The sequence below is a fragment of the Bowmanella denitrificans genome, assembly GCF_002887595.1.
Lineage (GTDB): Bacteria > Pseudomonadota > Gammaproteobacteria > Enterobacterales > Alteromonadaceae > Bowmanella > Bowmanella denitrificans.
Genome location: NZ_PEBU01000001.1, coordinates 632,588 through 688,973, shown reverse-complemented (window position 1 = coordinate 688,973; position 56,386 = coordinate 632,588). Strand labels below are relative to the sequence as shown.

Genomic DNA, 56,386 nt, shown 5'->3' with positions numbered 1-56,386 from the left:
ACCGATGCCAGTGCAGGATCATCAAGGTAGTCCTGCGCCAATGCTGGGAAACTGTCATTGTGTCTGGTTTCTACGATCCAGAAATGATCACTTTGTGCGATCAGTTTTCTATTGCTGATGGTGCATCCCGACAACAGAATGCACAAAATCAGTATTGCTAGTCTTGATGTCACTGTGAGTTCTTCAGCATGCTTTGGCCTATTACTGTTTTGTCACTTTCCATGTCTGGCTCATCATTACCGCTGGTACTGGCAATTTGAGTTTTATCCATATTCGCCACATCGTCTTTGGCGCTTGCCTGAGGTTTCTTCTTTCGTGCGGTGCGGGAAACGCCTTTTTTCTGCACCTGGGTTTGTTCCATACTGTCTGACGACTCAACCGACTCAACCGACTCAACCGACTCAACCGACTCAACCGGATTTAACTGTTCAGATTCGGGTTGTTCAGAGGTGCGCGGCTCACTTTGCGTAGCTACTTCTTCGGGTTTGCTATCTGCCAATTCAAGTGCCTGTGCCGACTGTAAAGAGGCCGCCATATGGTTGAAGCTTTCGAACAGTTCACCAATCTCGTCGTTTCTGGTTAAAGAAATACGCTGGTCTAAATCGCCTTCTGCTACAGCATGTAGTGCATCGTTCAGCACTCTGAATGGCCTGGCAACCAGCGCACCAAAAATAAACAACATCAGCACCACGGAAGAGATTGTGACCAGAGCCAGGGCAAACATCAGCCATCCGGTAACACTCTTTACTTCTTCCAGACTCTGTTGTGACAACCCTAATACAATCTGCCCTACTTCGGTGTCCTGGAATAAAACCGGGGTCGATATATTGAAGACCTTCTCACCATTTTCCATGGCTTCACTGCTTACCTTGACACCGCTGCGCTCAGCTACCAATTCCGCTTCCTGGTTGTCCTGATAATTGGTGCCTATCAAATTGTTATTACTTGCTCCCCGAATAACGCCAAACCTGTCCATTACAATCAGATAACTGAAAGTCTCTCTGTTACTGGCATCATTGATAAAGGTTTCCAGGGTAATCCAGTCCTCACTGAGCAATGGCACCACAGTCTCTATGGCGATAAATTTAGCGAAGGAGGAACCTGAGTCTACCGCTTGATTAGTCAGTGCCTTGGACTGGATACTAAATACAATGTTGACGCTAATCAGCAATACCAGCGCAACAATAGCGCCCATGGAGAGTGCCCATCGCACTTTTAAAGGCAGGTATTTGTGCTTTTTTTGCTCTTTCTCTTGTTCATGCAAGGCGGCCAATTCTTTGCGCAGGGCGTTGGCCAGTATAGCGCCATCCTGAAAGCGTTTACCTGGTGACTTGTTAAGGAGTTTTGCAATGATTTGTTGTATACCAGCGGGCACATCAGGGCGATGCTTTTTAATCGGTGCTGGTTGCATCTGGGTGATTTGTGTCATCAGTGTGCCTATGTTTGAGGCATCAAACGCTTTCACCCCAGACAGCATCTCATACAGAATGACACCAACAGAAAATAGGTCTGAACGGCCATCTACGGATTGAGCGAGGGCCTGCTCAGGAGACATATAACGCGGCGTACCTAACACCGAACCCACCTGGGTTTTCATTGCCTCCTCACTTTCACCCATTCGTGCAATACCAAAATCAGCCACTTTTATCGATACACCGTCTGGCATTACAATGATGTTGTCTGGTTTAATATCCCGGTGCACAACGCCAGCCTTGTGGGCATAATCCAGGGCATTGGCCAGTTGAATACCAATTTTCAGTGTATCGGCCAGTGGCAACTTGCCCTTCTCTTTAAGAACATCACCCAAATCCTTACCACTGAGTAGTTCCATCATAATGTAAGGCGAGTTTTCTACCTTACCGACATCGAAAACCGTTACAATATTCGGGTGATTGAGTGCCCCAGCCGCTTTGGCTTCGCGCATAAATCGAGCGAGGTACTCCTGATCCACACAGAAGTCTTCCTTAAGTACCTTGAATGCTACTGAGCGGTTAATCTCGGGATCAAAGGCACGATACACCTTGGCCATGGCGCCTTCGCCAATAGCTTCCTTGATTTCGTAGCGATCTATGGTCTTGTCTAATATGTCCGTCACCGACAATGTTCCTTTTTTATACAGACTACTAAGTCTAAAATGTGTAGCTCTGTTAGTCAGCAAATTCAACTACATTCGGTTTATCTGTAAGAAATCATTAGATAAATGACAGGCAAAGCCGACAGATATGTACTTTACTATAGGCAAGCTCCAGTAATAGGCGGTGCTTTTGCTGGTGGCTATTGCTTTTTCAGGGAATTGAAACAAATAGAGGCCTAATGAATAAAAACGCCTGGACGTCCTTTGCCAAGACACATGTTGGTAATATCAGAAAAATAAACGAAGACAACTTCTTGGATGCTCCGCAAGCGGGCTTGTGGTGCGTAGCTGATGGTATGGGGGGGCATGAGAAGGGGGATACCGCCAGTGCCCTGATAGTTGACTATCTCAACGCTTTGGTAAATATGCATAGCTTTCCTCTCAGGCCAGAGCAAATAGAAGAACGTATGTCACTGGTAAACCACAAATTGGTTAGCATGGCCGAACAGTTGCCTGGTGCCAGTGTGATTGGCAGCACGGTGGCCGTATTGTTGTTTGATGACAAACTGGCGCATTGTTTGTGGGCCGGCGACAGCCGTATTTATCGCTTACGCCAGGGGCGCTTTACGCAGCTCACCCGGGATCACAGCCAAGTGGAAGAAATGGTCCAGGCAGGCCTGCTCACCTCTGAGCAGGCGGCAATACACCCTGCTGCCAATGTTATTACCCGTGCAATTGGTGCCAATGACGAAGTGCATTTAGATTTGCTTTCCTTTGAACGTTTACCAGGTGACAGATTTTTACTTTGTACCGATGGCCTGAACAAAGTGATGGGAGATGCCGAACTAGGGGGAATGTTGCTGCAACCGACGTTACCTGAGCTGGCTGAAGACTTGATGCAAAGTGCCTTGCAGAGACATGCCAGAGACAACATTACCCTGGTCATGGTTGACGTTACTGAAGGGCTGTCAGACCTGGAACAGACCGGACAATACAAAGATACCCTGCCACTGGACGATACCTTACCACTGCGCCGTTAAATGAATGGATAAAGTAGAATTAAGGCCACGATAAAAAAAGCGGCCGCTAACTTTAATCTGTTTGTGGCTTTGATGCTGGTACTACCTGCCCGACGCTCTTTAAGCCACAGAGCGGCAAAGACCACCGCAAGGGCCAGGAATAACCAGGGCAGGTAGTTAGTCAGCATCAGGAATAGCGTCCAACAGGGCTTTCTGCCGCTTAGCCGGCGCGCAGACATTAAAGTAAGGCTCCCCCATTAACGCCAGTTCCAGCGCGGCAGCATGACGTTGTCTTTGATAGCCGTTTTTTAACACCTGGTAGCACTGGGCTTTGTTGATGGGTTTTCCGCACAAGTAGCGCTGACCAGATGTAAACTGAGCTGCATTGGCTTGCCACCACTCCTGTATTTTGGCCGAGTCTGGCCAGGGCAAATTAAGGTCAGCATCCAGTTCAACATTGTCATCCAAGGGGTCTTCATTGGGGCCGCTTTCAAAGCCCTCCGGCCAGTCTCTGTCCATATCCAGATAGGCCAAATCCAGCCCGGTAATCAGTGAAAAGGCTTCACCGGCTACGCGTGCCAGGTTAAGGTCATGCATATGTTTCAGAATGACTGGCAGCCAGAATGGATCGCCGCTGTACCCCATGCCCTGTATAGCTAATCTGGTTGTGTGGGCGTTTTCCGACAATGTTTCCAGCAAGTTTCTCAACTCAATAGGGCTAAGTCTCCTGGCTAACAATGACATGCCCTGCCAGGCACCTGGACCGCTCTGCAATACATGCTGAGCCAATTGAGCTACTGCCGACCAATCACCCAACAAAGAAGCAGACCACTTTGCCTTAAAGCTGACTTGCGGGTCTTGATGCAATGCGTAGGAGGTGATTTTACTCAGAAGATCTCGCCTGTCTAACTTGCCCGCAGCTCCTATCAAAGCGGGTAACATCTTGCCTTGTTGTATTAGTTCGCTGAGACTGTTGCCGGGATCTTTGCATTGCTGTTCTGCCAATAGTAAGCCTAACAGCTGGTAATCAATGGCTTTTGCGCTTAACAAACTGCTCGTCAATGTATCAGCGCGGGCTGACCAGGCCAAACCATACAAAAGTGCCTGGTAGGTGTCTGGATCACCCAGGCATCTATTCAACAATTTATCAAACCATTCACCATCCCAATTGCTACATAGAAGCCATACCGCCACAAAAATTTCACCGGGCTCACCATGCTGCGTTACTTGCTGCTTTGCAACATGAATACCCTGATCACCAGCCAGCCTTAAACCATTTAGGTGACTGTTCAGACGCTCTTCCAAGTCAATAAGATCATTTAAGGTGTAGTGTGGTTCACAAGTTGCGTCGGTCCACTGTAACCATAAGAATGCGGCATCTTCTGCATGCCTATCCACAATGACGGGTATTGCCCGACTCTGAGGTGTATTTATGGTATGCGTCTGCATCTTAACTTAGGTCCAGATGGATAATGATTTCCTGCCAGTTTTGGCCGTCAAACTGATGTAAGGACTGCAGACCAATGCTCCACAAAGAGGTGGATAGAGAAATGACATTAAAAGAGGGAATGTCGTATTTATTTATCAAAATATGCTGATCAAACTCCAGTATTTGCTGGTTGGCACTTACATATAAGTGTTCGCGCCATCTTGTGATGTCGCTTAGATTCGCCTCTATTCCATGAGTGTCAACCAGACTCCAGCTATCCTTACTACCTATTAGCATAGTGCCTTTACGACCTACACAGGCTAATTCTTCTGTTCGGGTTTGTACTATAGACATCAAACTGACATTGGTTGGAATATCATAAACGTCACTACCTGTAGGCTTTTTGCATACCAGCAAACCGTCTTCACCACAAACGACTAACCCATCTTGAGTCATACAAAGGTCGTAGGTATCGAGCTCTTCTCCACTCAAATCGTCAGATAATACTTGCCATTGCTGACCATTGAACTTCATCACTTTGCCCAAAGTGCAGCACGCGTAGATATCATCTTCCCAGGCCAGTGCGGCAAATATGTACTCTGGATCTTCTGGCTCGGTTTGCTGGTCCTGCCATTGTTGGCCATCGAACATGTAAATATCACCAAATGATGATATTGCAGTAATCCCATTGTTTGGTGTAGACAGCAAAATCTTGATTTCGGTGTCAAATGCTCTGAGCAAGGAAGTGGTTGTACCTGCCTGTCTAATCAACAGCGTTTCATTTTGATTGCCTAAAGGGCTATTTTTAGAATAGCTAGCTTTAAACAGTAAGTCGTTTTCAGCCAACTCCAGGATGCCCGTAATCTGCAGATGTTGCTTTGAGTTTAATTGCATGTGCACTTCCCTTAATTAGATATCTATCAACTCTGAAGCCTGGCAATCTTTACCTTTGCCATTACTAAAGTGACTGGCCGAGCATGATTGTCCGGGGGCGGGGAGTTCGGTATCGTCTTTAAAGTCTTTAAAATGGCTGTCGATAACCAATTTGATACATTCTTCCTCCCAGCTTTCCAGTCCTTTGGCTTTCTTAATTGATTTTGCGCCGTCGCTTTTGAGATCTTTGAATTTCGATTTTCCGTCTGCAGAGCATTTTTTCTTTGCCGCACGGCTAGTATGTCCATGGGCAATATTGTGCTCTGTGCCATCTATCTTTGCTTCCCCTTCCAAACAAATACAAGGGGCTTTATTTTGGTTGTATTTCTCTCCAGGGTGGCCTGACCCCGGCTGAAAAATATTGCGTTTTGCTTGTCCGGATGCACTGCTCTCAATATTTTTCAGCGCCATGCTCCTTGCTCCAGGCATGACGAAACAGGCGTTGTCAATAATGTGGTGAGACTGACTACCCGAAGGACAGTCTGCTTTATCATAAGGATGTATTTCTGCCACTATGGCTTTACAACTATTTCCATTGACGCTTTGTGTGGCTACATGAGCCCAGGGCACCGCAGCATTAGCATTGGGCGATGAGTGATTGCTGGTGGTGAGGTCTAAATGCCGGACTACATTCTTGCCTTCTACCTTGACATTCATTGACCAACTGGTGAAGTAAACTTTACCGGTAAGTTTGCCGTTTATGATCCCTTTTTTAGCGGTACTGCCTGCCTCATCTCCGTTACAAGTTTTAAAATTTGAATCATCTCGTTTCATTACTTCTTTGCCGCCAATAGTGACCTTTTTAGTCCCTTTAGTCGTATCAGCATTTTTACTGAATAGCGGATAAGGTATTGGTACCCCAGGTGGTGTGGGCGGGACTTTATCTGGAGGCGTAAAGCATACGTCCGGAAAAGCAGCTATTACCTTGCCGCTGCCAGCTTTGCAGGCTATTTCTCTGCCGTTGGCATAAACTTTGTTTCCCATTACTCGGTGCCTCCAAACTGAAATACGGCGGCGGCTCTGTACCCATCATCGTTAGAGCAGTGCTGAAGCACCCGCGGGCCGTTCGAGAAATCATTTTCAAACGCATTGACAAGATAACTGATGGCCAGCGGGGCTGTTGCTGCTCCAACTTCTCCCGTGCAATCGGCTGGAAGCCATAAAGGAAATCCTTCCTTATGCACTCTGAGTAGTTTGCTAAGTAATAATGCACTCTCTTTAAACCAATACTGTCCACCGGACATATCAGCAATTCTAAAATCTATCTCGGTCATTGAAAGTTGAGCTTGGTTTAATGCCATCGACACGGCGTCTTTTAAGCCGTTAGCTTGCAAAGGCTCTTCAGAATCGAAGGTTGCTGTTTCCTGACCAAATCCAATGCCCAAACAAACCAGTCTTGAATTGTTTACCGGTTTCTCTACTAGCAATGCTGCAGCTGCTTCGCCGGGAACAAATCCGTCAGAGTTACGACTGGTTAGAAGTTGATGTTGTTGCTCGAAATGTCTAAGAGTCCGGGCGTTGAGTAAGCTGTCGACACCGGCAACAATCACCTGTTGGTGCTGATGTTCATAAATGAGTTGTCGGGCCTTCTCCAGAGCGATAAGGCCACCGGCGCGGCCATGTTTAATGACCAAGGAATCGGTATGGAACCGACAGCCAAGTTGTTGCTCTGTCTTGAAATAAATCTGATTGCCTTGGTTTGCTGGAATACCTGGACGGTGAATTTCAGGCAGGCAGATTAATAAGGGGGTTGATGACAAGGAAACTTTTGCAGAAGCCATACACTCTGATATCGCCATGGTAAGCATGGCAACTAGCTTTTCACTGCCACACGTTCCCTCCTTCAAGGGCACTTGACAGCCGAGCAACCAGTTTCCTGCATGGTCTTTGAATCTGGTTTCCTGGAAATTATCCAAGGTAGCGCGAATGGCGGCGCAGCTATTCTGGGCGTCAAATCCTACCCCTGTTACCATACCTGTGGTGGTAATAGCCAATGGCCCGTTATTCATCCTCTGTCTCCATGACTTGCCTAAGCTTGTGTAATCCAGGTGAATATGCCTTTCCTGATTTGCGTGCCCGCCACCAAGCTTTGGGCATCCTGCCAGCCAAAATCTGATTTACCTCAAATAAGTTGCGTTTCAAGGGCAATGATGCGCGCCAGGTCAGGCAAAAACGCCCGAGGTCAGGCTCAATAACAAGCGTGTCAATAATGGCTTGGGACTGCTTCTCTGCCTGGTCGTTCATGAAATAGACTATCGGCACACTAACGACGGGCAGTTGAAAACGGGTGGCACCTGTTGGTGTTAGATTATGTAATTCCACCCATTCGCCGCCTCGCAGATAGTCGCATTGCTGATCATTGGGTGCTGATTGATAATAGGCTTCGTTAAAATCGTCAGGTAGAAACGGAAAAACAGTATCCACCCAATTCTGGTCGTATGTGCCGGCATATCTGGCACGCTGTGGCCAGCTTCTGCCCACCACCCCGTAGGCCATTGGCCGGTATTGCCCGTCTGGTTTTTTGACCGGATGACCTGGCTCTTCAATATTAGGAAGCGGGGTGTGATGCACCAGCTTGTCTTGCAGATGGCGATGAAAACCCCGGCCTATAGGGTTATCCATATAGGCATCACGTTTATTTTCATCATGATGAAAATCATCCAGGCCGCCAAAGGCTCGGCCGTAATGCAGCGGCATCACATTAAAAGGTTCGGCGAAGGTTTTACCTATGCTGCCGGCATCGGCATACCATAAGCGATTCCCCACCACATGCAGGGTTTTATCGATATTCGCAACCCGCAAACGGGTATCCAGTTCTTTCACCGGTTGGCCGTTGGGCGCATAGGCAGAACCGTTCAGTAATACATCGCAGCGCGGTTTAAAGGGGGCAAAATCAGATTCATACAGACAGGCTGACAAACCTGGTTCCTGCAGATAAACATCGGCTTCAACTAACGGCGCTTGTTGTTCGAGTAAGCTGGGCAAACTACCGTCCAGCGGCAGCGTAAAGGTACCTTTAACCACCACCACCAGACTTTCCCGGCCGGATTTATCCATCCCTTGGGTGTACGCCGCCGGCATATTGGTTGCGTTAATCAGTTCCATGACTACCCTGCTTAGTTCAGTTGGATGGCGCCACCCTTGATTCTGTTGGCTCCGCTTGAACGACTGAGGATATAAGCCCCTCTGATTAAAATCTTGCCAGCTTTGGTCAGAGTAATGCTGGCTTTGCCGCATTTGAGCTCAATCTGCTGGTCGGCGTGCAGGCAGAGCGTGTCGCCGTCCATTTTTACGCTCAGGGTCTGGTTTTCTGTTTTTTGTTTGCGAGTAGGCTGGGGGGAGACAATGCGGCCAATGATTAGCGGCTTTTTTGCATCGCCGTTTTCAAATAACAGAGCCACATGGCAGCCAATATCGTCAGTTTCCAGTTGCACCGTGCTCTTTGCTTCCAGGCCTTGCTGGTGTGGATTGCCCGCAAAAACCACCAATGGATGGCCTTGAGCACTAAAGCCTACCAAGGCGCCCACGGTAACGTCCGTAGGCCGTTTATTTTGTATTTTGTCTGCTTGTTCCAACATCGTCGACTCCTACATCTCTTTGTTTCATCCTGGCCCTGAGACTGCGTTTGGCCGTTTAGTTTTGCAGAATTTTCTTACCTTTAAGCACTAAATCTTTACTGGCTTTAACGTCGATGGCACCGCTGCCTTTTATACTGATATCCTTGCCGGATATACTAATGGTGCCGTCCTTTTTCATGGAAATACTGGCTTTGCCACATTTGATGATGACGGCATCACCCACATCTATCACTAAGTTTTTGCCGACTTTAAGACTGTCGTCATCGCCTACATCCACCGAGCGGTTTTTACCGACACTCACTAACTGATTCAGCCCTACATCGGTATTCTGTGCCGCACCTATTTCTACTGCCTGAGCGCCGCCAATCACGATTTCCTGAGCTGCACCTATGGCAATGGCTTCATTAATTGCCACAGTATGAGTGCGCGACTGACCAATACTGACCGACTCGTTACCGCCCACATCGCGGCTGCGGTTAGCGCCGATGCTGATGGTTTCATTGCTGGCTACGGTTTCGGTGCGGTTATTGCCAATACTGATGGTTTCATCGTTGCCGACGCTCTCGGTACGGTTATTACCCACCGAAATGGTTTCGTCATTGCCAATGGTATCGCTGCGGTCGTGGCCAATATCGATGGTTTCATCCACGCCAACGGTTTCGGTTTTATTGTTTTTAACCAGGATGTTTTCGTCTTTTTCCGCCTGGATATACAGCTCTTCATTGCCCTTTTTATCTTCCATGCGGATTTCATTGAAGTTACTGGCGCTGCCGCCGGGGGAACTGCGGGTTTTAATACCGGACTGGGTTTTATTGGCCGGCAGGCTGTAAGGCGGCATATTGTCGGCGTTGTACACACTGCCAACTATAAGAGGTTTATCCGGATCGCCTTCCAGGAACTCCACTATCACTTCATGGCCAATACGCGGAATAATCTGTGCTCCCCAGGCTTTACCCGACCAGGTTTGCGCCACCCTGATCCAGCAGGAACTGTTTTCATCTGTCTGGCCGTATCTGTCCCAGAAAAACTGAACTTTAACGCGGCCGTATTTATCCGGGTAGATTTCTTCACCTGCTGGGCCTACCACCACCGCAGTTTGCGGTCCTTGTACCACGGGGCGGGCCGTGGTGCGGGCCGGTCTGAACGGCGTTTTACTGGCAATGGCGGTAAAGTTGCATTGAAAGGGTTGTTCGCCACCGCCGCCCGAGCCATAAGGGTTGGCATTCAGTTCATACTGACAATGGGTTATCAGGTACTCCTGGTTTCTGTCGTCCCTGGGGTGTTCACTCAGGGTAAACAAGCCTCCACAGGTCATTGTTCGTGCATCGGTTTCGCCGCGATGCACTTCAAAGTCGGCCTGCATTTCTTCAATACGGGTCAGGGTATAGTTATCACCATCGGCCGATTCGGTGTACTCACCAGGATAATCAAAGTACTCAGCATCGGCATGGGCATGGGAGCGCTGAATAATGCGATTGGCCGACAGATCACTTTTGGGTTTTTTAAAGTCGTAGTCGGTGCTGGCATAGCAGCCGGTTTGCACTTCACAGCTACTGGTCCAGTTAGCGATACTGCTGTCTTCCTTGCGCTGAAACAGGCCTGCCAGGTGATAGGCAATAGTGGAATTTCCAGCCAGTGGACTATGGGCATTGGCCGCATCGGCCAGAATCAGTTTATGTTTGTCCTGTTCATGGCTGAAATAAAAATAGATACCCTCATGCTCCATCAGGCGCATGGCAAACAATAAATCCGATTCCCGGTACTGCACACAGTATTCCCAGGTGCGATAACTGCGGGACAGCTTTAATTCGTAGTCGGTAAAGCCGTTGTCGGCGAACACCTGCTTAAGAATGTCCGGTACGGTCATTTCCTGAAAGATACGGCAATCTGCGGTACGGTTTAAGAACCATAGCCAGGGGTGAATTTCTGCACTGTATTGGGCATAGCCTTCGGTGGCTCTACCCTGTTGGGAAAAGCGCGTAATAAAACCGTTAAAGTACCGGTATTGCTGGTTTTCCAGCTCTACTTTAATGGTGGCTTGCTGGCCTATCAGATCGATGGCTTTAATATCCTCTTTTTTTGCATAGAGGGTTACATCGTATCTGAATAATCTGCCAAGGTTTTCCTCGCCACTCATGGATACCAGCAACAGCTCATCACCCAAAGGGGTGGTTATGGATACCTGTCTTTTCCCTGCCACGAGATCGTCTCCTGATTACGGTTTGTCCCGTTACGTCAAACCCGCTTAAATTGAATAAGTGTAGTTAGCCTCTGAATAACTTTCCTGTTTGCCATTTTGCCCAGTCATAACTTGTTTTCTAAATTGCCAGTGGTCCACGCCTTGGTCCCCCCAATCTGTTGTTAGGCCCCGGAATTCGGTAGCCGTTTTGTCTGGGGCTGGCACCTTTACGTAAGGCCTGAGCCTGATCCTTTTGCCAGTTGGGCTGGGCTTTAAAGATTGGCATTTGCCATTGAGCCTGGCTGGCTTGCAGGGCCTGAGTGGCCATACGCATAATGGTACTGGCCAGTCTGCCCAATAAATACCGAATAAAAATAACCGTCAGGCTTTGACCGCCTATCATTGGTTCCCCCAAAAATGCCAGTATCCCTTTCAACAGGTTTCTCACCCATCTGGACATCTCCAGCGCTGCCGCTGCTCCTTTATACAAAAGCCAGGCTAAAGTGTCTAATGGGGTAGTGTAGGAAGGCAATTGGCTGCTGACTCCAAGTTTGTGGATATGTTTAAGAATCAAGTGCAAACCCAAAGTAATCATACTCAGCAGCGGCGCAGAGAACATGACGAAACCCACTCCAGCATGAATCAGACCATCCAGCCAGTTCATCACTTTTCTTTCTGAAATACTGCCTTTGATATTTCCCCAATCAGCATTTCTAATTGTTGCAATGTAGTTGTTCATATAATGAGCGGGAACGGATACCAGCCCATTAATCCAATTCAAACGGTAGCCATCAAAAAAATCAGAAGAATGCACATGCAAAAAGGGGAACATTGGTACCATACTGACGACATCGGCATCGTGATAAACCCGGTAAATATTCTGTTTACCAATCAGCTTATCCACCTCCTGATTAAAAGAGGTAAAGCCGACTCTGGGGGCACCAAAAGTATAAAGTTTAATCTGGCATTTGCCGCTGCTATCCCGCTTGGCAATATGATAAGCGGTCAGGGTGGCCAGAGCGCCGCCCAGGCTATGGCCAACCAGATGAATCTTACTGGGTGAATGCCAGTCTAAATAGCGGTCAATATGATGTTCAAAGGAGCGAAAGGTCTGCACGAAGCCGCGATGGGTCATATGACCGTTAAAGTTTGTTGGTAGGGTTTTTAGGTCAGTTGCAATATCTGCTCGTGAGCTGGTTCCTTTTATTGCAATCAAGGATTCGCCTAAACGATTTTCTTCCAAGCTATTGCTCATCCCAGAAGCTATGCATCCGAAGCAGGAGCTTTCTCCAGAAAAAATTCCTGTTCTAGCTCTAAAAATGTCTATAGGGGTGAATCCATATTTCTCAAAGCCAATCTTAGCTGCTTTTCTATCTTTTAAAGGAAGCCCCTTAAAAAAATTATTGTTGGTTGGGTTTAAATATCTTGAGTTAGGACTGGCTTCTACCAATTCTGAAAATTGGTAGATGTTTTGAGAAATATTAGATGATGATGTTGGGTTTAATGGAGTCATCCTTAAATATCCTTGGTTATCCTACATATTCCTATGTAAGTCTTATGGTTTCCAGGGATTTCGTACTCTTCTTCTTCCCATGATAAGTCACATTTAAGCTTTATTGGTGAAACCCCAGTTTCTCCAGATTCACTATAGTCCCCTTTGTAGTGTCTCCATCCTAAATACTCTTTGTTATTGTAGTTAAATACTATGTATTGAATTAAAACAGGTTCGTGAGGAAAAATAGAGAAGGTGAATGAATTGCTGAAAGATGCATCAAATCTGAATCTTCCATCTGAATCTGTAACAGATTGATACTCTCTTGTCTCTTCTGTGTTTCCCCATCTATAGCTTTTTACCACCTTGACTCCTTCCACCGGTGTCCCATTAAATAATACAACTCCCTCAACCTCGGAGAACATACATTTTGAAAACAGACCCATGGCATTAACTCCTGTAGAGAAAACTGAAAATAAAATAATGAGCGAAATAGGAAGGTTTCTGTTCATCCAACAGTACCCCCGCTAATGCTTTCCTGGTTTCGCGTGGTGAAGCCGCCTAGTCTATAGCAGACTAGATCAATTCTGCTGGGGGAATGCCAGTCTGGATATCGATCTGACCGATGTTCGAAGGAGCGGAATGTTTGGAGTACAACTTTCCTATCTTCACGTGGCAGATCCTTTATAAATCCAGAGTAATGGGGCCTCTGGAATTTACTCTTGCCAACAAGTTCTGTAACTCTGTAGATGCTACTGGCTAGATCAGAAGAAACTGGTGGAGATAATATATTCATAAAATTTCCTTATATCATTCCAAAACCCTGCAAATTCCAAGATATCTCCTAAGAGGGTTATCATCATTATGAAACTGTTCCTCCCACATTAAATCACAAATAAGTTTGATAGGAGATTTTCCTGTTTCTGCACCTATATCATAACTCCCCTTCTCATATCTCCATCCTAAATAGCTTTTTTGATTGTGCTCGATGTAGATGTACTGGGTTATAAGTGGCTCATGTGGAAATAGACTAGTAAATACAGAAGAACTGTAAGATGCATCAAATTCGAAACTTCCATTTATATCGGTTTTAGTCTCAGTCTCCTTAGTTTCTTTTTTATTCCCCCAACTGTACTTCTTTTTTATTATTGCGTCACTCGAAGGTCTTCCATCAATAGTTACAACTCCTTCAACCGGAGAGAATAAACACTGTTTTAAAAATTCCATAGCTGATACTTCTCCCGAATTATAGAGTAATGTTATCGAAAAAACTGTTGCTACTATGCGGATTAAGAAGCTAGCTTGCATATTCCATAAAATCCATTGCTTTCTTGTTCTTTAAATTCCGAATTTAATTCACACTCAATCCTAATTGGAGATTTTCCAACCTCATCTCCTGTACCGTAAGTGCTCTTTATATTTCTCCATGCAGTGTATTCTTGACCACTATAATTAATGGTTATTTTTTGTGAAATAACTGGTTGTATTGGAAAAACTAATGATAGTACTGATTGACTTTTCCACTCTTTAAAGTGAAAAGTGCCATGTGAATCAGTAATAACAGTTTTACTCTTTTTCTCATCTTTTACAGACCAATCATAGCTACTGGTAACCTCGGCACCTTCCACTGGCTTACCATTTAGTAGTACAACACCTTCAACTTCAGTAAACATTGATTTTGAAAATAAACCCATGGAGTTGACTCCTTTAGAAAAAAATGACAATAGGATCACTAGTGGAATAAGCGTATTTCTTTTCACTTTACAAGCTTCCCTATTCCGCAGTAAATTTCTCCATACTTATTTTCACCTTGATATTTATTTTTTTATTCCCAAATCCACTTCCATCTTTATTGGGGCTATCCCTGTCTCCTTTCTTTTGTCATAGCTGCTATATCTCATACTTGAAATCCCCATCTTCCACTTTAAGATGGACTTTTTCTGCGGCTTTTCCTGCCAGCATATTATTTAAAAATACTTCGGAAATAGTGGGCAGGATGCTGTTGGTTAGTATCGCATCTACCATACGGCCGCCGCTTTCCAGCTCGGTACAGCGCTTACCAATTAGCTTCACTACGTCATCGTCATAGGTAAATGGAATTTCGTAATTCTGGCGGATACGTTTCTCTATACGGCCTAGCTGCAGGCGGATAATGGCGGCGATCATGTCATCGTTCAGAGGGTAGTAGGGAATGACCACCAATCTGCCAAGTAAGGCCGGGGGGAACACTTTGAGTAGTGGTTCTCGCAATGCGCTGGCGATGCCATCTGGTTCAGGCATCAGTTCCGGGTCGGCGCAAAGGCTGCTGATTAGCTCTGTACCGGCATTAGTGGTCAGCAGTATCAGGGTATTTTTAAAATCGATTACCCTGCCTTCACCGTCTTCCATCCAGCCTTTGTCAAATACCTGGAAGAAGATCTCATGCACATCGGGATGGGCCTTTTCCACTTCGTCCAGCAATACCACACTGTAAGGTTTGCGTCTGACAGCTTCGGTCAGCACTCCGCCCTCACCATAACCTACATAACCCGGAGGTGCGCCTTTGAGGCTGGATACGGTATGGGCTTCCTGATATTCGCTCATATTGATGGTAATCACATTGTGTTCACCACCATACAGGGCTTCTGCCAGGGCCAGAGCGGTTTCGGTTTTCCCCACCCCAGAGGTACCGGCCAGCATAAACACCCCTATGGGTTTGTTGGGATTGTCCAGTTTGGCGCGGGATGTCTGGATGCGCCTGGCAATCATTTCCAGGGCATGGCGCTGACCAATAATCCGCTGTTCGAGGGTGTCGGCCAGCTTCAGAATGGTGGTAATTTCATCCTTCACCATCCGGCCAACCGGGATCCCTGTCCAGTCCTGTACCACTGCCGCTACGGCCTGTTCATCTACTGTGGGTAGAATCAAAGGCGATTCCCCCTGCATTTGGACCAACTCGTTTTGCAGGGCTTTAAGGTCTTGCAAAAGAGTGCTGACGTCTTCCGGCTCTTTTGCAACAGACGGGTCGGTATTATCTTCATTCACCTGCGATGTGGTATCGACTTCGCCTCTGGCCTGGCGAATTCTGGCCCTCAGAGCCAGAATCTGCTCAACCAGTTGCTTCTCTTCCTGCCATTTTTGTTCCAGCTCATCCAGTAGGGCCTGTTCAGCGGTCAGGGTTTCGGTAACTTTATTGCAGCGGTTTTGATGTTCACCGCCCATGGCCGTTTCACGTTGTAGAATCTCCAGCTCTACCTGCAGGGCGTCAATACGGCGGCGGGTATCTTCTACCTGTGCCGGTACCGCATGCTGGCTGATAGCGACCCGTGCACAGGCCGTATCCAGCAAACTAACGGATTTGTCTGGCAGTTGGCGGGCCGGAATATAGCGATGTGACAGCTTGACGGCCGCCTCTATGGCTTCATCCAGCAGTTGAACTTTGTGGTGCTGTTCGAGTTTACTGGCCACCCCACGCATCATCAGAATGGCTTTGCTTTCGTCCGGCTCGGGCACCTGCACAACCTGGAAACGACGGGTTAGGGCCGGGTCTTTTTCAATATGCTTCTTGTATTCCGCCCAGGTGGTGGCAGCAATAGTGCGCAGGGTCCCCCTGGCCAGTGCAGGTTTCAGCAGGTTGGCTGCGTCTCCGGTCCCGGCTGCACCTCCAGCCCCCACCAGCGTATGGGCTTCGTCAATAAACAGGATAATGGGCTTTTCAGACGACTGAACTTCTTCAATCACTTGCTTAAGACGTTCCTCGAACTCACCTTTCATACTGGCGCCAGCCTGCAACAGGCCTACATCCAGCACTCTGAGTTCCACGTCTTTGAGCGGCGGTGGCACATCACCAGCGGCAATGCGCTGGGCAAAGCCTTCCACCACAGCGGTTTTACCCACCCCAGCCTCGCCGGTCAGAATGGGGTTGTTTTGCCGGCGCCGCATCAGAATATCCACAATCTGCCGAATTTCCTCGTCGCGCCCGACTATGGGGTCCATATCACCAGAGGCCGCCTGCGCGGTCAGATCGACGGTAAAACGTTGCAGAGCTTCTTTCTTGCCCATTTGCGCCGGTGCCATCGCACCGCTGGCTTCCCCTGGTGCTGCCGATGAAAATCCGTCTGTGGCCGTTAACCCTGTTTCTGGTGAACCCTGAACTATGCCAGCAAAACGACTGGTCAGGCTCTCGCTGTCTATTTTGGCAAACTCGCCGCTGATAGCCCTGAGGTTATTCATCAGCGAACGGGTTTTTACCAGGCCAACCATTAAATAACCGGTACGGATCTGTGCTTCATTAAACATCAGGCTGCCGTAAACCCAGGCTCTTTCTACGGCTTCTTCCAGATGGGCAGACAAATCGGTAATCGAGGTGGAGCCTCTGGGTAAAGCATCCAAAGCTTCGGTGATATCTTTGGCCAGGGTGGCTGGATTGAGCTCAAAGTATTTGATAATCCGGTGCAGATCGGAGTCCTGCAGTTGCAGTATTTGCTGCAGCCAATGCACCAGTTCAACATAGGGATTACCGCGCATTTTGCAAAATACCGTGGCGCCTTCTATGGCTTTATAGGACAGCTTGTTCAGCTTACCAAACAGGGTGGTGCGACTGATTTCGGACATTGGTTTATCTCCCGTATAATTTTACGCCTGGCCTTCTAAGGTCAGGTCCTGCAAATCCCCTGCGGGCAAGCCTTTAAACATCCAACTTGTCCAGCCCAGTGTTGTGCTCTGCCCCAGGCAGGCCGCTTCGGCCTGATGGCGCGCCAGAATTAATCTCACATCCCAGTCCAGCTCATGGTTCAGATAATGCCGGACGAGATCCTTCAGCCTTTGCAAACTCTGCCCACCCGGCAGGAAGGCTTGATATTGGGTCAGGCTCATCGGGCCGATGATTAAGCGGAACTTGCCCTGACATTGCCAGACTCTGCTGCCAAGATTGCTGGTCAGGCCCAACTGGTTGGCCTGAGGGTTTGCACCAAGACATAGCTGATCTTCACGATCAATGGGTAGCCATTGACCAACGAATTGTTGCAACTGCACCGGCAACTGAAAGTAGAGGGTCAGAATGGCGCATAACCCTTCTGCATTTCTGTTACGCTGCGCGAATCTGGCGGCCAGATGCAGCTTGGCAAAATCAGGAATGCTGTCGCGTCCGCGGCTTTCAACAAGGCCCAGCCCCATCAGACTGCCGATACGCATCACAAACCGGTCAGTTTTGGGGCGGTCCAGGTTCACCGTGGGCTGGGCATCGGCCCAACTGCGATAGAAGAAGGTCAGAAAGCGGTGATGGAATACATCGGTAAAACGGGCCAGACTGTGATCGGCGTGGTTGCGTTGACGATCCCGTACATACTCGGTTAAATGCAGTGGTAGAGGGCCGTTTGGCCCGTACAGACCAAAGAAGTACACATCCAGTTTGGGTTTTTGCCCGGCTGACAGACTAAATTCGGCTAAAGTGGAAGGAGCGAAGGTCATGGATGGAGTTTGGCCAAATCGTATCACGTCATCCTTTGGCCTGGCCGTGCGGCCAAGTTGTTCAGTGCCTGGCAGTACCCGCTCAATTCTGCGCACGGCAGAGTAGAAACCAAAACGGAATGGTTCCTCTTGCATCTGCCGGTACAGACTCAGAGGATCTGGCGCTGCCCTGCTCTTATCGGCCATCTGGCGATCTCCCCGCGTTCCTGGGTTTTTACCAGGGTTTGAGTAAATGAATTGATAGAGGTATACAAGGCAAAGAAGCGTTCCAGCACCGCCCCGAGCAAAAAGCAGTTTGAACCGGCAAAAGCGCTCTCATCAAAGGTCAGAGTAATTTCCAGTCCTTTGATAAAGGCAATGGGACCTGCCCCCGGATTGCGTCTGGTAACCGCTTTGCAACTGATAGTACTTAGCCCATCAATTTGCTTGCTGATGACCGGGTCCTGCTGATCACCATAAAGCTTGAGGATGCTGCGTAAGGTCGCTGCCCCCTGTGCTTCGTCGGCAAGAGACAAGTAGTTAAGCGACAATTGGTTTATCAGGCGCCATGCCGATTCACCCTGTTCATGAGCCAGTGAAGGCTTCGGCTTACTTGGGCCTTTTATACAACGTATGCAAGCCACCGGTGCACTGACTTCCAGGGTAAAATCTGTTATGCCTTTACCAACCGGCATATGGATGGGTAAGTCGCGGTTAGTACACAGAGTATGTACTTCCAGTTGTTTGAAATCCAACTGGAAAGCTTTCTCCCGATTATCCACCAGTGAAACATAGGTTTCGCTGCCTATATAATTGGAGCGCGGGCCATGCCGACGCTGATGTGTGGATAACAAACGACGCTCCAGGCGCGAGGTATAAAAAGCACAGTGTTGCGGATAATCGGTGAGGTCATAACAAGCGTAAAAGGGTAAAAATTCTTTTTGATCGTCAGTCTGGTCGCCGTAACCCTGTACCTTATTGATTTGAAACACTTCAAAGTCCAGTGGCCTGGTTCTGTCAATCACCAGGTGGTATTCCTCGTCTCTGGTGTTGAGGTGAATGCGATCGGAGCGTTTCGGGAACAGGTTTATAACCGGAGTGCAAAACAGTGCGAAATCCTCGGCGGATAAACGCTGCTCTAACTCGCTGTCTACCCGGTCAAACAGAATTAACAACTGCAACTCGGTGGCGCGGTAAGGGGCCAGTTTCGTGGCCAGATCGCGTAGTTCAGCAAACAGCAGGCGATCGGGGAATGCGAAATACTCCCTCAACATCCGGTAACCAGAAAATCCCCTGGCATCTTCCGGAAACAGACTTTGCTCTGCATCCAGACCTGTTTGATGCAGGTGGCTGACAGGAAACACTTGTTGCCAATTCTGATCGGTTGTGGCAGGGCGCGCTACGATGGCGCAGGCATTGGCAAACAGTTGTTCGTAAAGCCGTACGGCAAGATGATTGTGACCGGCCAGAAACAGGTTGATGCAGTTAAGAAAGCCAACAGGGATGGGTTGTTCGTCGGTACTTTGCAGGGTTAAGCGCAGACCTGCCTTGGCTTTATTTTTTCCTAATGGCACATCTTTCACCAGCGCCATGTTGGTAAAATAGCTGGCTTCGCTGATGGCCACCGGCCACAGGGTAACATCATGGCAACTTCTGTATTCGCAAGCGCTCTGATCCCCTTCGCGCCGGTTAGCCTTAAACGCAGTATTGCGCGGAATTAAGCAGCCTTGTTCCAGGCTGGCTTGTGCTTCGGGGGTAATCTGCGCAATCGCAATGGAGGGGGTGGGGGCCAGGTACTGGGGGTAAACAATATTCAGCAGATTCTGGGTAAACTTAGGATATTCTGCATCGAGGCGCATATGCAGTCGGGCGGCCAGGAAGGCAAATCCCTCATACAGCCTTTCCACATAGGGATCGGCGGTTTCCACCCCATCGATACCCAATCGCCCGGCGATGCGCGGAAACTCGCGGGCATACTCTGCGCCCATTTCACGGACAAACTGCAATTCTCTTTCATAATGCCTGAGAAATAATGGATCCATATCAGCCCGCTTTTCGTTGTTGCAAAGAGACAGAACCCGTATCCAGATCCAATTCAGACTGTACGCTTAAATGTTCTGGTACCGGTTGCCCCCAGATATCACATTCGATTTCAAACCGCAGAGCATTGCGGGACATTTGATCAGTTTTTTTTACCTTTATTTTTAATGTGTTAGGTAAAATTCTTGGCTCATAGCACAAGATAATACGCTGCAGCTTCTTCTCCAGGCTGGCGGCATCTAACTGTGAGATGATGCTGCCTGTCAGCTCGGGCACACCAAAGTTAACCACTGATTTGGACACATTCGGGAAATCTGTCAGGTCCATCACTGCATCCAGGTTAACCGTATTAAGTAACCAGGCCAGATCGCGTATCACCACTTCTCTGAGTTTGCGCGCATTAATGTAGAATTTTTCTATTTGATCTGTGGACTTGGCTGATTGTCCATCAGGGGTTTGCTGCAACAACACGTCATCGGTCAGCCGATCCAGCAGCGAAGGCTGCAATTTGTGTTGTTGGTAGAGTTCCGCCATCTTCCTTGCTCCTGTCTACCAGTACTGTTTAATCGTTATTGAACTGAATGTGACGGATACTAAGGAGGGGATAGTCATCTACATCAGTAGTCAACATTCGCTGACCTGCACCGTGGTATTCACCGGCGCAAGGCAACCAATCAGTTTTGCGCGCCAACTGAATTTGCGCGTCTTCACTGTTGTGCGAACCAGCATAGCGGCTGGGTAACAGTGCGACTTCCTGGCCGCCATTTGTCCAGGTCAGATGGGCGGGTTGCCAGACCATATCGCGAAGATCTTCAGGGGCTTGAAGTTCTATGGCCTGAATTCTGCAAAATGGGATCCAGTAATAAGTCCCTTTCACCACGGCTTCCAGAAATGGCCCGATGCGGCTGTCGGCATCGGCAATCCATTGAAAATCCTGATTGTCAATTTGCCCCGGTGAGACAGGCGCTTGCTCAAATGCCTGTTGTCTGAGGCTTTGTGCCTGTTCATATTGCTGTTGTGCTGACGCTGCTAATGCCTGAATACAGAGTGCCATCCAGTTTTCCGGCTGACCAAATAACATCGGAGAGCGCCGTCCCGCGAATACCTCTTCGCGCATGGCTTCGGCAAACAATGCGGGTTTGTAGGTGTGATACATGGCAAGCGCACTGTCATCGAGGTTTTTAATCACTTCCAATTGTGATAGCGCCCGGTTCCACTGGCCACTGAGCGCCAGAAGTTGGAACAAAAAAACACGTAACTCCAGTTTTGCTGGTTGGCTTTTTATGGCCGCTTGCAGTTCTTTCAGGGCCGCAGGCAGGTCTCCTTGCTTGAGGCATTGTTCGGCATTAGACATAAAGACAAATCCGCCAGGGGTAAACAAGCCAAAACCCGGCCAGAGACCGGGCTTTGGTGCGACTACAATCAGGCCGTGGTGTTTTCTTCAATATTCCAGCCAAACTCTGGACCAGCCTGACCGGTACCATCTTTAGCCTGCTCTTGATATTCCACCTTAACCTTGGCGAAGTTCAGGCTGACATTTTCAGTCAGTCTGTCCTCTCCACCGCTGCCACCGGTGCTGACAGAGGTAACCAACACATCCGTCATTGTAATCTTGATATACTCCAACGGATTTTCCCCGGCTTTTCTCACCACTAGTGTGGCCTTGGGAATATGCTTACCATTGGCACAGTAAAGCATCAGGTTGGCTGAGGCTTTATCAAACCAATGGGTAAATGACATGTCCTGCACATTGACCTTGCCGGCACCACCGCCGCCACCAACGTGCATACTTCCTGACTGTGACATTCCCCAGCTCCATGCAAGTACGTCTATTTCCTTACTATGGGCCTTATCCTTAGACTCTCCATCGATACCTTCAATCTTGATGAACATATCAACTGCCATGACGACTCTCCTCTTGTTTCATTTCCATTCTGAGCAGTATTGCTCGTTACTTACGTCACATTTACGCGATATCAAGCACTCTTCGCAGACGGCAGGCGTGATACCAACCTTAGTGAGACCGTTAACCCTTCCAACTGGTAGTGAGGTCTCAAGAAAAACTTAGAAGTGTAATAACCCGGATTACCTTCCACTTCCTCTACTACCACTTCTGCGGCAGCAAGGGGTTTTCTGGCTTTGGTTTCTTCGGTGGAATTGGCTGGATCTCCATCCACATAATTCATAATCCATTTCTGCAGCCATTTCTGCATGGCCTCTCTTTCCTTGAATGAGCCGATCTTGTCTCTGACGATACATTTAAGATAGTGGGCAAATCTGCAACTGGCAAAAAGATAGGGCAAACGCGCCGCTAAGTTTGCGTTGGCAGTGGCATCGGGATCGTCATATTCAAAGGGCTTCTGCAAAGATTGCGCGCCGATAAATGCGGCAAAGTCGGAGTTTTTCTTATGCACTAGTGGCATAAAGCCATTTTTGGCCAGCTCAGCTTCACGACGGTCACTGATGGCGATTTCGGTGGGACATTTCATGTCCACACCACCGTCATCCGTGGGGAAGGTATGGGTAGGCAGGCCCTCTACTGCGCCGCCGGATTCTATTCCGCGAATCCGTGAGCACCAGCCGAACATTTTAAATGAGCGATTAATATTAACGCCCATGGCATAAGCGGAGTTAGCCCAAGTGTACTTATAGTGATCGGCCCCTTCGGTGTCTTCCTCAAAATCAAATTCCTCGACCGGATCGGTTTTTGAACCATAAGGTAATCTGGCCAGAACTCTAGGCATGGTCAAACCCAAGAAGCGTGAGTCATCTGATTCCCGCAATGACCGCCAGGCAGCATATTCCGGCGTCTGGAAAATTTTGGTTAAATCCCTTGGATTGCTGAGTTCCTGCCAGGAATCCATTTGCAGTAAATACGGGTCCGCTGCGGAAATAAATGGCGCATGGCAGGCCGCCGAGACTTGTGCCATTTCCCCCAGTAGTTCTACATCTTGTGGGCTATGACTGAAGTAGTAGTCGCCGATAATGCAGCCATAGGGTTCACCACCAAACTGACCATACTCCTCTTCATAGATTTTCTTGAAGATGGGGCTTTGGTCCCAAGCCGTGCCTTTGAATTTTTTCAGGGTTTTACCCAAGTCATTCTTGCTGATATTCATTACCCGAATTTTCAGCATTTCATCGGTTTCGGTGTTGTTCACTAAATGGTGCAATCCGCGCCAGGTACCTTCCAACTTCTGAAAGTCTTCATGGTGGAGAATCAGGTTAACCTGATCTGACAATTTTTGATCGATTTCAGCAATCAGAGCCTGAATCGTGCCTATAACATCCGAAGAGATAACCGCGGTGTCTTTTAACAGCTGTTCAGCCAGCGTTTGCACTGCTGTTTCTACGGCTTCTTTTGAACGTTCTGACTTAGGTTTAAATTCTTTTTGCAACAGCGACTGGAAATCATTGGCTTCAATTTTTTCTGCAACTTCTTGCTGAGCTTCGTTCTTTAGTTCAGTCATGATGACAAATACTCCATGTTCCGTTTTGCCCGTTATTCACTGGCCGGTTTTTTCTCTGCCAGCAAAGACTGCAGCAGTGCCGAATCATTCATAATTTTGCCGATCAGTTCCTCGGCGCCGGTTTTGCCGTCCATGTAGGTAATCAGATTTGACAGTTGGGTTCTTGCTTCCAACAGTTCTTTCAAGCCGTCCACCTTGCGAGCCACTGCTGCAGGTGAAAAATCGTCCATGCTGTCAAAGCTGATATCGATGCTCAGATTGCCTTCTCCGGTAAGAGTATTGGGCACCTGGAAGGCCACTCTGGGCTTAATGGCCTTGAGTCGGTCATCAAAATTGTCTACGTCTATTTCCAGTGCTTTACGGTCTGCTACAGGCGGCAAAGGCTCGTTGGGCTTGCCCGACAGATCAGCCATAACCCCCATCACAAAGGGCAACTGAATTTTCTTTTCTGCGCCGTATAGTTCGACGTCGTATTCAATTTGAACTCTTGGCGCACGGTTTCTTGCAATAAACTTCTGGCTGCTTGCCTTGGCCATTTCTTGTACTCCTTACGGTAAAGGTTTAAACATAGTCAGGAATCATCATCTAGGCCAGATTTGTCCAGACCGCCAGCATTCCTCGCCTGCTGCAGTCCGTCTGGCGCCATATCGCGAAGGATCTCTAGGAAATCCAGGGTGGCTAGTCGTTTAGCCCGTTGCAGCAGTAAAGGCACAGGGCTGGAAGGTTCATGGCGGCGAAAATATTCAATAATTCTGTCCATCTGCCTGGTGGCATCTTCCCTGCTGTTAATCTCGCCGCTGTTGTTTGGTTGCTGCACTTGCTGGATCTCCCCGGCCGTTTCCCCATTTTCTCCTGCAACTGGGGTATCAGTGTCCTGCCCCCTTCTGGCCAGATATTCATTGACAACGACTTGAGCATCATTGAGAGGAGCTAGCAATGCACTGAGATCAGGCGCCTGACTGGCGCCTAAGGTGGTGGTGAGAAAGTTGTCTATGGCTTTAACAGAATCGATGCTGCTGCTTAAATCCTCTGCTGTCTGCTTTAAGTCATCAATGGGGCAATCCATAAAAGCGGCTGATACACCGGCAAGGTCCGGTGTTTCCCCTTGTTGACCGTCATCGCTTATGATGCCTTTGGCAATTTGCACCTGACGCAGTCCGATAGGACCAAACAAACGAGACACAGTAAGAGGGGCACGATACAGCGTCGATAAGGTTGCCTCTCTGTCGCATAAGGTCAGTAAGGTATTGATACGCAGTACCGGATCATTGTCGTCATCGGGGTCGAGTTGAGGATGCAATGTCGGCCAGAATTGTTGTAGCAGGCCATCTGTAAGCGCCAGCCCTTGTCTGAAGCCAGCCAGTCCTTCGAGGTTTAATAAAGCGCGACAAAGAAATATAGCCAGGCGCAAATCCCGGCTGGTATCCAGCAGAGTCAAAGCACTCTTACGGACTGCCCGCCAGTCAGGCGGCTCCGCATCTACTTTGGCATCGCCAAGAATCTGTTCAGGTTTACCACGGGCGAGGCGTTCTAATTCGGTGAATGATTGCTCATACTCCAAATTGTCTCCGGACGGCGCTTCATCCGATATGGCAGTCAGATACTGATTTATGTTCAAGTCTGTCATATAGGTACTGGTTAAAATTCCATCTTAACTGTTGGACAGACATCAAGGCATGGGCCACAATCCCAACAATTTAACAGTGGTAAATCTGTTAAATAACAATAACCAAGTGAATCCATCCAGATTGGTCAACTGTTGAAATATTGGTCTAATAATTGGCTTTCGGCAAGGAAATGCGAGAATTTTGTTCAAATTTCCATTTTTTAGACCTTTATAACCTCGACCTATGTCGCTGGATAACGGTCAACAACCGGATGGAAAAGGCACTCAAATGCGGATTGCGAGCGTCAGGCTTTCTATATTTTCTGCTATTGGGTTAGAGTAGTTAAAACGGATAACGATTTTATGGGAGGTAATATGGGACAACCTTCAATAGTTGAGGTTGATTACCATGTGTTGGTCGGCAAGCTTAAACGGGCTGCCGATACCGGGTGCCTGATAGAAAGAACGGACAAGGAAAGATGGAAGGCCTATATTGAAGAAAATCAGATCCGGGAGACGTCCCTGGTGGCATTCGGAAAGGTTAAATTCAGTCGTGGGGCCCCCACTCCGGTCGCTATTGTGATGTCGTCAGACTGGGATGGCTGTTATGTCTATTCAGATAAAGACGAAGCGGCACTGAAGTATGTGCCGGCAACCTGAGCGTTGCTCACCAACGTCCGCTGATAAACGCACTGAATGACGCAGGTGGAGGCAGGGCTGGGTAAATTAGCAAGGCCGGCTCGATGTCCTGCGACCCCAGGGTCCACCATAAACTAATACTTGCATAATCTCTGTTTAGCCTGGTTTGTAGCTCCGCAGCCAGGCACTGGGCTACCATCTCGCTGCCATCTGGACTGTCTTGATGCCATCCCATTCGACCTTCCACTGAACTGACTGCCTTGGGTTGCTTTATGGGGGGCGGTGCCGCGAGACGGGTCATGCGCTGCTCAAAATCAGACATTGAAAACGTATCAGACAGTGCATACAGCGCTAAATCTTCCAGTTGTTCAAACCATTGGTCGGCTTGCAGCGCCAGGTTTGTTAAATCGCAATTGGGGGCGATAGGTTGCGCCAGGGTCAGCGGGAAGTGTCTGCCAACACTATCTACACTTGGCATGAGTATGCCCGCCAATCCCTGGGAGCCGAGCAGGCCCGGAGACAGTGCAAATCGCCAGATAGGGCTGACCAGGTAATGGTTTAACCATTCGCTGCCAAGCTCTGCCCGGCTATGGGCCATGGCTGACTGCAACCAATTATCCCAATTCAACATCATGTCATTTGGCAATGCTCTTCTGACAAAATCCCCTTTGCCAGGTAGCTTTCCATAGAATCCCAGTTGATCGAGCAACATCGATTTTCCTTATAAGCTGTCCAGACATCCCAGGCTGCGCAATGCCTGTTTATTGAACGGATTGATAACACTTCCAGCCTTAATTTCGTAACTGGCTTCCAGGCCTTCTGCGTTGAATGTCACCCTGAACCTGTCGCGGGTGGATGTTGCCTGGCTATTGCCCTTGTCGATCAGTCTGAACCAGGCCCAGGGGCCGTCGGTAGCAATACCTGTGCTATTCCCTGATAAGCTACGTATGGAGAACCTGGCGCGTTCCAGACCGCCGGATGGCGGCCAGACCATTTGCGTCAGGCGTGTGGGGCCATGTTGATATACCAGGCGTTGATCACCCAACTCGATAAGGCTTTGACTGGCAGACGCATCGAGTTGCAATGGAATGATCTGGAAGTTGAAATAAGGTTGGTTGGCACCGCCCATAAAGAAGGTCTGGCGAATGTCCGCGGCCTGTTCAAAATAATCCACCACGGTATCGTCCACTTCTAGTTTGGCGCCGGCATTTTCTATCAAACGCCAGGGCTTAACACTTGTATCGATAAAACCTGCAAGGTAGGTTTTAAAGAACTCGTCCAACAAACCCGAAGGGCCAAAATAGCGGCTGAAATCACTAATGTTGATGTCATCCGGGCTGTTGTGCGCAATGGGATATCGACTATCAATGGCTTGTCGGCAGAAACTTGCCACCGAAGATTGCCAGACTTTGTTGAAGCGTTGTCTGGCGTCCCGGACAAACACCATGTTGCTTTCTCTGACCAGACTGTAAAGCCATTGTCGAAGGGGTTCAGGCTGGCGATTGGCTTCCAGTTGTATCCGCCTTAATACGCCTTGCAGAGCAGAACTGGCGTCATTCGTACTCAGCCCCATTGCGGCAGAATTAATGGTGGCTTCTACTGTGCTCAAGGCGATAAACAATTCATTGAGGTTAGACAGTGTCGCTTTAATAGGAGCCTGTACTTCGTCCCTTTCCTTAAGAATTTCATGTAAACGGGCAAACTGTCTGTCCACCAATGCTGCCGGATCAGTATTCTGATTCAGACTGTCAGCTTCTGCGGCTTTGGACAACAGGGCAGATACCCTGCTGCTAATGCCGCTCAGGCGATCTGTCTTTCCTGCTGCATCGATAAGGTCTGCACTGGAAGACACCAGGGTCGTTTGTTTACCCACATGGGCAAGCAAACTGCGGATGGGCGACATCTCTGCGGACAAGTCTTTGACCTTTTGCGCCCCATCGGCAAAGGAGTTAAACCTGGCAATGTCAAGGTCGGCAAGGTAGTCCTGCCATACTCTGACATATTCCGAGAAATATAATTTACTGACATCCTGAAACAGTGCGTCTACTTCCTTTTCCGACAGATTGTCGCGGCTGTCTTCCCTCAGCACCCAGGTCTCTTTGGCGGCCTGACTGGTCAATTGCGGACCTTGTTTCAACAACACATCTTTATAACCTGACAGGGTAAAGAAGCCGGGCAGCCCTTTATTCATAGGCGCATCGCTACGAAAGCGGAAATAGTGGGCAGCGTCAGCCCCTATGCTGTCAATCATTCGCCAGTCGTTTAGCTTACTGGCCTGAGGACCGCGTTTGATTTGACCGTATACCCTCTCCGCCAGGCTTTGTTTAGCCAGGGTTTGACGCACCTGTTCCACCAACAGCCCCTGTAGCCGGACTTGAGGCAGGTCACTATCTACCAGCGCCTGCAGGTGAGCAACCAATTGTTCGCGCGGTTCACTGTTATTGACACCTGGATATTGATTGGCCCAGTCTGTGGTAATCCAGACGCCAACTTCCTCCCTGTCATAGCGCCCAGGGTTACCTATCATCAGATAGACTTTTAACGCGGCATATAACAGATCGCTCTGCTCGGCCCGATTGTTCTCGCTGAGTTGTTGTTCCAGCCGGGTCACCACCCTGGGCAGCAACACGTTGTTCAACGCCCGTCGATAGGCGTCTATGGCGATAGGACCCAGTTTATCTCCCTGATACAAGCCTAATCCCATGGACAATGGTGGGCTGATGTCCTTGTCGGCATAGCCCCCAGGGATGGTTCTAAGTAGATTCAAATACGGCAGAATAACGTTAATATCACCCTGGCTGTCCACCAGATTACCTGCCACCTGTTGGTATTGGCCCAGTTGCTCTTCCACGTCATGGATATAATCCAGATTATGTTGGTAACTCCAGAACCAACCAACAATAACCAGCAGTGTTGCTGCCAGTGCACCGAAGTAACCAGCGCGCTCCAGTTGCCCTCTGTGTTTAGACCAGAACCCGGTATGTACTACCAGTCCGGCCTCTTTAAAAATCACGTCCTGCATCAAGCGGGTTAGAAAATAACTTCGCCCGGGGCCACTGTAGGCTGGTGTTGCCTGGCGACTTAAGCCAAAAGCGCGGGAAACGGCACCGATCAATCGATCAATAGGTGTTCCTTCCTGGGTTCCGCTGGAAAAATAGACGCCCCGCAACATGGGTTTATCGTCATACACATTCGGCGCGAAAATCTCGGCAATAAAGTCGCGAAGAGAAAGTTTGAGTGACGCCATTTGTTCAGGAAAGCCATGTAAGGCAGCCCGCCGGTGCAAGTCCTGCTCTGCATCCAATCGCTCGATTAAGCCAGCTTCTAATCTGGATATAAGCTTTTCGTACTCTTTACTGAAAGTGGTTACAAACTCACTGGGGTTTTCCGAGACACTGAGAGGAAAGGTCATGCCCCAAACCTGTTCCCTGTGGGTTTTGTCTAAATTATCAAAGTAAGCAGTAAAGCCTTCCAACAGGTCGGTTTTGGTAAAAATCACATAAACCGGTACTTGTACCTTAAGACTGTCACTAAGCTCTTTAAGTCTGCGTCTCACTGCCATGGCATGCAACTGCCGGGTTTCGGCACTCTGAGCGATTAAATCCATCAGACTAAACGCCACAATCACACCGTCTAATGGCCGCCGCCGCCGATACTTTTTCAGCAGGCCGAGAAATCCTGTCCAGGCTTCTTTGTCCACTGACTGATCACTGTCCTGTGTTGTATAGCGCCCCGCGGTATCCAACAGCACGGCTTCATTGGTGAACCACCAGTCACAGTTTCGGGTCCCTCCTATTCCCTTCAACGGCTCTGAACCAAAACCTTCTTGTAATGGGAAGCGCAAACCTGAGTTCTTAAGTGCAGTGGTTTTACCGGCGCCAGGGGGGCCGATAATGACATACCAAGGGAGTTGGTAAAGATATCGTCTTCCGCTGTTTCCTCCCAGGCGCGACTTTTTCAGGGTCTGCATCGCTTCTTGAAACCTGTCTTTCAGCAATGCCACTTCACTGTTGTCAACGCTGTCCTGGCGAGCCGACGATGACATTCCCTGAATTATCTGTTGGTTGGCCTTCTTCTGTCTGACGACCTTGAGTAACTGAATGACTGCCCATACCAGCACGACCAGCGCAATAAACAGCCCTCTGGTACCGTCGTCAGCCAAAGGCATCCAGTCACCAAAGGCCAGAATCTGGCCTACATACCAGATTACCAGACATAAAATGACTAACCCCAACACAGACAATACCCATCTGTTGGTTAGCCAGGAAAACATCTTTTTCAGCCATCCCATTTTAGTCCCTGCCCTGTCAGTAGGTGCGAATCAGAATTTCGACACGACGATTTTGTTCACGCCCTTGTGCTGTATTGTTGTCTGCCACAGGCTCGGTGTCGGCCTTACCCTGAGCAACCAAGCGCTCCTTGTGCATGCCGCTTCTTACCAGCACTGCCACCACGGCTCTGGCTCGGTCGTCAGACAGGTGCCAGTTTGAGGGGTAACGTAAGGTGCGGATTTGCTGACTGTCTGAATGCCCGGACACCAGAATGGGGCCAGGTAATTCTTTCAACGTATCAGCCAATTGGCTAAATATGCGTTGATAGGCGGGGGAAACCTCTGCATTGCCTGACGCAAATAATCCCTTATTGTGTACCGTAATCTTGATGCCACCCGGTTCCCGGCTCAGGCTGATCTGGCGGGCGGCGATTTCGTTGCTTAACCGGTTTTGCAGGGGCTGCATTAAGGTCGTGGGGTCAATACCTGGTGTTTCAGGTTCAACAAGAGTATTGCTGTCAGGAATATCCCGGGTCATTTGTGGGATTTCTCTGCCCAGTTGGCCTATTTGGGTAAATGTCTGGTCTGATGCTTCGTTTAATGAGAAGTAAAATCCGATGTAACAGGCGACCAAAACACCGGATAACACCGCGCCCACAACCCACCATGGGATCCATCTGGCAATAGCCGGTCGACCGTCCTGCACGCCTTGCCAGTTGTCTGACAGGTCTGGTTCCGGGGCGGGTTTGATTTGCCGGAGTGTATGGTAAAGACCTGCACGAATTTGTCGAATTGCAGCCTGACCGTTTTCCTGTATGGCAAATTTGCCTTGAAAACCCAGGCTCAGGCAGTGATACATCAACTCTAGTAATGCAATATTGGGAGCGGGATTTTCAGAACGGTTGGCCAGAATCTGGAAGAAACGTTCGCCACCGCGGGTGTCATTATGCAGGGAGCTAAGCAGACTGCTCTGACTCCATTGGCTGGCATGCCCCCAGGGAGTATTAAGCACAATCTCATCCAGAAAGGCGCAGAGAATATAACGGGCTTCGTAGGCAGTATCAGGTGCGACGCCCTGGCCTATGCAAGTCCTTTCATAACTGCGCATTAAGCCGGTTACATGTGTGAGTAAGCCGGGAATGTCACTATGCTGCATCGTATTACGCAGTTGTCTGGCCAGCGAAAAAATCATGGTGGCCGCGTTTATCAGCGTATGTGTTCCTGCGGAGCCCATCATTTGTACTGAGGGTTCGTCTCGGTCAGTTAATGGCGGTGGTTGCACCGGCGGTGGGGCCGGTGCCTGCTGCCGTGTCGCGGGGGGCGGGGAGGAATCCGGCTGCTCGTTGTTTGCTCTGCGCCTTCCGGGCGATGGCATGATTAACGTGCGGTCAAGGTCGTCATTTACCATGATTATTGCCTGATTGCCCAGAAGCCTATTTCCAGGCCTGGATATTGTCCTGCCACATGCAAAGCCAGGTTACCTGAGGCTTCAATATCCTGCCAGGCGCTGGTGGATTTATCCAGTTGGAAGTAGGTTGTTCCGGCGTTAAATGGGATCTGCCTGGGCGCCGCAGGCAGCGGACTGATAGCCACGCCTGGCAGAGATTTATTGATTAATTGAGCGATTTTATCTACTGCGCCAATTTTCATCTGGCCAGGCAGGCCTTGTCTGAGCTTGTCATCTGCTACGTCGGCGCGAACCGCAAAGATAAACATCGCCTTGCGCAACATTTCGCGGTTCCCAATAGATGCGGTTCTAATGCCATACTGGTTGGCGGCACTGAGTTCGATTTGTGTCGCAGCCTGCTCCAATACGGTGCTCATAGCCTGGCGCAGGCTGTTCATCAGCGGCACAAAAGTTTCGCGCAACGCTTCATGACGGTAGGGAGCCAGACCTTCCGGTCTTCTGCTGCGGTTTGTGAACGTTGCCAGCTCCCCTGCCGTTTGCAGTAATTGTTGATAAAGTTGCAGGGGGTGTAAGCAGGGTTGATTCAACATATGATGAATCAGGGGTTCTATACGATTGATGGCCTGCAACAACAAAAAATCTGCTATTTCCGTGCTGCTTCGGCCTGCTCCAGACACTCTTGATGCCAAGCTCTCGGCGCGCTGATGCAACATCGATTCAAGCTCCACCACAAACCCGTGCAAGTTTGGTTGGCAACTGACGTCCAAGCAAGGTGGGATAAAATCTGTATCCAGAATGACATTGCGATCTGCACCGACTTCCAGGACCCGGGCGACGGCCAGGGTTTGAAATGCGTCCATTTGCTTGTTAGTGACCGCCAGATCAAAACGTGGCTGAGCCAATTCTATTTCCGCGTCATTGGCCTGCGATTCTGCGGTATTGCGCACTAAATGCACATATGACAGAAACCTTACATGGCGTTCCTCTTCACTGGTACTGAATTCCTGCCCGGACGCCGTGGTAACCGGGAGGCTGAGATAGACTGTGAGATCACGGCTACCTTCAGGTAAGTCCATGACGGGGGCCTGCCCATCTAAATCAAAGCACAATCCATCGGGTAGGATGCCCCGGCATTGTTTAAATGACAACTTGCCAACTTTTAGTAACTCCTGATCCAGCTTGAGCGCCTGAAATCCCCAAAGATATCCCTGAAGAACCTGGGTACTGGCACGAAGCTGTTCGAGGAAATACCTGTCTTGTTGCTGAAAATGCTGAGGCCTGAGAAACATGCCCTCAGACCAGACTATTCTGTTATTGGATGCCATTCCTTCACCACATAGTTAGCGCACTGGACTACTCAATGTTTAACTGCAACATGTTGCTACCTAACGCTATCTGTATGCTCGAATTAGAGTCAGGCGGCAGCTCTACCACGCGTTTCCATGTGGCGGTGCCAATATCTCTATAAGCAGCAATCAATCCGAGATAACGCGTCTCTTCAGAAAAAATTACCGTTTTTTGCACTTGCTGGCCGGGTTTTAGTTCTAAATCATCATGACGTATATAGTCATTGCCTAACTCACCGGCTGCCTTGTCGTACAAAGAGAAAAAATCAGCACTATTAAAAGCGCTGGGGGAACGAAGTTCGTAATACCGAACCAAAACTGGTGATGGGCGGCCGTTAATATCAGGATTAACGTCTGGCGCTGCGACGAAGGTGATATCTGCCTTGGTGACTACTGAGAAAACATCTTTAACCATAGTACTCGAACCACAGCCTGCCAGTAAAAACAGCAACACTGGCACTACAGTGCGAATGAGTACAGCGAAACACTTATCTCCAACACCTGACATTCTCTCCCTCCTGGTATCTTGTTAAAGCTGCTATTTGATTGTTTTATAAACGTAATGTCATTACTTATAGTTTAAATTCCACGAATGTGCGGGATATTTTCAAGCTCATTGCCGTTGTTTCTTTATCTGTTGTTCATAGGCTTTGGCAAAGTCCCGGCCGAACAGATTTTGTACGTCATCTTCGCCATCCCGGCACAAGGTTTTGTATAACAATACATAGTTGTCCCAATAAGCAGATTTGCGGCTTCCTAATAGTTTCGACACGCCAGAGGATTGCTTGTCAGATTGTTCAATACGCTGTGGGTTGAATGTGTTAAGCAGTGATTGCAGCGCATTCTGCATGCCCGCCAGCATGGCCATCTGGTGAGTCTTCAGGTCTTCGAATGCTTCATCAAACGCGGGTTCTGCCGCCATGTAGCCACTGCCCCTTTTACTGATAAGCGACTGCATTGCTTCTTCAACATTCAGTGAAAACTTCAACGGATTATTTTCTGTAGGTTTTATCATGGTCTGGGCCAGACGAAATTCACCCTTTATGTCTCCCCTGGCGGCTAGCACACCAATCATGCCTTTTGTCATACAGCGAAACAGACTGCCCAATTCGGTCATAAATTGTTGCGGATCCGTGCTCAGCCCTTCAGTTGCAGGCAGGCCTGCGCCGGACAAGAAGGCTTTAATCAAGTCTTCTGTGGGCGCGGCGGCGTTACTGGTAGCCTGCTCGGGTGGGGGCGGCGGCGGTGTGGTGACTTTCTGTGGAGGCTCTGGCGTATCCTGCATGCTCCAGTCTTCGGGAATGCTTATACCAACAGAAGGCGCATCATAGTGGCTTTGTGCCAACTCTGGCATCTCAACGGCTGTCTCTTCATTGTCCGGCATTGATTGTATCTGCGGTTGTAGCAACTGGTGCCAATCCGCTTCTTCATTAACGTCCTGGATGTTTTGCTGGTAAGTTGCGCCATGGTTGTCGGGCATCGAAAAGGCACTTTGGTCTGGTTGTGCGCCTGCTTCAATACCGACACGAATTTCGTAATCACTGATTTTGAAGTGATCGCCATCCTTCAGCTTTACACTGTTTCCCTTGCCTATGGCCTGCAATGACTGATTGAGGAAGACACCGTTAGTGCTTAAATCAAACAGCAGATAGCCATCTGGGCTCTTTTCCACACGGCAGTGCTGCTTCGACAAAATGCGATCTGGGTCGGTCAGGCACCAATCATTACTTCTGTCTCTGCCTATATTGATGCCCCCCGAATCCAGGGATATAGCAGCGGGCTGGGCCGTGCTTTCCTTTTGATAACTGATAATTTCCAGCTTCAACGACAAAATAGGTTCCCCTTACAGAATTCCGTCTTCCATGTGGTATAAACACAGCTTACATTTTGTACCATACCTGTTGCAGCGTTTTTTTTATACAGCGCGAAAATTCCGCACGGAATAAAACTTGGCAGCACCGGATGCGCAGGGCATGATTAACAACACATCTTCCATTGGGTTGATTTTTCACCACTAAACAATAGGTGAATACGTTGTTTTAAACAAATAAAACAGATAGATAGCTTCAAGTGGTAAAAGATGGTCAGTGGCAGCAAAGTTAATAGTAAAAACCATACCAACGCTCTTTATCAACGCATCTGGCAGACAGTACGCCTGATTCCACCAGGCAAAGTCGCTAGCTACGGGCAAATTGCTGATCTTGCCGGACTGCCAGGTCGAGCAAGATTGGTGGGGAAAGCATTAGGTATGGCGGGGGATGAATGGAATTTGCCCTGGTACCGGGTGCTAAGGTCATCTGGCATGATTGCCTTTCCCCCTGGCTCTGTAACTGCAAACGAGCAGCGCGCACAGTTGCTCAGTGAAGGCATTGTGGTCAAAAACAACAGGGTAAGATTAAAAGACGTGCAGTGGCGACCAGACCTGGCTGAGTTGCTGTTTGCGCTGGAGTTTTAAAGGAGACGGATTTATGTTCCGACGTTTAACAGGGGTTTTGTTGGCCTGTCTGGTGTGTATGCTGTCTGTTGAAGTTGAGGCGGCTGATGAGCAAAGCGAGATTAAGGCGCTACTTGATGATTTTCTGATTGGTGCCAGCGAAAATAATCCGGCGGCGCATAATAAATTCTGGGCAGAAGATCTGGTATATACCAGTTCAGCCGGAGAGCGCTTCGGTAAGGCTGAATTGATGGCCGAGCTTGATCAAGAAAAGCAAAATTCGGAACGGGTCGATTATTCAGCACAAGGGGTTAACATCAGGCTTTACGGAAATGTCGCTGTTGTGACCTTTAAACTGGTCGGGCACCAAAACAACCAGTACCGCTATTATTTAAACAGCGGCACACTGGTGAAACGATTTGGGCAATGGAAAGTGGTTAACTGGCAGGCAACCCATGCGTCATCTTCTTCCTGAGCTAGCCGCGTTTGAATCTGTAACAGCAAAGTAATGCCAGCGGAATTAGACTTAGCAGACCAGTGGAGCCTCCGCTGGTTTCCCTGACAACTACCACCTGGTTGTATTCATAGTCTCGGCTTTCCAGAGGTAAATACAGCAAGTCTTCATCATCGAAACTGTCATACACTGCAACCAATTCATTCCGGTCAGCGTCATATAGCTCGATCAAAATTTCATAGTCATTGTCGGCAAAGCCCTCCAACAGCTCGGTACTGACCTCGAAAAAGTCATCACTGCTCTGGCCGTTTACAAAAAAGTCGGATGTGCTGTGATATTCACGAAAGCTGTCATTTTTTCCCAAATATAACCTGGCATAAACTGGAGCTTGAGCAAAGTGGCTGTCAACGTCAATAGACAGGGTGAATCCACTGTAGAATCCGTCGCGGTCAGTATCTTTGTTAAGTTCTATCCAAGCGTCGTATATCCAGAAATCCCCTGAATCGGTTGTCTGAGGTCGTTTGCTTAACTGCTTCGCTGGCAAGCTGTCTTTTTCGCTGCTATGCAAACTGCTGGTGCTGCGCATGGCGCGCTTTTCATTTAATTGCCGTTCTTCTGAAGATGCTTTCCAGGCTTCAGCGGCCTGAAGATTTACCCCAAACAGCAGACAAAATATGCATAATACTGTTCTCATCTGTATTCTCCATTAGCAGGATACAGACAGTCTGGTGGCGCATGGGTGAACTTTGCCTGAACTTTCCTTAATTGAAACTGAAGTACGTTTTGTGTGCTATTTTATGAAAGTGATTGTTCACTATTTGTTCGTTGGTTTGAACAAGAGAGGTCGTATCAACTTAGACAACGGCATGACCTGAGTCATTATTTAGTCTTTTACTATTGGAATAAGACCAGCCTGCAAGCCAAATGGTTGGAATGCCGCATTAAATACCAGGAAAGTCGGGCTACTGAGATCTTGCTCTAGGTCCGACAATGTTCTTCTGCTGATACCTGTCAATGCCGCATACTCAACCTGACTCATTTCCAGTATGTCTTTGCGAAGAATTTTTAATATTTGTCCGGCACTGAGTTCCTGCCGCTGATATGCAGAGAGTAATTCTCTGATCAACTCACCATGTTTTTCATGTGCAAAAATATTCTCATTCATCTTAAAGTCGCATTCTCACACTGAGTTTCAGACCTGTCTTCTTTGCGCTCTTCTATACAGTTAAATATGAGCTCTGTTACAGTTGAACCTTAAATATTTGCGCAAAAATTTACTCAACGAAATCTGAGATATACTCGGTCTCATATACAGCATCTACGGTGATATAGTCGTTATCAATGGTCATGAGATGCGAAAATAATTGCGCAAAACTGTTTATTCAATATTTTGGATTTGCTCGCGCATCTGCTCAATAAGCACCTTTAATTCCACTGCCGACTGAGTGATTTCTGCATTGATGGATTTAGATGCCAGGGTATTAGACTCACGGTTAAACTCCTGCATCATAAAATCCAGACGCCGACCACAGGCACCACCTTTGTGCAAAATTTTGCGCGTTTCACTGACGTGTGAGTCCAGTCTGTCCAGTTCTTCGGCGACGTCTAAACGCTGGGCAAGTAGGATCATTTCCTGCTCTAGTCGACCTGCCTCCAATTCTATCTTGGCTTCCGCAAACTTGTTATTGATCCGGTCTCTCTGCCATTCCAAAACGGCTGGCATGGCTTCTCTGATGGTAGTTACTTCTGACTCGATAGCGGACAATCTCTGCTCGATAAGTGAGCGCAGATTTTCTCCTTCCGCCGCTCTGGCCCGCAGCATCTCCGCCAGGCAAGTATCAAATGCTTGCAGCATCTCACTTTGAATAGCATCCATATCTGCTTCTTCTGCGCTAATCACACCGGGCCACCTGAGTACGTCAAAGGGGTTTACTCCGGTAGACTGGCCATGAGACTGTACCCAGTCAGCTGCTTCCATCAGTTGTCTTGCCAGGTTTTCGTTCAGAGTCACTTTACCGACGGCCGCGTCATTGGCTACAAAGCGCAAGGCACATTCTACTTTGCCTCTTTGCAGTGCTTTGCGGAATCTTTCCCGTAATACCGGCTCAAGGCCGCGAAATTGTTCAGGCAGACGAAAATAGCTTTCAAGATAGCGTTGATTGACGGAGCGAATCTCCCACACCGCACTACCCCATTGAGCCTTATGTTCTACTCGGGCGAAGGCCGTCATACTGTGTATCATGCTAATAATCCTGAACGTTGTGTTGCCGTCAGTATAACCTAACTGGATCTGATGCTGAACCAATCACTTAGCGGAGGAGCATGCTGAGCCTGTGAGCTCTGGCTTAGCCGAGGGCTGTTTCTTTGATTTATGCAGATGTACATGACACATTGGGCTATAATGCCGGCCAGTTAAGCGCCAGAGGAAAACAATATGCGTCCAAGCGGAAGAACCGCCAATCAAATTCGCCCGGTTACTATTACCCGACAATTCACCTGCCATGCTGAAGGCTCTGTACTGATTGAGTTCGGCAATACCAAGGTGATTTGTAACGCTTCTGTCGAAGAAGGTGTACCCCGCTTTATGAAAGGCCAGGGTAAAGGTTGGATCACCGCTGAATACAGCATGTTACCGCGTTCCACTCATACCCGCAGTGACCGTGAGGCTGCCAGGGGAAAGCAAGGCGGACGCACTCTGGAAATCCAGCGTTTGATTGCCCGCTCACTCCGCGCAGCCGTGGATTTAAGCTTGCTTGGTGAAAACACTATTTTGTTGGATTGCGATGTGATTCAGGCTGATGGTGGCACGCGTACGGCATCCATAACAGGTGCTTGTGTGGCACTTGCCGATGCACTGACCTGGATGCGCGCCAAAGGAATGATTAAAGCCAATCCGATGAAATATATGGTCGCTGCTGTTTCTGTGGGGGTATACAAGGGCAATCCGGTGGCCGATCTGGAGTATATTGAGGATTCTGCCGCCGAGACTGATATGAATGTGGTGATGACAGATTCCGGTAAGCTCATCGAGGTACAAGGGACAGCCGAAGAAGAGCCTTTCAGCTTCGATGAAATGCAGGAAATGATGGAACTGGCTAAGCATGCGCTACGTGAAATTTTCGATATCCAAAGAGCGGCGTTGAACTGAGGATTGAGGCATGCAGGATTATCAAAAAGACTTTATCGAGTTTGCCCTGGACCGGCAGGTACTCAAATTCGGACAGTTTAAGCTGAAGTCAGGGCGAACCAGCCCCTACTTCTTTAATGCGGGTTTATTTAATACCGGCCGTGATCTGGCAAAGCTGGGACAGTTCTATGCTGCCGCGCTGGTAAACGCCAATGTGGACTACGATGTTATTTTCGGTCCGGCCTACAAAGGTATCCCAATCGCCACTACCACAGCGGTTGCCCTGGCAGATAAGCACAACATAGATAAGCCATATTGTTTTAACCGCAAGGAAGCCAAGGATCACGGTGAGGGCGGCAATCTGGTTGGCAGTCCTCTGCAAGGTAATATCATGCTGGTGGACGATGTTATCACCGCTGGTACTGCTATCCGCGAATCCATGCAGCTTATCCAGGCTAACCATGCCAGTCTGGCTGGTGTACTGATTGCTCTGGACCGTCAGGAGAAGGGACAGGGCGAGCTCTCTGCTATCCAGGAAGTTGAACGGGACTTTGCTACTAAGGTGATTGCCATTATCAGCTTGCGGGACCTTATCAGTTACCTGCAGGACAAACCCGAAATGGCAGAGCATCTGCAGCAAATTCAGGCATACCGGCAGGCTTATGGCATCTGATTTTGAGCAGGCCGATCAGCAACTGGACACCCTGGGGTTGCGCTGCCCAGAGCCTGTCATGATGGTGCGCCTGGCAATTCGGAAAATGCAGAATGGGCAGACTATTCTAGTGGTGGCGGATGACCCGGCCACCACCAGGGATATTCCCAGCTTTTGTCGATTTATGGACCATCAATTGTTGAAGGCTGACACAAACAGCTCACCCTATCGCTATCTGATTCAAAAAGGGCTTGGTTAATAATGTGGCTGAGAGGTCCTGATATAGTCAGTTAGTTTGCACTTACATTCATGTTTGTGCAGTCAATTAAAAGTCTTTTCAGAGCCGCCGCAGATTGGCTATCTCCACAGCGTAAGTCTTCTACGTGCAATTGGTGATGGCTGATCAGTTTTTCCAGCACATCCTTGCGGATCTTCAGACTCAGAAAGTCAGTATTTTCATTTATCACAGCTATTCTCCTTTGCCGGGAACCTAAATGGATCTTCATATGCATTGCCATCTAGTGAAGAAAGGCCCGGGATTGCCGGGGTGCTGGCTTACTGATATTTTGCAACGGTGTCTGATTGAGTTGCTCGGTCAGTCTGTCTTTAAGCAAGGTTATGCAGCGTCGTAGCCTGGGATAATCGCTATCCGGTTTCTGATATTTTTCGGTCAGCCTCAGCAGGCATTGTCTATACACCCGCAAACCCAGTTGAGGCTGACTGAGCTGACAATAGGTATCCGCTAACAACATGGCGGCAGAGGTTAACTCCGTGGCTGCCACCTGGGCGTCTACCTCAGGACAATCCAGCAATAGTTCTGCCGTTTCGTAGGCACATCCCAGATAGGGTAAAGCTTGCCGCCATGCTCCTTGCTGACGGAGATAACCACCACTGTGCATACATTGTTGCAAATGTGCCAATGCAGCCTGAGGGCTGGATGCTAACCAGGAGCGATGATAAGAACAGAGGAATTGGTCGTACATGCAGAACTCCATGAGTAATCATTTATGGTCACTCACAAAATAATGCAACTGAGAATGAATATCAATAACAAATGTTAATGAGATGGAAATGGCAGGTGCGGCGCACCTGCCTGCTCTGAGTTATTGCATGGCTCTGAGCATCCATGCGGTTTTTTCATGGATTCTCATACGGTCTGAAACCAGTGCGGCGGTGGACTCGTCATCCCCTTCCTGTGCCAGTTTCAGTACTTCCCGGCAGGTCTTAACAACCTGCTCATGGCTTTTATTCAGGATCTTCACCATGTCAGACGCGGCAGGAACATCTTCAACTTCCTCGATTGAACTTAATGAGGCAAAGGCTTTGTAAGTACCAGGTGCAACCACACCCAGAGTACGAATACGTTCGGCTATGTCGTCCACTGCTACAGCCAATTCGGTATAATGTTCTTCAAACATTAAATGCAGTTCACGGAATTGCGGACCAGTCACATTCCAATGGAAATTATGGGTCTGCAAATACAGGGTGTAGGAATCGGCTAACAGTCGTTTGAGGCCAGTAGCGATATCCAATCTGTCCTGAGTAGCGATCCCAATATCTATATTACTCATACTTTTTCTCCGGTTTGCTGTAAGCCTGACTATAGGATTAGGGCAAACCTCTCTCAGTTCAAGGGTGGTTTGCCAATCGAGTTAATCGATTTTTGGAATCTATGGCTTTCTCAGCTTAGCCATAAAGGCCGACTCACCCGGAATTGCCATTTGCGGTAAGGCTTCCTTAACAAAATTCATGGCTAAGTCTGAAGGAAATGTCGTGGTAAATCTGACGATTTTATCCTGCTGTATAAAGAAAAAATAAGATGCATAAAAGGGTTCTGTATCCCTACTGACAATGCTGGCATCAAGATAATATCCCTGAAACTGCTTACTTTGCTGGGTCCAGTCCAGAATTTTGTCCTGACTCATCGTCAGGGGAGGCAGGTTATGCTGTTTGGCAAAGTCACTCAGGTTACCCCTTAATTTAGCCGTTTCCTCTTCTATGATGGCAGGGGTATTACTGAGATCGCTGGATGGAATGGGATAAACACTGACTTCAATTCGGTCACTGCTATAGGCGGGATCCTTGTAAGTCAGGATAGAGCCCTGGAATGGATCATTGTAGGTTAGCCTGTGGCTGAGCTGAAAATTTGCTACCTTGGCCGGTGCCTGCAGGTCCTTTTCATAGTTGTCTGATTCCAGCGCACCGGCCAGATAACCGGAACTGAACACCTTGTCCTGCAGCATATCTGCTATTAACAGCCTGACTATCTTTGCGCTGGCCTCAGTTGTGTCAACCTTGTATTCATAACGGTGCAGTAGAATGCCACGCCACGCCAGGATTAATTCGGCTCGCACTTTGTGATCTTCAATCTGGGCACTGGATAGCAACAACTCATAGTCTGCTCCAGCTTCCAGGGTGATCAGTGGAAATAATCCGCTGTCAGCCAATCTGCTCTGCAGCTGTGTAAGCTCAAGGGTACCGGCCTGACAGTCTGCATGCTGGCGCTTTTGTTGCTGATCACACCATGACTCAAGACGATTTCCCGGTAATTGATTAAATAGCCCGATGGCGGGAAAATTAACCTGTGCAGAGAGAGCGGGAATAACCTCATCACGGTTTGCAGCACAGCCGCCAAGCAAGACAAGAAGCCAGGCTGCAGGGAATAATCTGATTAGCATGTTAAAGCTCAGTAAATGTCAGGTTATAAATGGTCGACGAACGGCCCCTAGTGTAAGGTGTGGCTAAGATTTCACCTAGCGAAACTTTTGTTAACCTTTTCGAACATCCCTGTCCTGCAAACACTAACTTATAGATGCTTGATGACTTCACCGTCTTTCATAACAAATTGAATATTGGACATCATCCCAATATCCGTCAGGGGATCGCCTGCAACGGCAACCAGGTCGGCAAGCTTGCCTTTTTCCACCGTGCCCAGTTGCTCTGATACTCCCAGGAGTTCTGCACCGTGGAACGTAGCTGACCTTATTGCTTCGATGGCAGGCATACCCGCTTCCACCATCAGGGCAAACTCGCGACCATTATCGCCGTGAGCAGATACGCCGGAGTCCGTGCCAAACGCAATTTTTACACCAGCCTTGTAGGCTCGCGAAAAAGTTTCCTTAATCAAAGGGCCGATGGCCGCCGCTTTAGGTCGCACCAATGCGGGGAAAAAGCCGTCGATCTTGGCTTTTTGTGCCACCCATTCACCGGCCATCACGGTAGGAACATAATAAGTACCGTGTTTCTTCATCAGGCTGATAACTTCCTTATCCATATAAGTGCCATGTTCAATGGAATCGACGCCAGCCAGAATCGCGCGTTTCATCCCTTCTTTTCCGTGCGCGTGTACCGCGACTTTCATGCCGTAGTCTTTTGCTGTTGCGACAATCGCATTCAGCTCGTCTTGCATAAACTGGGGGTTCTGGCCACTTTTCGCGACGCTTAAAACCCCGCCTGTGGCGGTAATCTTTATCAGGTCAGCACCGTCTTTATAACGCTGGCGTACTGCCTGACGAGCCTCTGCCTCACCGTTGATTACACCGTCATTTGGGCCTGGGTCGCCCATTAGTGCTTTGGAGCGGCCGTTGGTTGGATCTGCATGTCCGCCTGTGGTGGCGATAGACTTAGCTGCGGTGTAAATTCTTGGGCCTGGCACCAAGCCATTGTTAATGGCGTTACGCAAAGCTACGGTCTCGTTATACCCATCGCCCAGATTTCTTACAGTGGTAAAGCCGGCATCCAGAGTCTTCTTGGCGAAATATACGCCTTTTAACGCATAGTCGGCTTCATTTAGCGTGAAACGCTCCATGTAGGAACCGGGGCCCTGTTGTGAACTCAGATGGGTGTGCATATCCATCAGGCCTGGCATCAGTGTGCTGTTGCGTAAGTCAATTAATTGGTCGTCCTCGGCAGGTGGTTGGTAACCCGCCTTAACATCGATAATCTGGTTACCCTCAACTATGATCGTCATGTTTTTCTGTGCTTTGTTGTCTGCCGCGGATATGAGCTGTCCGGCATGGATATAGGTGGCCGCCGCAGCTTGCCCGCACAGGCATGCTGCACAGATCAGCCAAAGATGTTTTATTTTCATTCTGTTTCCTTGGTCTTATGTTGGTTGGCTTGACCACCTTAGTGCAGAAAGCCAATGACAGCAAAGGCTTTACCTCAAGACATGACATCAAGGTTGTGCGCTGCTGCAAGCCTATTTGGCGGATCTTGAGGCAACCCTGAAGTATGTTTGCCCATACTAAAATGCGACAAAATGGCTAAACCAAACGGCCAGTTGCCGGAAAGTTATATGATTTTCATGAGGTGATACTAAATGGCTAATTTCAATCATATTTTTGCTATTATCAGGGGTTGAAGATGGCCGTTCACCCAGTGACCAATAGGAATTTATCATGCGCCGCAACCAAACCGTCATAAACGAAGAAATTCAATACCAGGCTAACGAAGAGCTGGTGTCGACCACAGATTTACGCGGTGTGATCACCTATGCCAATAGTGCCTTCTGTCGGGTTGCGGGGTATGAGCTGGATGAATTGCTGGGCAAAAATCATAATCTGGTGCGCCACCCTGATATGCCCAAACAAGCCTTTGCCGATCTCTGGAATAGTTTGAAGAAGGGGCAAGCCTGGCGCGGTATGGTCAAAAACCTGTGCAAAGATGGGCGTTATTATTGGGTGGATGCTTATGTCACCCCAATCTACGAAGGCAATCAGGTCGTGGGCTATCAGTCTGTCCGGGTTAAACCAGATAGAAGCCTGGTGGCAAGAGCAAGCCAGGCCTACGCACAAATACAAGCGGGTAAGTTCAACAGCAGAGAATTAGCCGGGGTACAGAAATACAGTCTGGCAGCCTTGTTGAGCATCGTTGCAATGGCTGTGGGCTTTTGGTCCGGTGGCTGGATCGCAGGACTAACCATTCCGGCATTATTGGCGCTGCTGGCCTGGTTATTTAAGGCCGAGCTTATTAGCCTGCCACAAGCCGCTCAGCAATTACGTGCCGAGTACGACAGTGTGAGTCGCTATATATACAGTGGTAAGGGTACACAAAGCCATCTTGAGTTCCATCTTGGCTTGATGAAAGCCAGGTTGCGTACAGTATTAGGGCGTATGCAGGATGCATCCAGAGGGTTATCCGGTGTCGCCAATGAAACAGCCAGTGCCGCGCATACAACGGCATCAGGCCTTGAGCAGCAGAAATTTGAAGTGCAGCAGATTGCTACCGCTATTACCGAAATGGCTGCCACCAGTCAGGAAATTGCCCGTAATACCGTAGATACCTCTGCCAAGGTAAAACAAGCCAATCAGCAATGTGGGCGAGCCAGAGACAGCGTTGAACACAGTAAGGACAAAATCGGCAGCCTGGCCAAAGTCGTTGAACAAGCGGCTTCCTCTGCTGGTCAATTGGTAACCGAGGCCGACAAAGTGGCCAATGTGATGGGCGAAATTGAGGCTATTGCTGAGCAAACCAATTTGCTTGCCTTGAATGCCGCTATTGAAGCTGCCAGGGCCGGTGAAAGTGGACGTGGCTTTTCTGTGGTGGCTGATGAAGTCAGGGCTTTGTCTACTCGTACTCAGACTTCGACTGCCAATATACACAACAGTCTGAAAGCCATGCGTCAGACACTGCAGCAATGGGTATCAAGTATGGAAAAGAGTCGAGAGCATGCCATGGACTGTGTTGAAGATGCCAATGAGTCAGCCAAAGCTATCAGCGACATTTACCAGATGATCGCCGAAGTGGCTGATTACTCAGCACAAATTGCCACTGCGTCGGAACAGCAGGAAAAAGTGTGTGAAGAAATCAGTCGCAATATAGGTAACATCACACAGGTGGCGGATGACAATACCCAGGTCGCTCAGTCGATGGAACAAAGCTCCGCTACGCTGCGTAGCAATATTGACGGTATTGCTGCCATGATAAAAACCTTCGGTCACTGAGCCCGAAACGGCGGCTACAAAGTCCCCAGACTGAATCGGTAGTCGCCACTTTGCACTATTAAATGGTTTTGCCCTTCCTGTTGGATGGGCTTTCCCAATTCCACCAACTGATAAAACACATTTTGATGTAGTCTGGCGTACAGGTTTCTGCGCACCAGCATATAGGGCAATCGCTCCCCACTGACACGATCTACCATCAGTTCAACCGGGTGCGAAAAGTCGACCGGGTATGATTCATCCACGTTGGTTGTAAATACCAACTGGTTGTTGATTTGATGCCAGGCAGTGACCAGAAAAGGCACGTCAGCCACTTGTATGCCCAGTTTTTCCACTGGCGTTACCAGGAAGTAATTGTCCTGCTCGCGTTTTAAAACCCTTGAGAGCAGCTTTACCAAAGCAATACGTCCTATGGGTGATCCCTGGTAGTGCCAACTGCCATTGTGACGTATTTCCAGTGGCATTTCCCCGCAATAAGCCGGGTGCCAATCCTCAACCGGCGGCAAGGCCACATTGTCTTGCGCCAGTTGAGATTGAAGCCGTTGCAGGTCCAACGTTATTGCTGCGCCAGGGCGTCTCGGATTTCCCGTAATTTGGCTTTAATCAACCGCATATTTTCCGGACCGGTACGCAATAACTGTTTTTGTGGTGCCGACAGCGATTCCAGGCGTTCATCTGTGTACTTGTACATCACGCTGTCAGTACTTACTTCTACTGGAACAGGTACCTCGGGGGTGTCCAGAAGGTGATTGATGGCTTCCTCCAGTACGCCGTCAAAGTCTGAGCTGCTATCGCCTACCTCAGCAAATATTTCGTTGATAGCGGGCTTATAGACTTCATACAACGCCAGTAATTGCTCGGTTTCCATACTTTCCAGCGCTTCCACATAAGGGGTATAGCGTTTGTAACTGGCGGTGTCGATCCACTCTTTACCGGCCTGGCGGTAAACACGGAATTCTTGTTGTGGCGGCTGCAACACTCTGTGACTGGGGGCAACTTCTTTGTTGGCCAGATTGTTACTGAACACCACAAAGCGCCTTAGCAGGTCGTCATCCACAATCAGACGCGCCAGTGCTTCATAACTGCCGGTTTCAAGCACGGCGGTTTTGACCGCACCATCACTGACATCTAATGGCTCTGCCGGTTCGGGTTCTGGTGCTGGTGTGGGCTCCGGCCTTTCCACCGGCTCCGCTGGCATCTCAGGCTCTGGAACTATGTCTGGCTCGGGTTGCGGTTGGGGTTGTTGAACCTCCGGTTTGGGCAGCGGCTTAGGTTGTTCTACCGGGGCTTTCGCGCCGGATTGCCAGAAAAACAGTGCGGCCAGGGCGATCAACAAGACGCCGCCAATAAGGGCATAGGGAAGCAGGGAATTCTTCTTCGTTGATTCTGAATCAGCCATACAGGGTCCACCTTCTTTGCTGCTAAGTCTGTATAAGGTACTCAATTGATTGCAGGATTTCATCCTTATAGCTAAATCATCCCGCATTTATATCGACAGGCCAATCTGGCAATTGGTTTCATTCTGACACGCTGGACAGTATAAATAAGCTTGGATAAACTGGTCGGACAAGATTCTGTTAACCTTATTTTTACATTTCTGGCCGCTGACCGGGGTGCCCAATGAGTTATGTGCTGCTGGCGATACCTTTCTTTTTTTTGTTAATCGGCCTTGAGCTTATCGCTGAAAAAGTGCGCGGCACTCAGTATTACCGTGTTAATGACGCCATTAACAGCCTGAGTGCCGGGGTGTTGAGCCGGGTAACCGGCCTGGTTCATAAGCTGATACCTTTTACCATTTATGCCCTTGTGTACAAACATATCGCCTTGTTTTCCCTGCCGGAGGCCACTTGGGTTTGGGTATTTGCCTTTGTTTTTTATGATTTCTGCTACTACTGGAATCATCGGCTGGGCCATGAAATGAATATTCTGTGGGCAGCCCATGTGGTTCATCACTCCAGTGAGGAATACAACCTGACTACGGCGCTGAGGCAGAGCAGCAGCAGTTTGTTCAGTTGGGTGTTTTATCTGCCGATGGCGGTACTGGGAATCGACCCTGTAGTGATGATTAGTGTTGGCTCACTCAATCTTATCTATCAGTTTTGGGTGCATACCCGACATATACCCAAGTTAGGCTGGTTGGAATGGATATTGGTTACGCCTTCTAATCACCGGGTGCATCATGCCCAGAATCAAATCTATATTGATCGCAACTATGGTGGCGTGTTTATTGTTTGGGACAGGCTGTTTGGATCGTTTCAGGAAGAGTTGGACGAAGAGCCACCATTGTTTGGTATTCGTAAGGCACTGCACAGCTGGAATCCGCTTTGGGCGAACGTGCATGTATACCATCAATTGGCCCGGGATTGCTGGCATGCCCGGCGTTGGCAGGACAAGTTACTTGTCTGGTTTAAACGCACTGGTTGGCGTCCAGCCGATGTGGAAGCTCGTTTCCCCTTACCCAAAGCAGACTTAAGCCGATTCAAAAAGTACGATCCACCACTTAGCACATCTGCAAAGTGGTATTGCCTGATACAACATGGTCTGACCATAGTGATTGCGCTGATGCTGCTGTTGTCTCTCAGTCAACTGTCTGGCTGGCAACCCTGGGCAATTATGCTGTTTGTGATGTTTTCCTCAGTCAGCCTGGGCGCGCTGATGGACAATCGTGAGTCGGCGTTTTGGCTGGAATTGGGCAAAAACCTGTTGGTGTTGATGGGGGCTATTTTATCTGCCTTACCCGCCTGGCTGGCGGCTCTGCTGATTAGCGGAACGCTGATCAGTATGGTGATGTTGTGGTTTGTACGCATGGTAAATCCCCTGCCGGCTGTGGAGTAACGCCACATCAACATTAGTAAAGGGCTTGTGTAAAGGAGCGGCTTTACGCCGCTCTATTAGCTTATAACCAGACGGACTTGTTTATCCTTTTTGTATCGGTATCCTAATATAAGGATTTCACTAGTGGAGGATAAATGTCTGAATTTCACTGGCAAAGAGCCGTAATTAAAGTTGGCAGCGCACTGATATCGCCTGACGGTCATCAGTGCAGTGCCAAATACTTGTTGGCCATCGCCAGATTTATTACAGAGAGTCGTGAACAGGGTAAACAGGTGGTCATAGTGTCCTCTGGCAGCGTTGCCGCAGGGCGCAGCACTATTGCCCACAATGCCCACCCTTCAATTGCTGAGAAGCAGGCCATGGCTGCCGTAGGGCAAACCCAGATGATGGCCAACTGGTCGCGTTTCTTCGACTTCCCTTGTGCCCAGGTATTGCTGACCTACGATGATTTTCACGACAGATCCCGTTATGTGAATATCAAAAATACCCTGCGCGAGCTGTTAAACAACAATGTACTACCCATTGTGAATGAAAACGATACCGTTGCCGTAGATGTGCTCAAGGTGGGAGATAACGACAACCTGGCCGCCTACGCGGCTATGGTAGCGGAAGCCGATACCCTGATAATTTGTTCCGATATTGACGGATTATATGACGCCGATCCCAGGTTAAATCCCGACGCCAAGCTGATTCCGCTGGTGGAAAGTATCGATGGTGGCATTTATGGTCTGGCTGGTGGCCCGGGTACTAAAGTGGGTACCGGTGGTATGCGGACCAAAATTGAGGCCGCCGATAAATGTGCCGAGAGCGGTATTCAGACCCTGATCGTCAACGGTGGTAAAGGTGAAGTCTTTGATGCTTTATTGGATGGCCGAATCCCCGGCACCCGCTTTGTGCCAACCAAAACCCCTGACTCAGCTAAAGAACAATGGCTTAAACACACCTTGATTGCCACCGGCAGAATAGATGTGGATGCCGGCGCTAAACAGGCCCTGATCGAGACCGGCGCTTCGTTGCTGCCAATTGGTATCACCAAAGTTCAGGGCGACTTTATGTCTGGTGATGCGGTAGAAATCTGCCATCAGGGCTTCCCTTTTGCCAAAGGTGTGACGCTATACAGTGCCGCTGATCTTAATGCCATTAAGGGTATGCGTAGCGATGACTTTGAAAGCATCATTGGCTATTCGTCCGGCGAGGCCGCTGTGCACCGCGACGATTTGGCACTGCTTTAAGCCTAAGTCAGCCATAGAGTTTACTCCCCTGGGGGATAACCGCAGGGGTAACAGGAGATCATATGAGTTTTTCTATTAAAGAGATGGCACAAAAAGCCAGAGTGGCTTCCCGCCAGTTAGCTAAATTATCGGCACAGAAGAAAAATGCTGTACTGGCAAGTATTGCCGACAATCTGGTGTCCATGTCAGACAGAATTCTGGCCGCCAATCAGCAGGACTTGGCTAATGGCCGCGCAGCCGGTTTGTCTGAGGCAATGCTGGACAGGCTGGCCTTAACTGAACAATCACTGGCTGGGATTGCCGGTGCCGTGCGCCAAATCGCCTCCCAGGATGATCCGGTAGGCAGCATTCGCGACATCCGCCGTCAGCCCAGTGGCATAGACGTTGGCAAGATGCGCATCCCACTTGGGGTGATTGCCATGATTTATGAATCGCGCCCCAATGTCACTATTGATGCCGCAGCTTTGTGTTTTAAGGCCGGTAATGCGGTGGTGTTGCGTGGTGGTAAGGAAGCCTTACATTCCAATCTGGCCCTGGCGGAATGTATTCATCTGGCGTTGCAGGCGCATGGTCTGGATCCTCATGCCGTGGTGGTTATTCCGGATCCTGACCGGGCGATTATGAATGAGCTGATGACCCTCAATCAGTATATCGACCTGATTATTCCCCGTGGCGGTGAAGGCTTAATCCGGTTTGTGTCAGAAAATAGCCGAATCCCAGTGATCCAGCATTTCAAAGGGGTGTGCCACCTATATGTGGACAAAGCGGCCGATGAGGTTAAGGCATTGGGGCTGCTGACCAATGGCAAAACCCAGCGCACTGGCGTATGTAACGCTTTGGAGACCTTGCTGGTTCATAAAGAAATTGCCCCTACGTTCTTGCCCATGGCGGCGGCGATGTTTGATGAGCGCAAGGTTCGGGTACATGCCTGTGCACAAAGTCTGGGGTATTTCCACAATGCCGAGCCCGCTAGCGAGGCGGACTGGGATGCCGAATACCTGGCGCTGGAAATTGCCGTACGTATTGTTGATGATTACCAGCAAGCCGTTGAGCATTTGGAGCAATACAGTTCCGGCCACACTGAGGTGATTGCCACACAGGACTATTCTACCGCGCAGCAGTTTATCCGCGATATTAACTCTGCGGTGGTAATGGCCAATGCGTCATCCCGCTTTTCCGATGGCGGCGAACTGGGACTGGGCGCCGAGATTGGTATCTCTACCAGTAAACTGCATGCCTACGGCCCCATGGGGGTAGAGTCCCTGACCACAGAGAAGTTTGTGGTATTGGGCGATGGCCATATTCGCCAGTAAATATTTAACAAAGGGGCATGGTGCCCCTTTTGTTTAACTGACCTACTCTGTTCTGAGTTTGTCTATTTCCCTGCTGAGCTCATAAGCCGGTTCCGTCACTATGGATTCCAGCACTTGTATGCGCTGTTCCAATTGCTTGATGCGTTGGTCCTTTTCTTTGACGGCAGAATTTTGCTCTGGGAAAGGTGAAGCCACCCCGCCATTGAGCCACTTTACCAGTTGCCAACCCTGGCGATGGTCCAGCCAACATAAGCCCAGTGAAAGTAACATGAGTCCGATAAACAGCAGGATAAGTAAGCTTGAGGTCATCGTGATTGTCTCTGTGGTTGCTTTAAGCTAGCAGTCAAGCGGAACAGATTTTTATAACAAAAAATTTTTACGCATTGAAAAATTCCTTCACTGCGGGATACTTGCGCCCTTATAAATGTTCATCTTCAGGAATGACTCTGGACTTTGACAGCTTGATAAAGGACCACGGCCCTATGCTAAGCAGGGTGGCCGCCAGTTATGAGGTCAATCGCGAATTGCGCAAGGAATTGCTGCAGGAGATCTTTCTTGCGGTATGGCAGGCTATGGCCAGCTTCAAGGGGCAAAGCAGTGAAAAAACCTACATACTGAGAATTGCTCATAACCGCAGTGTCAGTCATGTGGCCAGTCAAATGCGCCATAAGGGCCGGGATGACCTGTGTGTGCAGAGCATTGCTGACGATGGCCCCGGACCAGAGACGGGGTTATTGCAATTGACTCAACAACAGGCATTACTGGCGGCCGTACAAAAGTTGCCGCTGCAAAGCCGGCAAGTGGTCACTTTGTTTATGGAAGGGTTAAGTTACCAGGATATTGCCGAGGTCTGCGGTATCAGCTCTGCTAACGCCGGCATGATACTAAACCGGGCCCGTCAGACCTTGTGCAAGGAGTTATCGCATGAATGAAAAGCCAGATCCCTTGCTGCAAGACTGGCAAAGCCAGCAGGTTGAATTGCCGGATCTTGCCGATCTGAAAGCCAAATGGCGCAAGAACCGTATCAGGCAATGGGCCTGGGTTGTGCTCGACTGGCTGTCCGTTGTCTTTATGGGCGTCATCTATTTTTATATGGACCTGGATCACTGGTTCAAACAGGCGTGGTTTATTGCCATGTTTGTTTTTACCCTGGGCGCTGCCACCTGGAATACCTGGCTAAGGCGATTGTCACTGTTCAGTAGCCGCGGCAACTTAACCGATCATCTTCACAGGCTGCGGGCCCAGAGCATAAACAACATCCGTCTGGCCAGGATAACTCAGGGGGCGCTGGTGTTCCTGTTGGTCTGTTTCGCCCTGTACCTGGTAGGTGTCTGGCTGGTGGATGCGCCACCCTGGGAAAGCTTCAGAATAAAACTGTTACGCAGCATTTTGTTTATCAGTTTGATGAGTTTACTGGCTTGGTGGTGGGCAAGTCGCCTGTTACGTAAAGCTAGCAAGCAATTGGATTGGCTGGACAATATCCAGCGTGGGCAATTTTAATCTTATTCAAGGAGCGCCAAATGGCAATGTTAAGCCACATTCACCTTTTCCCGATTAAATCCACGCAGGGACTGGAGGTGAATCAGGCCTGGGTTGAATTGCATGGCTTGAGCTTCGACAGGCGCTTTATGTTGGCGGACAGCAAAGGACGGATGCTAACCGGGCGGGCCATGCCAAAGCTAATACAGGTTTCGGCGCTATTGCATGGCGAAGGCTTGATGCTTTGTCACCCCGAAATGCCATCTTTGCTGGTGAGATATGCGGATTGCACTATGGTGCCGGTGGCAACACAAGTATGGAAAGACCAGTTTGAAGGTTTTGCTACCACGGCTTCTGCCAATCAATGGTTCAGCCAGTTATTGGAGCGGGAATGCCAATTGCTCTACTGTGGCAATCATACCCCCAGATTTAGTGAAAAAGCCGGTGTCGATGTAAGCTTTGCCGACGGCTTTCCATTACTGCTGATATCCCGCGCCTCACTGGAAGAGCTCAACCGCCGTTCACCTATTGCTCACAAGATGGCCCAATTTCGTCCCAACTTGGTGGTGGAAGATACCCTGCCCTTCGCTGAAGACGGTTGGGACAGGATCCGTATTGGCGAGGTGGAATTTAAACTGGATTGCCCTTGTAGCCGCTGCATCTTCACCACCCGCGACGCCAAAACCGGCGAGTTTCTTGGCGATCAGGAACCACTGAAGACCCTGGGGCAATTTCGCAAAGACCCTTCAGGCAAAATCAATTTTGGCATGAATCTGATCCCCCTGAATGAAGGCAGACTAGAAGTGGGTATGCCGCTGGAAATTCTGGCTGGGCGTGAGGCTGAGGTGTATGCACAAAACCAATGAATGTTGGCCTATAGATAATGGCCCAGTCAAAGGGGGTAATAGATGCGACTTCAATTACATTGGCTGCAACTTACGGATTGCGCAAATAGCTGTCCAGCCAACTAACCACTTCGCTCATCATTCTGCGCCTATGCTGGGTGAGGCTGTGATTATCGTCTGGGTACACCAGTAGTTTATGAGGATGCTCAAGTATTTTCAGAACAGTGGCAAGCCGAATGGAGTGCCCGACGTTAACTCGCCTGTCTTTCTCACCATGTATAAGAAAAATTGGCATATTGCTGGGTAGTTCATGGGCCCACTTAGTTACCGAGCGCTTGTCCAGTTCCTGTTGTATATTGACTTCATAATCAGGAATGCGTTTTTTGTATACCTTTTCCATATTTGGCCGCTCTATCAAAGCCTGGTGAGCATCAGAAACCCCAGCCACTGCAATCAAGGTTTTGATGTTTGGTAACCGTTTTACCGCCAGATAAGACTGCATGCTGCCGCGGCTCCTGCCCATCATGGCAATATTATCGCTATCTGCGTCGGGTATTTGCTTGATAATATCCATGAGGGCTACAACATCGTTTACATCGGCGCCGCCAAATTCATCAGAGCCGTTGTTTTCAATAAATTTTTCACTGGAACCCCCGGTATTGACTGCCTATCACAATAAACCCATGTAAAGCCAGATCTGCCTTAAAAGTTAACTTGTTGGTAAAAGTTACATATCCGAAGTGACCGTTGCCACCGCGATTATAAATAACTACCGGCAGCTTCTTGCCCGATTGCAGTTTTGGCTTCAGGTAGTAGCCTTCCACATTGAAACCATCCACCTGATAGACGAAATCGACGCAGTCCATTTCTCGCTTAATCTGCTCGAATTTACTTTCGGGAAAGTAGGATGTAAAAGCTACCTGATCAAACTCCTTTAGCTTGGATGACATTTTCGTCACCCATCCTTGATAGGTTTCAAAAGGTCCGTAAAAGCAGGAACGTTGAGATTGAATGGCTTGTTCTGCCAGGACAAAGCCTGAGGGAAGCGTCAGAAATAGCGCCAAGGCAACATTGCGCAGCATGAGTAAATTCCATTTAATACATTGAATTAACATATTGCGTCAGGCAAAGATCAAGTCAAGAGTTTTGCGCCGTTAGGCTATCAACCAGACGCCGCATTAAGGGCGTTAAAATTAACACCGTCGGTAAGGCCACCATAAAGCTGAAACGCCAGGCACTAAGCCAGATGGATATGATATGTTCGCTCCATCCCAGATTATGCAGGCTGACCACCAGTGACATAATTCCTGACATACTCAAGGACATAAAAAAGCAATACAAATAGGGCCTGAATTTAGTTGCCAGCATGGTCACCAGGCCTGATTTTACCGAGTAAAGTGATCTGCGCATCTTCAAGTTCTGGGGTGACCATCACCTGGCAGGCCAGTCTTGTTTTCTGACCGGCCCCTAACTTTTGCAGGATTTGCTGCTCACCCGGATAACAGGGTGACAAATTCTGCTCGCTCACATTGTCAATACGAACCAGGCAGGTGCCGCAGCTACAGCAGCCATTGCAAATGCCCGGCAGGACATCAATCCCGGCATCCTGCACTGCCACCAGTAAACTATAACCGGGCTCGGCCTGTACCTTAACCAGCTTATCTTCTGGCAGGATCAACTTCAGCATCACTGCATTACTCCCATAACAGGCTGTTAAACAAGGTAAACAGGGCCATCAGGGTTAGCAGCCATTTCAGTTGCAACATAAAAGCCTGTGGCGCAATCCGTCGGCGCAGCAAGCTACCTAATACCGAACCCAGGCATGCCCCTGTCACGGCCAGAAGCAGAGGCCACCAATAATCACTAAAGTGAAATCCCAACCAAAGGAAGGTGCTGATTTTAAACAGGTTGCCGCATAGCATTAGTAGAGAGGCTGTGGCAACGATGTTTTCTTTGTTTTCCAGACGACGGCTTAGCATGGTCAGTGCAATCGGCCCTGGAGCGCCAACCACCAGCCCCAGTCCCGTTTGCAAAAAACCGGCTAAAAAGAAGCTCTCCAGACGACGTATGGCCCGGGCAAAGGGTCCGAACCAAAGGCTTAGCAATAAATAGACGGCGATTAACTGGGGAATGTATTCCAGGGGCAGGTTAAACAAAAACAGCGCAAATAATGCGGTGCCGACCAGCGAACCAAACAGATAAGGGCCAGTGGCTGGCCAGTATATATGGTTAAGAGCAAACACCAGTCTGGAACTGTTGCTGGCCAGTTGTGTAACGGCATGCACTGGCACGACTGCCATAGCTGGTACAAACCAAGGTAATACCAGCACCATCAGCATACCGCCACCCATCACAAACACTCCGGCCAGGGTGGAAGCCAGAGTGGCAAACAGGAACAGGCTGATATCATTTAGCATGAATTAGCCCGGTCCGATTAATCCAGGGTTTTGTAGGTACTGGTGCCCACCCAGCCACGCTCAGAGATATCAATCATAATATTCTCCGGGCCAGACATCTTATATTCAGCGTTATCCTTGGCGGGATTCATACCCAGCCCCTGGGCCAGATTCACATCATGACGTGGCTCGTAGCCATTGGCCTTGAAACTGTTGACCATGCCCTGAATATCTTCACACTGAAAGCCCACATGGTGCAGACCCACGTAGCCCTGCGGGAACTCTTTACCAGCAGCCGGACCGTTGCGAAACTTCAAAATAGCCAGATTGATATTGCCGTCGGTCATATAGAAACCGTTGGCATTGCGACTGGCGACCACGCCTGCCACGCTCCAGCCTAAAACGTTTTCAAAAAATTCGCGGCTTTTATCCGGATCATTAGACGCCATGGCCAGGTGCTTAAGTTGAATAGGCTTTTCAGGTTTAGACATACAGACTTCCTCTCAGATTAACTGCCAACCCGCAGCGCCGCGGTCAGGGATTCCAGTGCCGCCAGCACGCTAAGTGCAGTGATGCGACCGGTGCCGGGGTTTTCCACTGTGGGTACATTTTCAATGGTCATTTCAAAGCTGGCGCTGTCAGCATCCACTTTGATGGTATGGGTATTACGGGTTTTACCAGGGTCGGCCCAGATCTCCAGTTGCGTCTGTTCTGCTCCCAAACCGGCCAGCCCAAGAGATGCCGCGACGTTAACGTTGGATGGAAAT

General features: G+C 48.9%; 60 protein-coding genes (2 of these 60 cut by a window edge). 14 read left to right on the top strand and 46 right to left on the bottom strand.

The genetic code is table 11. The annotated features are described in order from the left end of the window. Nucleotides 1-173, bottom strand: the 5' portion of a protein-coding gene (locus tag CSR04_RS03185) for a polysaccharide deacetylase family protein (RefSeq protein WP_146027092.1). 805 nt of this gene lie to the left of the window's left edge; only the first 173 of its 978 coding nucleotides appear in the window; the start codon lies at nt 171-173; its stop codon lies off the left edge, out of view. Then, the gene (locus tag CSR04_RS03180; protein ID WP_102794763.1) at nt 170-2,095 is read right to left on the bottom strand and encodes a protein kinase domain-containing protein; all 1,926 of its coding nucleotides are present in this window, start codon (nt 2,093-2,095) and stop codon (nt 170-172) included. The genes CSR04_RS03185 and CSR04_RS03180 overlap by 4 nt, the downstream gene beginning before the upstream one ends. A gap of 218 nt (nt 2,096-2,313) precedes the next feature. Here CSR04_RS03180 and CSR04_RS03175 point away from each other — a divergent pair, with 218 nt between their 5' ends. Further along, the gene (locus CSR04_RS03175; protein WP_102794762.1) at nt 2,314-3,114 is read left to right on the top strand and encodes a PP2C family protein-serine/threonine phosphatase; all 801 of its coding nucleotides are present in this window, start codon (nt 2,314-2,316) and stop codon (nt 3,112-3,114) included. A 156-nt stretch (nt 3,115-3,270) separates the two neighbouring features. Here CSR04_RS03175 and CSR04_RS03170 read toward each other — a convergent pair whose 3' ends face one another. From CSR04_RS03170 to tssA, 20 genes are all read right to left on the bottom strand, one after another. Next, nucleotides 3,271-4,542 (bottom strand): TIGR02270 family protein, encoded by a 1,272-nt coding sequence (locus CSR04_RS03170; protein WP_102794761.1) that lies wholly within the window; start codon nt 4,540-4,542, stop codon nt 3,271-3,273. A gap of 1 nt (nt 4,543) precedes the next feature. After that, on the bottom strand, nt 4,544-5,416 hold the full coding sequence (locus tag CSR04_RS03165; RefSeq protein ID WP_102794760.1) for a hypothetical protein: 873 nt from the start codon (nt 5,414-5,416) through the stop codon (nt 4,544-4,546). Between the two features lie 15 nt (nt 5,417-5,431). Further along, the gene (locus CSR04_RS25345; protein ID WP_102794759.1) at nt 5,432-6,439 is read right to left on the bottom strand and encodes a PAAR-like domain-containing protein; all 1,008 of its coding nucleotides are present in this window, start codon (nt 6,437-6,439) and stop codon (nt 5,432-5,434) included. After that, a complete protein-coding gene (locus CSR04_RS03155) occupies nt 6,439-7,464 on the bottom strand; it encodes a beta-ketoacyl synthase N-terminal-like domain-containing protein (protein ID WP_102794758.1) in 1,026 nt (341 codons plus the stop codon). Before CSR04_RS03155 ends, CSR04_RS25345 begins: the two co-directional genes overlap by 1 nt. Beyond that, a complete protein-coding gene (locus CSR04_RS03150) occupies nt 7,457-8,560 on the bottom strand; it encodes a DUF2169 family type VI secretion system accessory protein (RefSeq protein WP_102794757.1) in 1,104 nt (367 codons plus the stop codon). The genes CSR04_RS03155 and CSR04_RS03150 overlap by 8 nt, the downstream gene beginning before the upstream one ends. 11 nt (nt 8,561-8,571) lie before the next feature. Continuing rightward, nucleotides 8,572-9,033 carry a DUF6484 domain-containing protein gene (locus tag CSR04_RS03145; protein ID WP_102794756.1) on the bottom strand — a complete coding sequence of 154 codons (462 nt, stop codon included), beginning with the start codon at nt 9,031-9,033 and terminating at the stop codon, nt 8,572-8,574. A 55-nt stretch (nt 9,034-9,088) separates the two neighbouring features. After that, nucleotides 9,089-11,233 carry a type VI secretion system Vgr family protein gene (locus CSR04_RS03140; protein WP_102794755.1) on the bottom strand — a complete coding sequence of 715 codons (2,145 nt, stop codon included), beginning with the start codon at nt 11,231-11,233 and terminating at the stop codon, nt 9,089-9,091. Nucleotides 11,234-11,351: 118 nt separating this feature from the next. Next, nucleotides 11,352-12,725, bottom strand: a complete 1,374-nt coding sequence (locus CSR04_RS03135; protein WP_102794754.1) for a lipase family protein — start codon at nt 12,723-12,725, stop codon at nt 11,352-11,354. A 2-nt stretch (nt 12,726-12,727) separates the two neighbouring features. Next, nucleotides 12,728-13,216, bottom strand: a complete 489-nt coding sequence (locus tag CSR04_RS03130) for a DUF4198 domain-containing protein (protein WP_146027091.1) — start codon at nt 13,214-13,216, stop codon at nt 12,728-12,730. A 298-nt stretch (nt 13,217-13,514) separates the two neighbouring features. After that, complete coding sequence (locus CSR04_RS03125; protein WP_146027090.1) at nt 13,515-13,931, bottom strand: DUF6795 domain-containing protein; 417 nt, start codon at nt 13,929-13,931, stop codon at nt 13,515-13,517. Between the two features lie 62 nt (nt 13,932-13,993). After that, nucleotides 13,994-14,398 carry a DUF6795 domain-containing protein gene (locus CSR04_RS03120; RefSeq protein WP_102794751.1) on the bottom strand — a complete coding sequence of 135 codons (405 nt, stop codon included), beginning with the start codon at nt 14,396-14,398 and terminating at the stop codon, nt 13,994-13,996. A 196-nt stretch (nt 14,399-14,594) separates the two neighbouring features. Beyond that, nucleotides 14,595-17,297 (bottom strand): type VI secretion system ATPase TssH, encoded by a 2,703-nt coding sequence (gene tssH, locus CSR04_RS03115; protein WP_102794750.1) that lies wholly within the window; start codon nt 17,295-17,297, stop codon nt 14,595-14,597. Nucleotides 17,298-17,318: 21 nt separating this feature from the next. Continuing rightward, nucleotides 17,319-18,338 carry a type VI secretion system baseplate subunit TssG gene (tssG, locus tag CSR04_RS03110; RefSeq protein WP_102794749.1) on the bottom strand — a complete coding sequence of 340 codons (1,020 nt, stop codon included), beginning with the start codon at nt 18,336-18,338 and terminating at the stop codon, nt 17,319-17,321. Further along, nucleotides 18,302-20,173 (bottom strand): type VI secretion system baseplate subunit TssF, encoded by a 1,872-nt coding sequence (gene tssF, locus CSR04_RS03105; RefSeq protein WP_102794748.1) that lies wholly within the window; start codon nt 20,171-20,173, stop codon nt 18,302-18,304. The genes tssG and tssF overlap by 37 nt, the downstream gene beginning before the upstream one ends. A gap of 1 nt (nt 20,174) precedes the next feature. Continuing rightward, nucleotides 20,175-20,705 (bottom strand): type VI secretion system baseplate subunit TssE, encoded by a 531-nt coding sequence (gene tssE / locus CSR04_RS03100; protein WP_102794747.1) that lies wholly within the window; start codon nt 20,703-20,705, stop codon nt 20,175-20,177. A gap of 28 nt (nt 20,706-20,733) precedes the next feature. After that, entirely contained in the window at nt 20,734-21,525 is a 792-nt protein-coding gene (locus CSR04_RS03095; RefSeq protein WP_102794746.1) for a type VI secretion system accessory protein TagJ, read from the bottom strand. A gap of 68 nt (nt 21,526-21,593) precedes the next feature. Continuing rightward, nucleotides 21,594-22,076 (bottom strand): Hcp family type VI secretion system effector, encoded by a 483-nt coding sequence (locus tag CSR04_RS03090; protein WP_102794745.1) that lies wholly within the window; start codon nt 22,074-22,076, stop codon nt 21,594-21,596. Between the two features lie 71 nt (nt 22,077-22,147). Then, nucleotides 22,148-23,641 carry a type VI secretion system contractile sheath large subunit gene (tssC, locus tag CSR04_RS03085; protein ID WP_102794744.1) on the bottom strand — a complete coding sequence of 498 codons (1,494 nt, stop codon included), beginning with the start codon at nt 23,639-23,641 and terminating at the stop codon, nt 22,148-22,150. 32 nt (nt 23,642-23,673) lie between these two features. Then, on the bottom strand, nt 23,674-24,177 hold the full coding sequence (gene tssB, locus CSR04_RS03080; RefSeq protein WP_102794743.1) for a type VI secretion system contractile sheath small subunit: 504 nt from the start codon (nt 24,175-24,177) through the stop codon (nt 23,674-23,676). 35 nt (nt 24,178-24,212) lie between these two features. Beyond that, nucleotides 24,213-25,268 carry a type VI secretion system protein TssA gene (gene tssA / locus CSR04_RS03075; RefSeq protein WP_102794742.1) on the bottom strand — a complete coding sequence of 352 codons (1,056 nt, stop codon included), beginning with the start codon at nt 25,266-25,268 and terminating at the stop codon, nt 24,213-24,215. 354 nt (nt 25,269-25,622) lie between these two features. Here tssA and CSR04_RS03070 point away from each other — a divergent pair, with 354 nt between their 5' ends. Next, nucleotides 25,623-25,907, top strand: coding sequence for a hypothetical protein (locus CSR04_RS03070; protein ID WP_102794741.1), 285 nt, complete (start codon nt 25,623-25,625; stop codon nt 25,905-25,907). Between the two features lie 7 nt (nt 25,908-25,914). Here the strand turns inward: CSR04_RS03070 and tagF are convergent, their stop codons facing one another. The 6 genes from tagF to tagH form a co-directional block, all read right to left on the bottom strand. Continuing rightward, entirely contained in the window at nt 25,915-26,598 is a 684-nt protein-coding gene (gene tagF, locus CSR04_RS03065) for a type VI secretion system-associated protein TagF (RefSeq protein ID WP_102794740.1), read from the bottom strand. A gap of 9 nt (nt 26,599-26,607) precedes the next feature. Beyond that, a complete protein-coding gene (gene tssM / locus CSR04_RS03060; protein WP_102794739.1) occupies nt 26,608-30,177 on the bottom strand; it encodes a type VI secretion system membrane subunit TssM in 3,570 nt (1,189 codons plus the stop codon). Between the two features lie 16 nt (nt 30,178-30,193). Beyond that, nucleotides 30,194-31,390, bottom strand: a complete 1,197-nt coding sequence (tssL, locus tag CSR04_RS03055) for a type VI secretion system protein TssL, long form (RefSeq protein WP_281259779.1) — start codon at nt 31,388-31,390, stop codon at nt 30,194-30,196. Between the two features lie 176 nt (nt 31,391-31,566). Beyond that, nucleotides 31,567-32,889 (bottom strand): type VI secretion system baseplate subunit TssK, encoded by a 1,323-nt coding sequence (gene tssK / locus CSR04_RS03050; protein ID WP_102794737.1) that lies wholly within the window; start codon nt 32,887-32,889, stop codon nt 31,567-31,569. Between the two features lie 28 nt (nt 32,890-32,917). After that, nucleotides 32,918-33,418 (bottom strand): type VI secretion system lipoprotein TssJ, encoded by a 501-nt coding sequence (gene tssJ, locus CSR04_RS03045; protein WP_102794736.1) that lies wholly within the window; start codon nt 33,416-33,418, stop codon nt 32,918-32,920. Between the two features lie 105 nt (nt 33,419-33,523). Further along, entirely contained in the window at nt 33,524-34,741 is a 1,218-nt protein-coding gene (gene tagH / locus CSR04_RS03040) for a type VI secretion system-associated FHA domain protein TagH (RefSeq protein ID WP_172449213.1), read from the bottom strand. A 249-nt stretch (nt 34,742-34,990) separates the two neighbouring features. Here tagH and CSR04_RS03035 point away from each other — a divergent pair, with 249 nt between their 5' ends. Then, nucleotides 34,991-35,365 carry an MGMT family protein gene (locus CSR04_RS03035; RefSeq protein ID WP_102794734.1) on the top strand — a complete coding sequence of 125 codons (375 nt, stop codon included), beginning with the start codon at nt 34,991-34,993 and terminating at the stop codon, nt 35,363-35,365. A gap of 13 nt (nt 35,366-35,378) precedes the next feature. Then, nucleotides 35,379-35,819: a nuclear transport factor 2 family protein gene (locus CSR04_RS03030; RefSeq protein WP_245921324.1), complete on the top strand. Its 441-nt coding sequence runs from the start codon at nt 35,379-35,381 to the stop codon at nt 35,817-35,819. Nucleotide 35,820: 1 nt separating this feature from the next. Here CSR04_RS03030 and CSR04_RS03025 read toward each other — a convergent pair whose 3' ends face one another. From CSR04_RS03025 to CSR04_RS03015, 3 genes are all read right to left on the bottom strand, one after another. After that, nucleotides 35,821-36,492: a choice-of-anchor H family protein gene (locus CSR04_RS03025; RefSeq protein ID WP_102794733.1), complete on the bottom strand. Its 672-nt coding sequence runs from the start codon at nt 36,490-36,492 to the stop codon at nt 35,821-35,823. A 189-nt stretch (nt 36,493-36,681) separates the two neighbouring features. Further along, entirely contained in the window at nt 36,682-36,963 is a 282-nt protein-coding gene (locus CSR04_RS03020; protein WP_102794732.1) for a helix-turn-helix domain-containing protein, read from the bottom strand. A gap of 213 nt (nt 36,964-37,176) precedes the next feature. Beyond that, on the bottom strand, nt 37,177-38,040 hold the full coding sequence (locus CSR04_RS03015) for a YicC/YloC family endoribonuclease (RefSeq protein WP_102794731.1): 864 nt from the start codon (nt 38,038-38,040) through the stop codon (nt 37,177-37,179). Between the two features lie 192 nt (nt 38,041-38,232). Here CSR04_RS03015 and rph point away from each other — a divergent pair, with 192 nt between their 5' ends. Genes rph through tusA form a run of 3 tightly spaced genes read left to right on the top strand, consistent with a single transcriptional unit; the run spans nt 38,233 to nt 39,836 of the window. Continuing rightward, on the top strand, nt 38,233-38,946 hold the full coding sequence (gene rph, locus CSR04_RS03010; RefSeq protein ID WP_102794730.1) for a ribonuclease PH: 714 nt from the start codon (nt 38,233-38,235) through the stop codon (nt 38,944-38,946). Between the two features lie 10 nt (nt 38,947-38,956). Then, nucleotides 38,957-39,598 (top strand): orotate phosphoribosyltransferase, encoded by a 642-nt coding sequence (gene pyrE, locus CSR04_RS03005; RefSeq protein WP_102794729.1) that lies wholly within the window; start codon nt 38,957-38,959, stop codon nt 39,596-39,598. Next, nucleotides 39,588-39,836 (top strand): sulfurtransferase TusA, encoded by a 249-nt coding sequence (tusA, locus tag CSR04_RS03000; RefSeq protein WP_102794728.1) that lies wholly within the window; start codon nt 39,588-39,590, stop codon nt 39,834-39,836. The genes pyrE and tusA overlap by 11 nt, the downstream gene beginning before the upstream one ends. 31 nt (nt 39,837-39,867) lie before the next feature. On the opposite strand, the gene CSR04_RS24870 is transcribed toward tusA, so the two are convergent. The 5 genes from CSR04_RS24870 to CSR04_RS02975 form a co-directional block, all read right to left on the bottom strand. Beyond that, nucleotides 39,868-40,044 (bottom strand): hypothetical protein, encoded by a 177-nt coding sequence (locus CSR04_RS24870; protein ID WP_172449212.1) that lies wholly within the window; start codon nt 40,042-40,044, stop codon nt 39,868-39,870. Nucleotides 40,045-40,095: 51 nt separating this feature from the next. Further along, on the bottom strand, nt 40,096-40,560 hold the full coding sequence (locus CSR04_RS02990) for a hypothetical protein (RefSeq protein ID WP_102794726.1): 465 nt from the start codon (nt 40,558-40,560) through the stop codon (nt 40,096-40,098). A gap of 120 nt (nt 40,561-40,680) precedes the next feature. Continuing rightward, nucleotides 40,681-41,148, bottom strand: coding sequence for a Dps family protein (locus tag CSR04_RS02985; RefSeq protein ID WP_102794725.1), 468 nt, complete (start codon nt 41,146-41,148; stop codon nt 40,681-40,683). 99 nt (nt 41,149-41,247) lie between these two features. Continuing rightward, nucleotides 41,248-42,255: a hypothetical protein gene (locus CSR04_RS02980; protein WP_146027089.1), complete on the bottom strand. Its 1,008-nt coding sequence runs from the start codon at nt 42,253-42,255 to the stop codon at nt 41,248-41,250. 128 nt (nt 42,256-42,383) lie between these two features. Next, entirely contained in the window at nt 42,384-43,667 is a 1,284-nt protein-coding gene (locus CSR04_RS02975) for a metal-dependent hydrolase family protein (protein ID WP_102794723.1), read from the bottom strand. Nucleotides 43,668-43,977: 310 nt separating this feature from the next. Here CSR04_RS02975 and CSR04_RS02970 point away from each other — a divergent pair, with 310 nt between their 5' ends. Beyond that, nucleotides 43,978-45,522 (top strand): methyl-accepting chemotaxis protein, encoded by a 1,545-nt coding sequence (locus CSR04_RS02970; RefSeq protein WP_102794722.1) that lies wholly within the window; start codon nt 43,978-43,980, stop codon nt 45,520-45,522. A 14-nt stretch (nt 45,523-45,536) separates the two neighbouring features. On the opposite strand, the gene CSR04_RS02965 is transcribed toward CSR04_RS02970, so the two are convergent. Together CSR04_RS02965 and CSR04_RS02960 are read right to left on the bottom strand one after the other, a co-directional pair. After that, nucleotides 45,537-46,073: a DUF1285 domain-containing protein gene (locus CSR04_RS02965; RefSeq protein WP_245921322.1), complete on the bottom strand. Its 537-nt coding sequence runs from the start codon at nt 46,071-46,073 to the stop codon at nt 45,537-45,539. A 2-nt stretch (nt 46,074-46,075) separates the two neighbouring features. Continuing rightward, nucleotides 46,076-46,918: a DUF3014 domain-containing protein gene (locus CSR04_RS02960; protein WP_102794721.1), complete on the bottom strand. Its 843-nt coding sequence runs from the start codon at nt 46,916-46,918 to the stop codon at nt 46,076-46,078. Between the two features lie 221 nt (nt 46,919-47,139). Between CSR04_RS02960 and CSR04_RS02955 the strand changes: the two genes are divergently transcribed. From CSR04_RS02955 to CSR04_RS02945, 3 genes are all read left to right on the top strand, one after another. After that, nucleotides 47,140-48,354 (top strand): sterol desaturase family protein, encoded by a 1,215-nt coding sequence (locus CSR04_RS02955; protein WP_102794720.1) that lies wholly within the window; start codon nt 47,140-47,142, stop codon nt 48,352-48,354. 134 nt (nt 48,355-48,488) lie between these two features. After that, a complete protein-coding gene (proB, locus tag CSR04_RS02950; RefSeq protein WP_102794719.1) occupies nt 48,489-49,586 on the top strand; it encodes a glutamate 5-kinase in 1,098 nt (365 codons plus the stop codon). A gap of 62 nt (nt 49,587-49,648) precedes the next feature. After that, the gene (locus CSR04_RS02945) at nt 49,649-50,899 is read left to right on the top strand and encodes a glutamate-5-semialdehyde dehydrogenase (RefSeq protein ID WP_102794718.1); all 1,251 of its coding nucleotides are present in this window, start codon (nt 49,649-49,651) and stop codon (nt 50,897-50,899) included. 42 nt (nt 50,900-50,941) lie between these two features. Here CSR04_RS02945 and CSR04_RS02940 read toward each other — a convergent pair whose 3' ends face one another. Continuing rightward, on the bottom strand, nt 50,942-51,208 hold the full coding sequence (locus CSR04_RS02940; protein WP_102794717.1) for a hypothetical protein: 267 nt from the start codon (nt 51,206-51,208) through the stop codon (nt 50,942-50,944). Between the two features lie 173 nt (nt 51,209-51,381). On the opposite strand from CSR04_RS02940, the gene CSR04_RS02935 reads away from it, so the two are divergent. Genes CSR04_RS02935 through CSR04_RS02925 form a run of 3 tightly spaced genes read left to right on the top strand, consistent with a single transcriptional unit; the run spans nt 51,382 to nt 53,244 of the window. Beyond that, nucleotides 51,382-51,831, top strand: a complete 450-nt coding sequence (locus CSR04_RS02935) for an RNA polymerase sigma factor (protein ID WP_245921320.1) — start codon at nt 51,382-51,384, stop codon at nt 51,829-51,831. Beyond that, nucleotides 51,824-52,399, top strand: coding sequence for a hypothetical protein (locus CSR04_RS02930; protein ID WP_102794715.1), 576 nt, complete (start codon nt 51,824-51,826; stop codon nt 52,397-52,399). The genes CSR04_RS02935 and CSR04_RS02930 overlap by 8 nt, the downstream gene beginning before the upstream one ends. 20 nt (nt 52,400-52,419) lie before the next feature. Beyond that, on the top strand, nt 52,420-53,244 hold the full coding sequence (locus CSR04_RS02925) for an MOSC domain-containing protein (protein WP_102794714.1): 825 nt from the start codon (nt 52,420-52,422) through the stop codon (nt 53,242-53,244). Between the two features lie 70 nt (nt 53,245-53,314). On the opposite strand, the gene CSR04_RS02920 is transcribed toward CSR04_RS02925, so the two are convergent. The 7 genes in view from CSR04_RS02920 to CSR04_RS02890 are tightly spaced (at most 55 nt apart) and all read right to left on the bottom strand, a layout consistent with a single transcriptional unit that may run on beyond the window. Then, the gene (locus tag CSR04_RS02920; protein WP_102794713.1) at nt 53,315-53,857 is read right to left on the bottom strand and encodes an alpha/beta hydrolase family protein; all 543 of its coding nucleotides are present in this window, start codon (nt 53,855-53,857) and stop codon (nt 53,315-53,317) included. Nucleotides 53,858-53,864: 7 nt separating this feature from the next. Beyond that, complete coding sequence (locus CSR04_RS02915) at nt 53,865-54,305, bottom strand: alpha/beta hydrolase family protein (protein WP_102794712.1); 441 nt, start codon at nt 54,303-54,305, stop codon at nt 53,865-53,867. A 55-nt stretch (nt 54,306-54,360) separates the two neighbouring features. Next, a complete protein-coding gene (locus tag CSR04_RS02910) occupies nt 54,361-54,537 on the bottom strand; it encodes a DUF2798 domain-containing protein (protein WP_245921318.1) in 177 nt (58 codons plus the stop codon). Between the two features lie 40 nt (nt 54,538-54,577). Further along, complete coding sequence (locus CSR04_RS02905; protein WP_102794710.1) at nt 54,578-54,910, bottom strand: 2Fe-2S iron-sulfur cluster-binding protein; 333 nt, start codon at nt 54,908-54,910, stop codon at nt 54,578-54,580. Nucleotides 54,911-54,917: 7 nt separating this feature from the next. Next, complete coding sequence (locus CSR04_RS02900) at nt 54,918-55,640, bottom strand: sulfite exporter TauE/SafE family protein (RefSeq protein ID WP_102794709.1); 723 nt, start codon at nt 55,638-55,640, stop codon at nt 54,918-54,920. Between the two features lie 17 nt (nt 55,641-55,657). Next, on the bottom strand, nt 55,658-56,110 hold the full coding sequence (locus CSR04_RS02895; RefSeq protein ID WP_102794708.1) for a VOC family protein: 453 nt from the start codon (nt 56,108-56,110) through the stop codon (nt 55,658-55,660). Nucleotides 56,111-56,127: 17 nt separating this feature from the next. Continuing rightward, nucleotides 56,128-56,386, bottom strand: the final stretch of a protein-coding gene (locus CSR04_RS02890) for an aspartate dehydrogenase (RefSeq protein WP_102794874.1). 554 nt of this gene lie beyond the right edge of the window; the window shows 259 of its 813 coding nt (coding positions 555-813); the start codon falls outside the window, past its right edge; it ends in the stop codon at nt 56,128-56,130.

Bases quoted from the DNA above. Each gene is read 5' to 3' on its own strand.
- CSR04_RS03125 (WP_146027090.1), bottom strand. From the start codon at position 13,931: ATGGAATTTTTAAAACAGTGTTTATTCTCTCCGGTTGAAGGAGTTGTA.
- CSR04_RS25345 (WP_102794759.1), bottom strand. From the start codon at position 6,439: ATGGGAAACAAAGTTTATGCCAACGGCAGAGAAATAGCCTGCAAAGCT.
- CSR04_RS02955 (WP_102794720.1), top strand. From the start codon at position 47,140: ATGAGTTATGTGCTGCTGGCGATACCTTTCTTTTTTTTGTTAATCGGC.
- CSR04_RS02970 (WP_102794722.1), top strand. From the start codon at position 43,978: ATGCGCCGCAACCAAACCGTCATAAACGAAGAAATTCAATACCAGGCT.
- CSR04_RS03145 (WP_102794756.1), bottom strand. From the start codon at position 9,033: ATGTTGGAACAAGCAGACAAAATACAAAATAAACGGCCTACGGACGTT.
- tssA (WP_102794742.1), bottom strand. From the start codon at position 25,268: ATGACAGACTTGAACATAAATCAGTATCTGACTGCCATATCGGATGAA.
- CSR04_RS02925 (WP_102794714.1), top strand. From the start codon at position 52,420: ATGGCAATGTTAAGCCACATTCACCTTTTCCCGATTAAATCCACGCAG.
- CSR04_RS03170 (WP_102794761.1), bottom strand. From the start codon at position 4,542: ATGCAGACGCATACCATAAATACACCTCAGAGTCGGGCAATACCCGTC.
- CSR04_RS03030 (WP_245921324.1), top strand. From the start codon at position 35,379: ATGTTCCGACGTTTAACAGGGGTTTTGTTGGCCTGTCTGGTGTGTATG.
- tagF (WP_102794740.1), bottom strand. From the start codon at position 26,598: ATGTTGCTCGATCAACTGGGATTCTATGGAAAGCTACCTGGCAAAGGG.
- tssL (WP_281259779.1), bottom strand. From the start codon at position 31,390: ATGGGCTCCGCAGGAACACATACGCTGATAAACGCGGCCACCATGATT.
- tssC (WP_102794744.1), bottom strand. From the start codon at position 23,641: ATGACTGAACTAAAGAACGAAGCTCAGCAAGAAGTTGCAGAAAAAATT.
- CSR04_RS02990 (WP_102794726.1), bottom strand. From the start codon at position 40,560: ATGTACGACCAATTCCTCTGTTCTTATCATCGCTCCTGGTTAGCATCC.
- CSR04_RS02895 (WP_102794708.1), bottom strand. From the start codon at position 56,110: ATGTCTAAACCTGAAAAGCCTATTCAACTTAAGCACCTGGCCATGGCG.
- CSR04_RS03070 (WP_102794741.1), top strand. From the start codon at position 25,623: ATGGGACAACCTTCAATAGTTGAGGTTGATTACCATGTGTTGGTCGGC.
- CSR04_RS02905 (WP_102794710.1), bottom strand. From the start codon at position 54,910: ATGCTGAAGTTGATCCTGCCAGAAGATAAGCTGGTTAAGGTACAGGCC.
- CSR04_RS03120 (WP_102794751.1), bottom strand. From the start codon at position 14,398: ATGGGTTTATTTTCAAAATCAATGTTTACTGAAGTTGAAGGTGTTGTA.
- tssH (WP_102794750.1), bottom strand. From the start codon at position 17,297: ATGTCCGAAATCAGTCGCACCACCCTGTTTGGTAAGCTGAACAAGCTG.
- CSR04_RS03025 (WP_102794733.1), bottom strand. From the start codon at position 36,492: ATGAGAACAGTATTATGCATATTTTGTCTGCTGTTTGGGGTAAATCTT.
- CSR04_RS02930 (WP_102794715.1), top strand. From the start codon at position 51,824: ATGAATGAAAAGCCAGATCCCTTGCTGCAAGACTGGCAAAGCCAGCAG.
- CSR04_RS02980 (WP_146027089.1), bottom strand. From the start codon at position 42,255: ATGCTAATCAGATTATTCCCTGCAGCCTGGCTTCTTGTCTTGCTTGGC.
- tssE (WP_102794747.1), bottom strand. From the start codon at position 20,705: ATGGCGGAACTCTACCAACAACACAAATTGCAGCCTTCGCTGCTGGAT.
- CSR04_RS03150 (WP_102794757.1), bottom strand. From the start codon at position 8,560: ATGGAACTGATTAACGCAACCAATATGCCGGCGGCGTACACCCAAGGG.
- CSR04_RS03175 (WP_102794762.1), top strand. From the start codon at position 2,314: ATGAATAAAAACGCCTGGACGTCCTTTGCCAAGACACATGTTGGTAAT.
- CSR04_RS03155 (WP_102794758.1), bottom strand. From the start codon at position 7,464: ATGAATAACGGGCCATTGGCTATTACCACCACAGGTATGGTAACAGGG.
- CSR04_RS02985 (WP_102794725.1), bottom strand. From the start codon at position 41,148: ATGAGTAATATAGATATTGGGATCGCTACTCAGGACAGATTGGATATC.
- CSR04_RS02935 (WP_245921320.1), top strand. From the start codon at position 51,382: ATGCTAAGCAGGGTGGCCGCCAGTTATGAGGTCAATCGCGAATTGCGC.
- CSR04_RS02945 (WP_102794718.1), top strand. From the start codon at position 49,649: ATGAGTTTTTCTATTAAAGAGATGGCACAAAAAGCCAGAGTGGCTTCC.
- pyrE (WP_102794729.1), top strand. From the start codon at position 38,957: ATGCAGGATTATCAAAAAGACTTTATCGAGTTTGCCCTGGACCGGCAG.
- CSR04_RS03090 (WP_102794745.1), bottom strand. From the start codon at position 22,076: ATGGCAGTTGATATGTTCATCAAGATTGAAGGTATCGATGGAGAGTCT.
- CSR04_RS03095 (WP_102794746.1), bottom strand. From the start codon at position 21,525: ATGTCTAATGCCGAACAATGCCTCAAGCAAGGAGACCTGCCTGCGGCC.
- CSR04_RS03020 (WP_102794732.1), bottom strand. From the start codon at position 36,963: ATGAATGAGAATATTTTTGCACATGAAAAACATGGTGAGTTGATCAGA.
- tssG (WP_102794749.1), bottom strand. From the start codon at position 18,338: ATGGCCGATAAGAGCAGGGCAGCGCCAGATCCTCTGAGTCTGTACCGG.
- tssM (WP_102794739.1), bottom strand. From the start codon at position 30,177: ATGGGATGGCTGAAAAAGATGTTTTCCTGGCTAACCAACAGATGGGTA.
- tssB (WP_102794743.1), bottom strand. From the start codon at position 24,177: ATGGCCAAGGCAAGCAGCCAGAAGTTTATTGCAAGAAACCGTGCGCCA.
- tssF (WP_102794748.1), bottom strand. From the start codon at position 20,173: ATGGATCCATTATTTCTCAGGCATTATGAAAGAGAATTGCAGTTTGTC.
- CSR04_RS02940 (WP_102794717.1), bottom strand. From the start codon at position 51,208: ATGACCTCAAGCTTACTTATCCTGCTGTTTATCGGACTCATGTTACTT.
- CSR04_RS03015 (WP_102794731.1), bottom strand. From the start codon at position 38,040: ATGATACACAGTATGACGGCCTTCGCCCGAGTAGAACATAAGGCTCAA.
- tssJ (WP_102794736.1), bottom strand. From the start codon at position 33,418: ATGTCAGGTGTTGGAGATAAGTGTTTCGCTGTACTCATTCGCACTGTA.
- CSR04_RS03165 (WP_102794760.1), bottom strand. From the start codon at position 5,416: ATGCAATTAAACTCAAAGCAACATCTGCAGATTACGGGCATCCTGGAG.
- CSR04_RS03035 (WP_102794734.1), top strand. From the start codon at position 34,991: ATGGTCAGTGGCAGCAAAGTTAATAGTAAAAACCATACCAACGCTCTT.
- proB (WP_102794719.1), top strand. From the start codon at position 48,489: ATGTCTGAATTTCACTGGCAAAGAGCCGTAATTAAAGTTGGCAGCGCA.
- CSR04_RS02975 (WP_102794723.1), bottom strand. From the start codon at position 43,667: ATGAAAATAAAACATCTTTGGCTGATCTGTGCAGCATGCCTGTGCGGG.
- CSR04_RS02915 (WP_102794712.1), bottom strand. From the start codon at position 54,305: ATGCTGCGCAATGTTGCCTTGGCGCTATTTCTGACGCTTCCCTCAGGC.
- CSR04_RS02960 (WP_102794721.1), bottom strand. From the start codon at position 46,918: ATGGCTGATTCAGAATCAACGAAGAAGAATTCCCTGCTTCCCTATGCC.
- CSR04_RS02900 (WP_102794709.1), bottom strand. From the start codon at position 55,640: ATGCTAAATGATATCAGCCTGTTCCTGTTTGCCACTCTGGCTTCCACC.
- tusA (WP_102794728.1), top strand. From the start codon at position 39,588: ATGGCATCTGATTTTGAGCAGGCCGATCAGCAACTGGACACCCTGGGG.
- CSR04_RS02910 (WP_245921318.1), bottom strand. From the start codon at position 54,537: ATGTCAGGAATTATGTCACTGGTGGTCAGCCTGCATAATCTGGGATGG.
- CSR04_RS03130 (WP_146027091.1), bottom strand. From the start codon at position 13,216: ATGAACAGAAACCTTCCTATTTCGCTCATTATTTTATTTTCAGTTTTC.
- CSR04_RS03135 (WP_102794754.1), bottom strand. From the start codon at position 12,725: ATGACTCCATTAAACCCAACATCATCATCTAATATTTCTCAAAACATC.
- tssK (WP_102794737.1), bottom strand. From the start codon at position 32,889: ATGGCATCCAATAACAGAATAGTCTGGTCTGAGGGCATGTTTCTCAGG.
- rph (WP_102794730.1), top strand. From the start codon at position 38,233: ATGCGTCCAAGCGGAAGAACCGCCAATCAAATTCGCCCGGTTACTATT.